Raw genomic sequence first — 53981 nt, forward strand, 5'->3', positions numbered from 1 at the left:
ACCTTCGTCAGCGCCGCCGTCAGCGTCGTCTTGCCGTGGTCAACGTGACCGATCGTGCCCACGTTCACGTGGGGCTTGGTGCGCTCGAACTTACCCTTGGCCATGGTTGCGTCTCGATGAGGTCGTGCTGGTGGAATGCAATTGGTGCTCACGACTGGAATCGAACCAGCGACCTCCTCCTTACCAAGGAGGTGCTCTACCGACTGAGCTACGTGAGCAGGTTGTTCAAACAGGTGACAGTCGCGACATCAATGGAGCGGGAGACGGGGATCGAACCCGCACCATCAGCTTGGAAGGCTGAGGTTCTACCATTGAACTACTCCCGCGCCGGCCAGCTTTCGCTGACGTGACCTGCTTGGGTACTGCGCCGGCAGGCGGTGACTCCGCCGGGTGTTTCGATCGCCGCGCCAGGCGCAGACGGGTGACTCTGGTGGAGGGAGGTGGATTCGAACCACCGAAGGCGTAAGCCAGCAGATTTACAGTCTGCCCCCGTTGGCCGCTTGGGTATCCCTCCAGAGAGCCCGCAATTCTGGCGATGAGTTCGTTGGAAGTCAACGATCTGTTCAGGCATTCGCCAACGATCAGACGTTGAAGCGGAAATGCAGCACGTCGCCTTCCTGCACTCGGTACTCCTTGCCTTCCAGGCGCAGCCGACCTGCATCGCGCGCTCCGGACTCGCCGCGGTACTTCAAGTAATCGTCGAACGAGATCGTTTCGGCGCGAATGAAACCCTTCTCGAAATCGGTGTGGATCACGGCGGCTGCCTGCGGCGCGGTCGAGCCCGCGCGCACGGTCCACGCGCGGACCTCTTTGACGCCGGCGGTGAAGTAGGTCTGCAGGCCAAGCAGCTTGTAGGCCGCTCGAATCACGCGGTTCAGGCCGGGCTCGTCGAGCCCGAGGTCGGCCAGGAACGCGTCGCGGTCGGCATCCTCGAGCTGGCTGAGCTCTTCTTCGATCGCAGCCGAAACGGGCACGACTTCCGCACCCTCGCCTTTCGCGCGTTCGCGCACCGCGTCGAGGTGCGGGTTGTTCTCGAAGCCGTCCTCGAGCACGTTGGCGACGTACATGACCGGCTTGAGCGTGAGCAGGAACAGGTCGCGCACGAGCACGCGATCGTCGTCCGACAGCGCCACGGTGCGCGCCGCGCGGCCTTCGTCCAGTGCCTTGCGGATGCGGCCGAGCACCTCGAGACGCGCCTTCGCGTCCTTGTCGCCGGACTTCGCGGACCGCTCCGCGCGCTGGATCGCCTTGTCGACCGAATCCAGGTCGGCGAGCGCGAGCTCGGTGTCGATCGTTTCGATGTCCGCGATCGGATCGATCTTATTCGCGACGTGGATTACGTCGGAGTTTTCGAAGCAGCGCACGACGTGCGTGATCGCATCGACCTCACGGATATGCGCAAGGAACTTGTTGCCCAGACCTTCGCCGCTGGCCGCGCCCGCAACAAGGCCGGCGATGTCGACAAACTCGACCGCGGTCGGGATCACCTTCTGCGGCTTGACGATCTCGGCGAGCTGGCTGAGCCGCGGATCGGGCACCGGCACGACGCCGACGTTCGGTTCGATCGTGCAGAAGGGGAAGTTCGCCGCGGCGATACCCGCCTTCGTGAGCGCGTTGAAGAGGGTCGACTTGCCGACGTTCGGCAGGCCGACGATGCCGCATTTGATGCCCATGGATGGATCCGTCACTCAATCAGAAATGGGAAATGGGGCTCTGGCGTGCCGGAACGCGATTTCCGATGGCCAATCGGCCCGCAATGATGCCCGCTCAGGCCTTGGGGGTGTGAAGCCGCTTCATGGCTTCGCTGAAGTCGCCGGCGACGGCGAGCGGCAGGACATCGATCGCATCGTCGATCGCACGCAGGATCATCGCCTCGTCGTCCTTGCCGGGGCGACCGAGCACCCAGCCCGTGACCTTGTCCTTGTGCCCGGGATGGCCGATGCCGACGCGGAGGCGGTGAAACCCGCCGTGGCCGAGCAGGCGCATGGTGTCGCGCAGGCCGTTTTGACCGCCGTGCCCGCCATCGAACTTGAGTCGCGCGGTGCCGGGCGACAGGTCGAGCTCGTCATGCGCGAGCAGCGCCTGCTCGGGCTCGATCTTCCAGTAGTGCAGCGCCGCCGCGACCGATTTACCCGACAGATTCATGAAGGTGGCCGGCTTGAGCAGCCAGACCGACTGGTCGGCGATCTCGACCTTGCAGGTCTCGCCGAACAGCTTGGATTCCAAGCCGAAGCGACCGCCGAGTTTCTCGGCCAGCGCGTCCACAAACCAGAAACCCGCGTTGTGCCGGGTGCGAAGGTGTTCGGGGCCGGGGTTGCCGAGCCCGACAATCAGGCGAAGTCCTGTCATCGTTCACGTCGCTCGCCGTAAGACGCAAACGCCCGACCGCGAGGCCGGGCGTTTGCGGTGCGGCATGAGCGCCTGCGGATTACTCCGCAGCGGCGCCGTCTTCGTCCGAAGCCGCGGCTTCGACTCGGCCGTGCTTGGCGGCGACGACGGCGACGTCGTGCTCCTTGCCCAGCTTCAGCTCCGGGATCTCGACGCCGTTCGGCAGCTTGATCTGCGACAGGTGGATCACGTCGCCGACGGTCAGGCTGCTGAGGTCGACCTCGATGAATTCCGGCAGATCCTTCGGCAGGCAGCTGACTTCGACTTCGTTGAGCTCGTGCGTCACGACGACTTCCGCGGCCTTGCCGGCCGGCGACGCGTCTTCATTGAGGAAGTGCAGCGGCACCTTCGCGCGCAGCGTCTCGTTCGCATTCACGCGCTGGAAGTCCAGGTGCATGATGATCTGCTTGAACGGATGGCGCTGCATGTCACGCAGCAGCACGCTCTCGACCTTGCCGTCGATGTCGAGGCTGAGGATCGAGGAGTAGAACCACTCGTTCTGCTGGGCAAGCCAGACCTTCTCGTGGTCGAGCTGGATCGGCGTGGGCTCGGCGTTGCCGCCGTATACGATGGCCGGGATCGAGGCGGCACGACGGAGGCGGCGGCTCGCACCCTTCCCTTCGACGTTGCGGCTCGTGGCCTGGATGGTGTGTTCGGACATTGCGATTACTCACTGTTTACAGCAGGACGCCGCATCGCTGCGACGAGGAAACTCACCCGCGACCAGGTGAGTTGAAAGCGGAATGCGTGGATCGATGCGGCGCTGTTTTGAAGCGCTAGCCCGAGCCGCGCGAAATATCAGTCGACGTACAGCGAACTCACCGACTCGCCGAATGCCACGCGGCGAATCGTCTCGGCGAGCAGCTCGGCAACGCTGAGCTGGCGGATCTTCGAACAGCCGCGCGCGGCGTCGGACAACTTGATCGTGTCGGTGACGACGAGCTCGTCGAGCTGCGAATTGCTGACGTTCGTGATTGCCGCGCCCGACAGCACGGGGTGCGTGCAGTACGCGACGACCTTGACGGCGCCGTGCTCCTTGAGCGCGGCGGCCGCGGCACACAGCGTGCCGGCGGTGTCGACGATGTCGTCGACGAGCACGCAGGTCTTGCCGGCCACGTCGCCGATGATGTTCATGACCGTGGAGACGTTCGCACGCGGGCGGCGCTTGTCGATGATCGCCAGCTCGGCATCGTCGAGGCGCTTCGCGATCGCGCGGGCGCGGACCACGCCGCCAACGTCCGGCGAAACCACGATGAGGTTGTCGGTGCCGTGCGCGCGCCAGATGTCGGCCAGCAGCAGCGGCGACGCGTAGACGTTGTCGACCGGAATGTCGAAAAAGCCCTGGATCTGGTCGGCGTGCAGGTCCACGGTCAGCACACGATCGGTGCCGACCGCGCCGAACATCTTAGCCGCGACCTTCGCGGTGATCGGCACGCGCGAGCTGCGCGGGCGGCGGTCCTGACGCGCGTAGCCGAAGTACGGCACGACGGCGGTCACGTTGCTCACCGATGCGCGCTTGAGCGCGTCGACGAGCACGAGCAGTTCCATGAAGTTTTCGGCGGTCGGCGCGTTCGTCGGCTGGATGACGAACACCTCCTGCCGGCGCACGTTCTCCTCGATCTCGACCTGCACTTCGCCGTCGGAGAAGCGGCCGATGAGGGCCTTGCCGAGGCGGATGCCAAGCTCCCGGCAGACGGCTTCGGCGAGCGGCCGGTTCGCGTTGCCACTGAAGACGAGCAGGTTGCGATCGTTTTGCATGGCAGCGTGGGCCGGGACTCGTGGATCGGATTTCGGGTCGAAGCACAGACCGACCGGAGCAGCGCCTGCGGTGCGGCGCAATGGCATCCGGCGACTGGGCCGACGTCAGGTTTGGCAGGGGCGGAAGGATTCGAACCTACGAATGCCGGGATCAAAACCCGGTGCCTTAACCACTTGGCGACGCCCCTAAAAACGGTGGCTGGCTGCGGCCGCGAGTCAGTCCGTCCCGGGACTTTTCGCGGCTGCATGCCAACGTTCGAGTGCAACCGACAGCGGCGAGCGCGCTGCGCCCTGCGCGACCCAGGCCTTCAGCCCGGTCGGCAATGCACTCCGCGCGGCTTCGGCGGCCTCGCACGTGGCGAACTCGACGAAACACCCGCTGCCCGACCCCGTCAACTGCGGCGCACCGACACGCGCCAGCGCATCGAACGCGGCCTCGACGGCCGGCTCGCGGCGGCGCAATACCGGCTCGAACGCATTGCCGAGCGGTTCACCCAAAACGAAGTCGCACATTCTCACGGGCTGCGCATCGCGCGTCAATTCGGGAGCCGCGAACAAGGTGGCCGTCGGCGCATGCACACCGGGGTCGGCCAGCAGATATGCACGAGGCGGGAGATCGATCGACGCGAGCGCTTCGCCGACGCCTTCGGCCCAGGCGTTTTCGCCGCGCACGAAGACCGGCACATCGGCGCCCAATTGCAGCCCCAGCTGCGCCAGCGCGTCGACGCCCAGCCGCGTGTCCCACAGCGCGTCGAGAGCGAGCAGCACCGTCGCCGCGTCCGACGAGCCGCCGCCGAAACCGCCGCCGGCCGGAATGCGCTTATCGACGGCGATCGAAGCGCCTTTGCGTGAGTTCGTCGCCGTTTGGAGCAGCCGCGCAGCCCGCACGAGCAGGTCATCGGCCTCGTCGATGCCCGGCAGCGACTCGCCGATGCGCTCGATCCTCCCGTCGTCGCGCACCTGCAGCGCGACCTCGTCACCCCAGTCGAGCAGGCGGAAAACGGTCTGAAGCAGGTGGTAGCCGTCGGTGCGACGGCCGGTGATGCGCAGGAACAGGTTGAGTTTCGCGGGGGCGGGCCAGTACGACCAGCCTGCGCCGCGCGGCAGGCGGCTCGCGCTCATGCGGCGTGGCTGATGCGCAATGTGGGGCTTCGAATCCCGCATACATCGCGCCCCGGAGTACGCCGAAGCGACGCCCTGGTCATGTCTCGCCCCAGCTGTCGACTAGGAGGCGGACACGCGCCTCTCCACGGCGGGCGTCGACGCGCGACGGCAACAGCGGTTCCGATGCGGCGTCGGGCCAGCGGTAGTCGATCGTCCAGCCGCCCTGCTCGATTCGCGCCGGTCGACCGGTAGCGTCGTAGTGAATCGTCGCCGGGCCAAGGGCACCGGCACGCGCGCCGCGGACCCAGTCGGCCAGCGCGACGACCGGAATGTCCCAGCCCGTGGCAGTGCGCAGCAGATCGCTGGCGTCGGCGCCGACACGCGGACCGCCGTCGAGTCCCTCGAGCCGCGCCTGCCCGGCGTCGCCCGAGAGACGCCAGCCCTGCCGCGTCACGGGCGCGCTGAGCCCCACCTCGAACCGCTCGCCGGCCTGCCGCCATTCGAGGCGGCCGCTGCCGCCGTCGCGTCCGTTAGACACCGCGATGCGTCCCGTGAGCGTCCAGTCGGCGTCTTCACGAAGCGCGACCTCCCGGGACTGCTGCGCGGCCTCAGCGGCGGCCTCGGACACGGCCGGCCCGGTGCGCATCGGCGCCGAAGCGCAGGCCGCGAGCGCGAGTGAAAGCAGCACCGTCGCGATGCGGATCATGCGCCGACCTTTTCGAGCGCGCGCTGGAGAGCGCGATTGTCGGGATCGAGCTCGCGGGCCTGGTCGAAATAGCGCCGCGCCTCGTCGCGCTTGCCGCTGACCCAGAGCACTTCACCGAGGTGGGCGGCGATTTCCGCGTCCTTCTGCAGTGTGAAGGCCCGGCGCAGTTCTACGAGCGCGTCATCGAGGCGTCCGAGCCGGTAGAGCACCCAGCCGTAGCTGTCGATGATCGCGGCGTTGTCCGGCTCGGCGGCGCGGGCGCGGTCGATCAGCTCGAGCGCCTCGCGGTAGCGCGTGGTGCGGTCCGCCAGCGTGTAGCCGAGGGCGTTGAGCGCGGCGACGTTGTCGGGGTCGGCGACGAGCACTCGGCGCAGGTCGGCTTCGGCGCGGGGAATGTCGTCGCGGCGCTCCCAGGCCAGCGCCCGCGCGTACAACACTTCGGGCTCGTCGGGGAAGGCCGCGAGGCCGCGCGCGAATGCGTCCATCTCCGCGTCCGGGCGCTTGTCTTCGGCATGCAATGCGGCCTCGAGCAGATACGCGTCGCGGCGCACCTCTTCGGGGGCGGTGGCATCGCGCTGCAGTGCGCTCACCGCGGCGTATGCTTCCTCAGTGCGTTTGAGCTTGTGCAGCACGTTCGCCTCGCGCAACCGCGCCGGCCAGCGCTGCGGGCCGCCGGGGACGCCGCGATACCAGGCCAGGGCTTCATCGTGCAGTTCGAGGAACTCGGCGACCTGGCCGAGCAGCAGTCGGCGCTGCGGGTCCGGGCGGCTGCCACCCCGGCCCAGCTCGTCGTACAGCGTGCGCAGCGCGGTTTTGTTCTGCGAACGCGCGAGCAACGACGCGCGCAGGGCGTGGATGTGCTCGTCCTGGGGGCCGCGCGCGAGCACGTCCGCTGCGGCCTCGAGGTCGCCGAGGCGGTCGTATTCGCCCGCGAGTGCGAGCCTCAGCGCGCCGTCCTTTTCGATCCGGTCGGCGACGGCTTCGAGAGCCGTGCGCGCCTCGTCGCGCTTGCCGGCCTCACGCAGCTGGCTCGCGCGCAGCAGTGCAACGCGCGGCTCGCCGGGGAAGCGCCGGACCACCTCCTCGACGATGCGCTCGGCAAGCTGCGGACGCTCGAGCCGCTGCGCAAGCCCGCCGAATGCGAGCCAGGCGTCGAGATCGGCCGGCAGATGCCCGCCGTCGATCAGCGATTCGACGACACCGGCGGCCTGCGCGGGCTCCCGTGCGCCGACGCCGATCACGCCGAGCGCTTGGCGCCAGCCGTCATCGCCCGGCATCGCCACGAGCGCCACGAGGTGTTTGCGTGCCTCGGCGTCGCGCCCTTGCCGCAGCGCGAACATCGCGTCCACCGCTCGCAGCGCCGCAGGCTGACCGCCGAGGCGGTGCCAGAGCGCCAGTGCGTCGGCCGAGATGGCGTCGTTCTTTGCCAGCAGACCGATGCGCGTGGCGCGCTCGGCCAGCGCCGCGTCCTGGGCGGCTTGCGCGGCCTGCAGGTAGGCCTTTGCGGCGTCGTCAAGGCGGCCGGCCTGCAGCGCGAACTCGCCCGCAAGCAGCGGCTCGAGTGCCTTTGACGTCGCTTCGCTTGCGGCTGCAGCCTTCGGCGACGAAGCGCCTGCCGCTGGCTCGGCGGCCAGGGCGGGCGCCGCGAGCAAAGCCGTCGCAAGCACGGCACAGCGAAGCAGGCAAAACGCTGGAGGCATGACGGGGGTCCGGTTCGGGGCTGAACACGGGGCCGCTTCGCACGGAAGTGCCCCGGGGCGAGCCGCTAGAATGTCGGCTTTCGGTAGCCAGCAGCTTATCGCACGCACCTGAACGGGTTGCGGCGCACGCCACCATGACATCGGTTTCGCCCCGTCCGGACCTGCCCGGCGTGCACGTGCTCGGCCTGAATCATCAGACCGCGCCGGTCGCGTTGCGTGAGCGTGTCGCGTTTTCGGGCGAAGCGTGTGCAGCGGCCCTCGCTCAGCTGCGCACGCTGCCGGCGGTGCGCGAGGTCGCGCTGCTGTCGACCTGCAACCGCACGGAGCTTTACGCGGTCAGCGACGACGGCGACGCGCTCGCGGATTGGCTCGCGTCGCATTCGGGCACCGGGCCGGACCTCCACGCGTACCTGTACCGTCATCGCGGCGCCGACGCCGTGCGTCATCTGTTCCGCGTCGCCACCGGGCTCGACTCGCTGGTGCTCGGCGAGCCGCAGATCCTCGGGCAGGTCAAGGACGCCTGGTCGACGGCACGCACGGCGGGCGTGCTCGGCCCGCACCTCGACCGACTGTTCCAGCACGCGTTTTCGACCGCCAAGCGCGCGCGCAGCGACACCCGCATCGGTGCCAATCCGGTGTCGGTCGCGTCGGCGGCGGTGCGGCTTGCACAGGAATCGTTCGCGCGGCTCGAGGACTCCACTGTCCTGCTGATCGGCGCGGGCGAGACGATCGAGCTCGCCGCGCGCCATCTCGTGCAGGCGAAAGCGAAGCGGCTGCTCGTCGCGAACCGCACGCTCGCGCATGCGCAGGACCTCGCGACGCGCCACGGCGGCTATGCCCTTCCGCTCGCCGACCTTGCCAAGCATCTCGCCGAGGCCGATGTGGTGCTCAGTGCCACGGCGAGCCGCGAGCCGGTGCTGATCAAGGCCCAGGTCGCGGCCGCGCTCGAGGCGCGCAAGCACCGGCCGATGCTGCTGCTCGACCTTGCCGTACCGCGCGACATCGCGTCGGACGTCGCCGAGTTGCGCGACGTGTTCCTGTACACGGTCGACGACCTCGAGCGCGCGATCGAGGACAACCGGCGCCGGAGGCGCGAAGCCGCCGACGAAGCCGAGACGATCGTCGAGCTGCAGGTCGCGCGCTACGTCGAGGCGGCCGCGGCGCAGGCGCGCAGCGAGCCGCTCAAGCGCCTGCGCGCGCACGGCGACGCCGCACGGCTGGATGCACTCGCTCGCGCGCATGCACAACTCGCGGCCGGCATGGCGCCCGAGGACGCCCTCAACTACCTCGCGCATACGCTGACGAACCGTCTGCTGCATGCGCCGACCGTCGCGCTGCGGGAGGCCGCGGTGCTCGGCGATGCCGGGTTCGCGCGCGCCGCCGTCGCGATGTTCCCGGATCCCGCGTCCACGACCCCGCCGCTCGACACACCGCTCGACCCGGCGTCCGTGCTGACTCCGCCCGCCCCGAAGTAGCGACGCTCCGCTTCGACGCCGCCCGCTCGCCGGCTGCGCGCCGCGCGACGCCGTCCCGTTTGCACTGGTTTTGCCCAAATGCTCCCTACCCTGCGCCGCAAGCTCGAAGCCCTCGCCGAACGTCGCGACGAGCTCGAGCGCCTGCTCGCCGACCCTGAGGTCATCGGCGACGCCGATCGATTCCGCCGTTTTTCGCGCGAGTTTTCGCAGCTCGAGCCCGTAGCCGTCGCGCTCGGATCCGAAGCCGCGGCACGCCAGGACCTGGCGACCGCCGAGGCCATGCGCAGCGACCCCGAACTACGCGAGCTGGCCGACGAGGAAATCGCGGCCGCGCACGCGCGCCTGCAACAGCTCGAAGCCGAACTGCTCGCGCATCTGATCCCGCGCGACCCGCGCGACGAAGGCGACCTCTACCTCGAAGTGCGCGCCGGCACCGGTGGCGACGAGGCCGCGATCTTCGCCGGCGACCTGTTCCGCATGTACGCGCGGTACGCGGAGAAGCAGGGCTGGAAGGTCGAGATCGAATCGGCGAACCCCGGCGAGCACGGCGGCTTCAAGGAGGTCATCGCGCGCGTCGAGGGCCGCGGCGCGTATTCGCAGCTCAAGTTCGAGTCCGGCACGCACCGCGTGCAGCGCGTGCCCGAGACCGAATCGCAGGGCCGCATCCACACCTCGGCGGCGACGGTTGCGATCATTCCAGTCGAAGCCGACGAGGTCCCGGTCGATATCAGCCCGGCCGACCTGCGCGTCGACACCTTCCGCTCCTCAGGCGCCGGCGGCCAGCACGTCAATAAGACCGACTCCGCGATCCGCATCACCCACCTGCCCACCGGCACCGTGGTCGAAAGCCAGACCGAACGCAGCCAGCACGCGAACCGCGACAAGGCGATGAAGCGCCTGCGCGCGATGCTTGCCGATGCGCAGGCCGCGAAAGCCGCTGCCGCGCAGGCCGCCTCGCGCAAGCTGCAGGTCGGCAGCGGGGACCGCAGCCAGCGCGTGCGCACCTACAACTTCCCGCAGGGCCGGATCACCGACCACCGCGTCGAGGGCCTCACGCTCTACGACCTGCCGAACGTGATGACGGGCGACCTCGAAGCACTGGTCGCGAGACTGCAACAGGAGCACCGCGCCGACGAGCTTGCACAGCTGACGTCGGCGGATTGATCGCGTCCGGTGTCGCCACTGATACTGGCGGCCGGCTGCCGCTGGGGCTCGCGCGACAGATCCGAAGCGTAATTGGCGAGGTTCAGATCGTCGGCCGTGATGTTTTCGTGGCGATGGGTGATAAGACGGGCGATGAAGCGCATTAGCTAAGCTTCGGGTCCGCCTGTACGACGCACCGCCATGTCCGCCTCCGCCTCCGTCCGCTGCGCCGCGCTCGCCGATCTTGACCGGCTCGCCCTCTTGTTCGACGCCTACCGGCGTTTCTACGGACAGGCCAGCGATATTGAACGTGCGCGCGACTGGCTGCATGCCCGGCTCACGCGAGGCGAGTCGACCGTGCTGATCGCCGAGCGCGATGACGCAACTGTCGGCTTCGCGCAGCTGTATCCGATGTTCTCGTCGGTGCGCACCGCGCGGATCTGGATCCTCAACGATTTGTACGTGGACGAGTCCACTCGGCGCGGCGGCGTCGGCCGCGCACTGCTCGACGCCGCTGCGGCGTTCGCGCGTGAAGACGGCGCTGCGCGACTCATGCTCGAAACCGGTCGCGACAACGTCGCTGCGCGCGCGCTTTATCGCGCCGCCGGATGGAGCGAGGACGACAGCCAGTGGTACAGCCTTGATGCCGAAAGCCAAAGCGCGGCCTGACAGAGGCAAGGCGGCGAGCGAACCTCGCTCGCCTGTCGCGTGTCGCTCAGCTCAGCTTGGGACTGCTGCTCAAGGGGTCGCGACTAACGCTCTATCGCCCGTGCGAGTGACCTTGCTCAGCTGCCATCAACCTGCGGTTGCGCCGAAAGATCAGCTGCCCCGCGATCGCAGTCCCCAGCAGTACGCTGTTCGTGAACACGAAGACCGCGTTGCCGACGAGGGCGCTGTAGATCGTGAACAGCACGCTCGCGGTGAGCTGCCCGACGAACAGCCACGACGACAGCCCTTCCGTGCTGCGCTCGCGCCACTGCACGAAAACCTGCCGCCCAAGGGTCGCGATCAGCACGGCCGACGCCACCCATCCGATCCAGTCAGTGGGGCTCATGCGCAGTGCCTGCTGGCAGGCGGGAGAACGGCGAGACTCGCGATGAGCGACGGCATGGGAGGTCGGGCGAAAGCGGGGCTGCAGCGTCGTCGAGCCGGCGTGCGAAGCGGGTGAAACGCCAAGCACGCGTTCAGCCGACAGCAACGCCTTTACGATGTGGAGCTCAGGCGCCGTCGCTGTTCAGGCGATCACGAATCCTCCGCCTGCCTCGGATTCTTCCGCCTCCGTTCGCTCGACCCCGGTGACGCGAGCATTCGGAGGGCCATGCGCCAGCCACTGCGCGAGCGCACCAACGGACTCGGCGTCGCCCGCGGCCAGCACTTCGACGCGCCCGTCGTCGAGGTTGCGTGCATACCCCCGCAACCCCAGCCGCTGCGCTTGCTCGCGCGTCGAGGCGCGAAACCACACGCCCTGGACGGTGCCGCTGATGAAGAAGCGCGCTGCAGTCACGACGCCGGGCCGGCTTCGTCGATTGCCTTGTCGAGGTCCGCGGCGGTCACCGGGCCGAGGAAGCTTTTCGCAAGCCGCCCGTCCGGCGCGATCAGGTGCGTCATCGGCAGTCCGCGCGGCGTGTCGAACGCCTGCGGCGGGTCGGTCACGTCGACGATCGCAATCGGGTACGAGACCGGGCGCTTTGTCAGGAACGCACGCAGGTCGTCCGGTTCGATGTCTTCGTACGCCAGCCCGATCACCTCGGCGTCTTCGCGTCGCTTGTCGAACTCGTCGAGTTCGGGCATTTCCTTGATGCACGGCGCGCACCAGGTGGCCCAGAAATTCACGACGATCCAGCGCCCGCGGTGCGTCGCGAGGTCGTAGGGCGTGCCGTCCAACGTGGCGATCTGGAGCGTGGGGCGTTCGCGGTCGACCTCGGGCGCGGGGGGCGCGGTCTCGGTCGGGGTGGCAACGACCGCCGTCGAGGGCATCGTCGGTTCGGGCGTGCGCGTGCACGCGCCCAGCGCGGCCGCGAGGCAGAGTGGAATGGACAGCGAGGTCAGGCGCATCACGGGTCCCGGGGTTCTTGGAGAGTGGCGAGGCGGCGCTTGAGCAGCGCGCGCAGCGGAAGGCGGAGCTCGTCGAGCACCTCGACGGCGGCGCGCCCGATCGGATCGTCGCGCGACGGCAGATGGGCTTCGGCGATGGGAATGCGCAACTGGCAGGCTTCGTACAGATCCGCGAGCGACAGCGTCTCAAGGTCGCGCGCAAGCAGCCATTCGCCGTCCTCGGCCCGCCGCACGAGCTTGATGTCGCACAGCTGCGCGAGCAGTTGTTGCGCGAGCGCATCGGTGAGCGTGGGCTCTAGGCGCTGGATGTCGTCGATGTGCAGGCCGCGGCCGTCCACGCGGGCTTCGCGGAACCGCGCAATCAAGCGGAGCAGCGCGTAAAACTCGTAACCCTCGGGCAGCCGCAGGTGCGCGGGCTGGTACCGGAACGCCGACAGCGACGATGCGAACGAAGCGCCCAGCAGCACCGCGGTCCAGCTCAGGTAGATCCACAACAGGAAGATCGGAACGAACGCGACCGTTCCGTAGATGACCGAATACGCGCCGAAACTGCCGAGGTACAGGCTCAGGCCGCCGCGCACGGCTTCGAGCAGGATCGCCGCGACGAGCGCGCCGGCGAACGCGTAGCGCCAGTGGATCGTGCGATGCGGGACGACGCGGTAGATCACGGCGATGGCGAGGAACGAGATACTCATCGGCGCCAGCCGCAGCGCGATCTGCTCGAGTGCGCTGCCGACCTGCGTCTCGAAGACCGACAGCGCAAAGAACCGAGCCGACAGTGCGAGGCTTGCCGCCGCGAGCAGCGCACCGAGCGTCAGCACGGTCCAGTACATGAGCAAGCGACCGAACGTGGGACGCGCCGCCTTGACCCGCCAGATACGGTTGAACGCCGCCTCGATGCCGCTGATCGTGAGCAACAGCGATCCCAGCAGGGCGACCACGCCCGCGGCGGTCAGCTGGCCGGCATTCGCGGAAAACTGCCGCAGGTGGGTCTGCACCGCGCTCGCCGCACGCGGCACGAAGTTCGAGAACATGTAATCGCTGAGCCGGTCGCTCCACTCGCCGAACACCGGGAACGCCGACAGCACGCCGAACACGACCATCGACAGCGGCACGAGCGCGAAAACGGTCGTGAACGACAGCGCGCCGGCGGCCTGAAACAGGTCGTCCTCGAGCGTGCGCCCGCCGAGAAAGCGCAGGAACGCGCGCAGGCGCGCCCGGTCGCGCAGGTGGGCGTGCATGTGCGTGCGGGCGTGCGCGTGCACGGCACGCCGCAGCGCGGCGGGCGATGGCGGCAGCGGTGGCAGCAGGTCGGCCGGGCGAGGCATTAGCCCAAGCCTAAACGATTGCTCGTGGTGGCCTTTGCATTGCCCATGCGCCTCGGCGCGCCGCACCCTGCACTATCCTGTGCCGCCTTCGACCCCCGCGGTGCGCGATGCCCGAGATCCTAGTCCTCTACTACAGCCGCGGCGGCTCGGTGCTGCGCCTCGCGCGGCAGATCGCGCGCGGCGTCGAGGAAGTGCCCCGCATGGGTGCGCGCCTGCGCACCGTGCCGCCTGTGGCGCCGGTAACGACCTCCGCCGCCCCACCGGTGCCCGATGAAGGCGCGCCGTACGTCGAGCCGCACGACCTCGTCGAATGCGCGGGCCTTGCCGTGGGCAGCCCGACGCGATTCGGCAACATGGCTGCACCGGTCAAGCATTGGCTCGACGGCCTGGGTGGCGAATGGGCCAGCGGCACGCTCGTCGGCAAGCCAGCGGCGGTGTTCACCTCGACCGCGACCCACCACGGCGGCCAGGAGGCGACGCTGCTGTCGATGCACGTGCCGCTGCTCCACCACGGCTGCGTCATCGTCGGCCTGCCCTACACCGAGCCGCTGCTGAGCTCGACGCGCGGCGGCGGGACGCCGTACGGCGCGAGCCACGTCGCCGGTCCGGACGACAACCCGCAGCTCACCGACGACGAAGCACAGCTTGCCCGCGCCCTCGGCCGGCGGCTCGCTTCGATCGCGGCGAAACTCGCGTGAGCTCGATGCCGACGTCCGCGCGCGTGCTCATCGTCGCGTTGTTTGCGCTCGCGGCGCTCTTTGCGGCGTGGTTCGCGCCGCGGCCGACGCAATGGGACGAGCTCGTCGTCTTCGCGCTGCCCCCGCTGCTGCTCGCCATCGCGCGCTGGCGCGGCCGCCGTACGGCCGCGTTCTGGGCATCGGTGCTCGCGCTGGGCTGGTTCAGCCACGGCGTCATGGTGGCGTGGTCGAGGCCGGCCGAAGCCGGTTACGCGTGGGGCGAAATCGCGCTTGCGCTCGCGGTGATCTTTGCGGCGAACCTGCCGGGCCTGCGCGCGCGCTTCGGCAAACGGCGCGCCTGACCGGCCCGACGCGGTCTCGTCCGTATAATCGCGGCCTTTCCCGCGCGCGACGGACTTCGATGGACCAGCTCTGCATCGTCACCACCGGCGGCACGATCGACAAGATCTACTTCGACGACAAGTCGGATTTCCAGGTCGGCGAGCCGCAGATCGGCCGCATCCTCGACGAGCTCGGCGTCGCGTTCCGCTACAACGTGATTCCGATCATCCGCAAGGACTCGCTGCACATCACCGACGAGGACCGCGAGCTGGTCCGTGCAACGATCGCTGCGCAGAGCGCGCGCCACGTGCTGGTCACGCACGGCACCGACAGCATGGTGGAGACCGCGCAGGTGCTGTCTTCGCTGACCGACAAGACGATCGTGCTGACCGGCGCGCTCAACCCGGCCCGCTTCCGCGGCTCGGACGCCGAGTTCAACATCGGCACCGCGGTCGGTGCGGTGCAGTCGCTGCCGCCCGGCGTGTATATCGCGATGAACGGCCGCATCTGGGACCCGACGAAGGTGCGCAAGAACGTCGAGGCGAACCGGTTCGAAGCGGCGGGTTGAGTCGCACACGGATGCGTACCGCATAAGAAAACCCCGGCCGAGGCCGGGGTTTTTGCTGAAACACTTTACAGGTCGATCAGCGGAAGCCGGCAATCGTCGCCTTCGTGTTGACGAGCACGCGCTGGTTGTCGTTCTTCGTGGACGTGCCCATCGCGACGCCGCCGTAGGTCTTGTTGGGGTTCGACCAGTAGTTGATGCGCGGGCAGCTCGGCGAGCAGTTGTACGACATGATCGTGCGCCAGGCCTTGTTCGGGGCTTGGTAGCCGTGCCCGTACGCGTACGGCGTGGTGCTCGGGTCGGCCGCGGGATCGTGGCGCGCGGACTGCAGGTGGCCGATCTCGTGCGCGAAGCTGTAGTAGCCCGTCGCGCAGTTCCAGTACACGGCGGCAAATGCCGTCGAAGCCGATGAGCCAATCCCCGAGGCGAGACCGCAGGACGAGCTGTCGTTGACGACAAGCATCATCACGTCCGCCGCCACCGAGTTGCGCGTGCTGTGCACGCCGTCCATGTAGCCGTCGCTCGTGCCACGGAAGCGCGAGAGGTCGGTGCTCATGCCGACGCTGTTGTAGGTCGTCGTGTAGTAACCGGCGAGCTGCAGGGTGATGCCGACGTTCGAGTTCTTGTAGCTCTGGTTCGACTCGGCGACTGCCAAATCCACGAGCGCTCGCATGTCGCCGCCGTAGCCGTTGATCGCATTCGCGGTGGCGACGACCATCACGCGGATCGTCTGCGCCGTGCCGGAGCTCGAGCCCATCGTGCCGACCATGCCGGAGTCGCCGCCGGCCATCCGGATCTTCGGAAGCGCGTCGTACTCCGCCGGGTGGTCTTTCGGCATGCGGCTTTCGTCGACCTCGACGACCGCGTGGCCACCCTCGGGCAGCGGCCGGATGCGGTAGAGCTTGCCGTCGACGCGGACGTTGCCGGTCACGCCATTGCCGCGGCGCACCAGGATCGCCGAGTTCGCGGCGTCGCTTGCGACTTCGCGCAGCGAGCCCGGGCGGGACTTCGCGGTTTCCTTGATGCGGCCGCTCCACACAAGGCCACCCTCGCCCACCGCCTCGGCGTTTTCGAGCACGGCCGTGACGCGGCGCATGCCGAGGTCGAGTTGGATCTCTTGTGTTGAAGCGCTCACGACCGCCGGGTTCGCACGCAGGGCGCGCAGACCGGACGAGTCGGGACGCGCGGCAATCGACTGCAGCGCGGCGCGGCTCTTGGCCGTGGGGGTGAGTTCACCGACGAACAGCGGTTGGGCGGCGATGGCCGCTCCGGCGGACGCGAACAGGCCGAGGGCAACGAGCGATTGCAGGGGCTTGCGGGACTTCATGCGACTTCTCTCCTTGACGGCATGGCACGCCCGACAACCGGGCGCGGGGGGACCAAAAAAAAAGCGCCCCGGTTTTGCCGGGGCGCTGGGTGCTTCAGACCGCGATTAGAACGTGATGCTCCAGCTGTTGATGTAGCCGGTGTCGCCGCTGTAGTTGTCGTTGACGCGCAGCTTCCACGTGCCGTTCTTGAGCTCGCTCGACAGGTTCACGCTGTAGGTCGCGTTGATGTTGTCGGCGCTGCCGCCCGAACGATTGTGCAGCACGTACACCGAGCCGTCCGGCGCGATCAGGTCGACCTTCAGGTCACCGATGTAGGTGTGAACGATGTTGACCGCGACCGACGTCGGGTTGAGGCCGTAGCCGGTACGGTTGCTCACCGAGACCGGGCTTTCGACGGTCGAGTTGTCGCGGATCGAGTAGTCCGAGCTGTTCGTGTACGTCGACGTGCCGCCCGACGAACCGCCGACCGCATCCACGGCCGCACGGGCGTTGACGATGCCGTTGCCGATCGGCTTGTCGATCGACGTCGGGAACGGACGCAGCGTGCTCTTGAGCGTGCTTTCGACCGTCGACGGCGCCAGTGAACCGCCCGCCTTGGCGATCATCAGCGCGGCGACGCCGGCCACGTGAGGCGAGGCCATCGAGGTGCCCGACATCAGGCTGTAGCTCTCGGTCGACGGCGTCGTGGTGCCCGAGTTGACCGTCGAGGCGATGTCGCTGCCGGGTGCGGCCACGTCGATCAGCGAACCGTAGTTCGAGAAGCTCGAACGCGCGCCGGTGCGCGTCGTCGACGCCACGGCGATGACGTTCGAGCAGCTTGCGGGCGTGAAGCCCGAGGTGTCGGCGTTGCTGTTGCCTGCTGCGACCACGACCGTCGCACCGCGGTTGACCGCGGCGTTGATCGCGTTCTGGTACGTGCTCGAGCACGTGCCGCCGCCGCCGAGGCTCATGTTGATGACCTTGGCCGGGTATGGGTTAGCGGGAACGCCGGTGACGCTGCCGCCCGCGGCCCAGATGATGCCGTCGGTGATGTCGGACGTGTAACCGCCGCACTTGCCGAGCACGCGCACCGGCACGACCTTGGCACCGAACGCGACGCCGGCCACGCCCTTCGAATTATTCGTGAGCGCCGCCACGGTGCCGGTCACGTGCGTGCCGTGCCAGCTGGAGTTCGACGCCGGCGAGCCCGAATAGCACTCGCCCGCCGCGGCCCAGTCGCCCTGGTCGAGCGCGTTCGAGTCACGGCCGTTGCCGTCGCGCGCCATCGCCGCATCGCTGATGAAGTCGTAGCCGCCGATGATGTTGCTGCCCAGGTCGCTGTGGCTCGTGATGCCCGTATCGAGCACCGCGACCACGACGCCGCTGCCGTTCGTAACGTCCCACGCCTGGTCGGCCTTGATGCCGCCGGTCGCCTCGAAGTAATGCCATTGGTAGCCGGCGTAGTGCGTGTCGTTCGGCGTGTAGAGCGGGCGCATGATCTGGTCGACTTCGACGTACTCGACACTCGGGTCCGCCGCGATCTGCTGCATGAGCGCCTGCGCTTCGGCGCGATCGAGCTTGCGGTCGGTCTTGAGCACGTCCGCGCCCAGCGCCATGCGGCGCACGTGACCGAGCGCAACGGCCTTACCGCCGACACCGGCGCGCGCCGCGCGGGCTGCTGCGGCCTTCGCATTCGCGGGGCTCGCCCGCTCGGTGCTGCCTTCGCGATACTTGACGATGAAACGGTCGGTGCCCTGACTGCTGAGGCCACTGATGTCCGCCTTGCCGGCAAGTGCCGGGCCGGCGGCCATGGAAGCGACGACCACGGCGGTGGCGGCTGCGAGCGCGCGGACGCGGGTGCGACGCAAAATGCGATTCGACATCTGGAGAACTCTCCCGGAGAGGTTGGGCGTTCGGACAGCGGAGACTCTGATCGCGGGGCGCGGAGCCACGAGCGTCGGAGGGGTTGACGGCAGCTCGGAAAAGGACCGTCAAGCCGACGTTAGATGACCGTTTCGCGTCACGGCAAGGCGGCGCACGCATGTTTCGCGCCAAACAGTGCGACGCCCGTCACAGATCGAGAAAATAGGCCGCGTATCCAGGCCGGGAAAAGTTCTGAAGCGCGCGCAAGTGACCGGTTTCACATCGGAAACATGGGGTGCGGCAAAGTCTTAATGGCTGTTCAGCAAAGCGTCGCCACGAGGCGGCCGGCGAATGGCAAGCGGAAATCGGCCTGAAACGCTTGCGCTATATGGAATTCAGCCTCGACCGGACCCGCTTGCGCGGATCCTTGATGCACTGCACCAAACAACTGTCAAGCGCCGCAGCGGCTACGCTGTCTGGACTCGCGGGAGCGGGCGCGACGGCTGTCTTGTTCAGCAATGCACAACGCAGCGGCCGGGACCAGATGACGGCCGGCACTTGCGCGTTTTTAAGCGAAACGATCTACGGCGGCTGTCAAAAAGCGCCGCTGGGAGCGGGCGGCGGTCGCGCCGCCACGCCCCACTTCAAAGCATGCCGGTCTCGAGGCGAGCGGCTTCCGACATCATCGTGCGGTTCCACGGCGGGTCGAACACGAGCTCGACGTCGGCCTCGACGACGGTCGGAATGCGCTCGATCTTGTCGCGCACATCCGAGACGAGCACGTCGCCCATGCCGCAGCCCGGCGCCGTCAGCGTCATGCTCACCTCGACCCGGCGCTGCCCCGGCTGCTCCGGGTGCGGCACCACCGTCGCCTCGTAGACCAAGCCGAGATCGACGACGTTGATCGGGATTTCGGGATCGAAGCAGGTGCGCAGCTGCTTCCAGACCAGTTGCTCGACGGCCTCGTCGTCCGCGCCTGCGGGCAGTTCCAGCGGCTCCGGCGGCTCCTTGCCGATTGCATCCGCATCCTGCCCCGCAATGCGGAGCAGGTTGCCTTCGACGAACACCGTGTAGCTGCCGCCGAGCGCCTGCGTGATGTAGCCGATGCTGCCCGCGGGCAACGTGACGTGCTCGCCCTGGGGCACCAGGACGGCCGGGCAATCACGTTCAAAGCGGACGGGTTCGCTGCTGCGGGAATACATTAGGAAAGCCACGTTGCGCCGTTCGGCGCTGGACCGCCCATTCTAGCGGGCAGCGCCCCGGCTATGCTGTACGGCTTGCCCCGACGGGGCCCGCTGGTTCTCCGATGGATACGCTCGCTCCGCCCGCCCCCACCCGGACGTGGCTGTCATGGCTGCTGCCGCTGCTCGGGACAGCCGGCTTTGCCGCGCTGTGGGTGATCGCGGCGCTGTATGCCGACCGGCAGCTGAGCTGGATGGCCGTCGTCGGTGCCCTGGACCTCGCCTGGATGCTGCGCCTCGGCCGCTGGCCGCGGGGGCGCGCGCGCGCGATCGCGGCGATTGCGGGCACGGCGGCGATCGTCCTGCTGGCCAACTGGTGGATCATCGCGAGCCACGTGGCGGGCGCGCTCGGCCTCAGCGCCTGGGACGCGGCGGTGCGGCTGGGCTGGAACCACGCGTGGACGCTCGCCCAGCTCGCAAACGGCCCGGTGGACCTGGCATGGGTCGCGATCGCCGTGGTGGTGGCGGCGCTTACGGCGCGCTGAGAAGCGGCGACACGCGGCTTCGGAACCGCCACGGCCGGTCGGATCGTGACGGTCGCGGCTGGTTAGTGCCCGTCGTCGAGCGCCTTGAGTTCGCCCACGAGCGCCGCTGCTGCGGCCGCACCGTCGCCGTAGAGCATGCGCGTGTTGTCGGCATAGAACAGCGCGTTTTCGATGCCGGCAAACCCGGTGCCCTTGCCGCGCTTGATCACCACTGCGTTGCGCGCGTTGACGACGTCAAGGATTGGCATGCCGTAGATCGGGCTCGCCGGGTCGGTCTTCGCGACCGGGTTCACGACGTCGTTCGCGCCGATCACGAGCGCGACGTCGGTGAGCGGAAATTCGGGGTTGATGTCGTCCATGTCGACTATCAGGTCGTACGGCACGCCCGCTTCGGCGAGCAGCACGTTCATGTGGCCCGGCATGCGGCCGGCAACCGGATGGATCGCGAATTTGACGTTGATGCCGCGCGCGATGAGCTTCTGCGCGAGCTCCCAGATCTTGTGCTGCGCCTGTGCGACGGCCATGCCGTAGCCCGGGATGATCACCACGCGCTCGGCGAACGCCATCATGGCGGCGACGTCGCCCGCCTCGATCGGCTTCTGCGCACCGCTGATCGCCTGCGCCTCGCCGGTCGCGCCGAAGCTGCCGAACAAGACGTTGCGGATCGGCCGGTTCATCGCCTTCGCCATCAGCCGCGTGAGCAGCAGGCCTGCCGCGCCCACCATCATCCCGGCGATGATCAGCGCCTCGTTCGCGAGCACGTAGCCCTCGAAGGCGACCGCCAGGCCCGTCAGCGCGTTGTAGAGCGAGATCACGACGGGCATGTCGGCGCCGCCGATCGGCAGCGTCATCAGCACCCCGAGCAGCAGCGCCGCAGCGAAGAACGCGACGATCGCCACGGGCTCGAGCGTGAATGCGGCGACGCCACCCAGCACGATCGCCGCCGCGAACAGCGCCGCGTTGACGAACTGCAGGCCCGGGAACGCGTAACGCTTATCCATGCGCCCGTCGAGCTTGGCCCATGCGATGACCGAGCCCGAGAGCGACACCGCGCCGATCAGCGCGCCGACCGCCGCGAGGACGAGCGCGATGGGTGCGACAAGTGCCGGGTCGGCTGCAACTTCGCCGACGCGCGCGACCGGGCCGCGGGCGTCCTGGAGCGCGCTCAGGCGCAGCAGTTCGACCGCGCCGATTGCAGCCGCCGAGCCGCCGCCCATTCCGTTGTAGAGCGCCACCATCTGCGGCATGTCGGTGATGGCCACGCGTCGGCCGGACACCCATGCGAGCGCGCCGCCCACGGCGAGCGCGACGAGGATCAGCCCGATGTTGTGCAGGCCAGGCAGCAGGAACGTCGCCGCCGTTGCGATGACCATGCCGAGCCCCGCCCAGCGGATTCCGCTGCGGGCATTGAGCGGCGATGCCATGCGCTGCAGACCGAGCAGGAACAGCGTCGCCGCCACGAAATAGCTGGCCGCGGCGATGCCCGGAGCGCCGCCGGTCACGGGCGATCTCCGTCGGGACCCTTCGACTTCGACGGCTTGAACATGTCGAGCATGCGCTCGGTGACCACATACCCGCCGGCGGCATTGCCCGCGCCGAGCGCCACGGCGATGAACCCGATGACGCGTTCGAGCGTCGTGTCCGCGTGGCCGAGCACGACGATCGCACCGATCAGCACGATGCCGTGGATGAAGTTCGATCCCGACATCAGCGGCGTGTGCAGGATCACCGGCACGCGCGAGATGATCACGTGGCCCGCGATTGCCGCGAGCATGAAGATGTACAGCGCCGCCCAACCGTCCATCGTGCGCGCTCCTGGCCGATGCCCGGAGCATAACCGCGAATGAATGCACCGGTGGCTGCGTCAACGCGGCGGGCCGTCGCGCGTTGACGCTAGCGCAGACCGCCCTGCGCACCGGATCGAAACCCATTGAGCGCCACCACTTGCAGGACGCGAAGGACACGTGCACGCCGGGCGTGGTCGGTCTTGCAGACGGCGCAGTGGAATCCCGGCGCAGCCCCGCGCTGCGACTCCGGTGCTTCGTGTGGGCCGCCCCCTGGAACATCCGCATGCTGTTGCAGGTGAGCACCGGCACGGGTCCCGGGCACGACGCAGACGTGCCATTCGCGTCGCCGCCCGTGTCGATCGAACAATTCCTTGCAGGCATCGGGCCCCGCGCGTTCCGTTTCGCCGAGATCGGGCTGCGCCAGCGCGAGGACGCGCTCGACGCGGTGCAGGACGCGATGATGCGAATGCTCGCGTACCGGGATCGGCCCGCATGCGACTGGACGCCGCTGTTTTGGAGCGTGCTGCGCAGCCGGATCGTCGACCAGCAACGGCGGCGGATGTTCCGGTTGCGTTGGCTGATGCCCGCCCCCGCTGACGACGACGGCGCCTCGCTCGATTGGGCCGACGAGGCCACGCCGGATCCGTCCCGCGCGCACGATCATCGGGAGGCGTACGCGCATCTCGTCGACGCACTCCGCGCGCTGCCGCGTCGGCAGCGCCAAGCATTCACCCTTCGCGTGCTCGAGGAGCTCGATGTTGCGACGACCTCGCGGGCGATGGGCTGCAGCGAGGGCGCGGTCAAGACGCACCTGTTCCGGGCGCGCGAAGCGCTGCAACGCCATTTGAAGGACTGGCAATGAAGACCGCAGACGACGACTTCGACCGCGCGATGCGTGCCCTGCACGGCGACGCGGTGGCGCGGCTGAGCCCGGAGGTGCGCGAGCGCCTTCGAGCAGCACGGGTGCCGACTCGTGCCGCGCCGTCACGCCCGTGGATGGACTGGCCGATCGCAAGCGGACTGGCCGCCGTGCTCGTGCTCGCGGTCGCGCTGCCTCTACGGCCGCTCCTGACGCCGGCCGCGGGCACAGTCGCTTCCCCGCAGGCCACTGCGTCGGCGGTTGGGCCGGACAGTACGGCCGTCGAAGCGCCCCTTGAGCCGACCGCGCTCGTCTCTCTCGACGAATCCCCTGATTTCTATCTCTGGCTCGCATCGACCGACAGCGGGCCCGACGGAGCTTTGCCATGACTGATGTTTTTCAGCGCGCCTCCCGTTTCGCAGTGGTGGCGGCACTGCTCGCGGGATCCGCGATGCCGGCGTTTGGCCAATCGCCCCCTGCCCTGCCGAGCTGGGAGCAGCTGACACCCGCTCAGCGGGAACTGCTGATCGCGCCGGTCCGCGAGCGCTGGAACGCCGAGCCCGCACAGCGTCGGCGCATGCTCGCGCACGCCGAACGCTGGCAGTCGCTGTCGCCGGAGCAGCGTCGCCGCGCCCGGCACGGGGTTCAGCGGTGGCAGCAGATGGAGCCTGCCGAGCGCGAACACATGCGAGCCCTATTCGCGCACCTGCGCCGGCTGCCGGAGGCCGACCGTGCGGCCTTCATGGCGCGCTGGCGTGCCATGAGCGAGGAGCAAAAGCGCAGCTGGGCACAAGTACACCCGACGCCGACAGGCGAAAAACGCGAACGACGCGAGCGCTGACCCACCGTGACGCGCGCCGGCGGCTGGCGCTCAAGCGGCCGTGCAGCGTTGGTGCGTTACGGGGACGCGGCGTCGCGCGGCGGCCAGACGGTCTTGGCGAGCAGTTCGTCGTTCCAGTCGAACGCGATGCGGCCGTCCGCAACGAGCAGCGACACGAAATTCAGCACGTTGCGCGCGAACATCTCGCTGGCGTGCACCGCGCCCTGGCTCGCGAGGTTGAGCGGACCGGCGACGATGACACCATCGATCTCGACCGTCTCGCCCGGACGCGTGAGTTCGCAATTGCCGCCGGTTTCGGCGGCGAGGTCGACGACGACGCTGCCGGGCCTCATGCCGGCGACCATTGCCGCGGTGATGATCCGCGGCGCGGGCCGCCCCGGCACGGCGGCCGTGGTGACGATCGCATCGATGCCACGCAAGTGCTCGCCGAGCCGACGCTGCTGTTCGGCGCGTTCGTCGTCGGTGAGCGCGCGCGCGTAGCCGCCCTCGCCTGCCGCGCTGACGCCCAGGTCCAGGAACCGTCCGCCGAGCGACTCGATCTGCTCGCGCGTTTCAGGCCGCACGTCAAAGCCTTCCACCTGCGCACCAAGCCGCCGCGCGGTGGCGATCGCCTGCAGCCCGGCGACGCCCGCGCCGATCACGAGCACCTTCGAGGGCCGGATCGTGCCGGCCGCCGTGGTCAACATCGGGAAGAAGCGCGGCGCGAGCTGCGCGGCGATGAGCACCGCCTTGTAGCCCGCCATGCCGGCCTGCGAGCTGAGCACGTCCATCGCCTGGGCGCGCGTGGTGCGCGGCAGCCGCTCGAGCGGAAACGCGACGATGCCGCGCGATGCAATCGCCTCGCCGCGGGCATCGTCACCGCCGAGCGCGAGATGCCCGACGAGCACGGCGCCCTCGCGCAAACGCTGCAGCAGCGATGCGTCGGGCGCCTGCACGCAGAGGATGACGGCGGCGTTCTGCGCGATCGCTTCGGCGTCGTCGATCACCGAGGCGCCGGCGTCGGCGTAGGCCGCATCCGGGAAGTGCGCCCCGCCACCGGCCCCGCTCTGCACCTGCACGCGTGCGCCGAGTGCAACCAGGCGCCGGACCGTATCGGGCGTGGCGGCCACACGACGCTCCCCGGGTGCGGTTTCGCGCAGCACGCCGATGGTGCAGGCGGTCTCGGGGGTCGAGCTCGATCGGTCGCTCATGCCGGCACTCCGCGGAGGTCGCCGCATCGTAAGGCAAGCCGATGCGAGGCGTCGGCCTCCATCTGCCCGACTAATCGCCGCTTTCGTTCAGCGGCGAAATGTCGCGCTCAGTGCTGGCCGACGGCGTGATCGAGCCGCTGGCGCAGCTGCAGCATCGCTTCAGAGAACGGGGTGCGCTCGCCGCCGAGCATCAATCGACCCGCGCCGACCATCGCCGCGAGTTCCTCCGGAGCCGCGACGAGCACGCGCATGCCGCGGCGGTTCACGAGCAGCAGGCGGGACGTCAGCGGGCTGACCCAGGCGATCTTCACCGACGTCGCCTCGCCCTGCGCATCAATCAGGCGCATCCACTCGCCCGGCTGCAGGCGGCGGATCATCGCGGCGACGCCCGGATCGTGCGGCACGGTGGCGGTGCCGCCGGCCAGGCACAGGCGCGGGTCGTCGTTCGCGGGTTCGTCGCCGGCAAGCGGCACGACCGCGTGCGTGCGGCGCTCCGCGTCCGGTGTGGCGAGATCGCGCACGAGCATCGCGAGCCCGTGACGCGCTGCGTTTTCGTCGAGACCGAGGCTGCCGAGGCATTGCACGATCGACGGCTGCAGCGCGATGAGGCAGTCCGCCAGGTCGCGGCCGCGCGCCTGGGCGGCCAGCGCGTCCGCGTTGACCAGGGCGTCGCCAAGGACGTGGATTTGCTGCACGCGCTCGCAGTCGGCGCCATCGCGCAGCAGCGTCTGCACGAGGTGGTGCCGCCACGGCGCGGACAGGAACTCCGCGACGGCGGCCGTAATGGGTGCCCGCGAAAGCAAGGCGTCGAGCGCGGCATCGGCGCTTGCACGCGCCTGGGCCAGGCGCTCGCGACCGAACGTCGCCTTCGCCGCCCGGCTTTCCTGCAGTTCGCCGCGGCGGCGCTGCTGCACGAGCAGGGCTTCGAGTTCGGCATGCGCAAGTTCGAAGATCGCAAGATCCTCGTGGTACTCGGCCACGATCCGCTGCGACACCGCGGACGCGCGCTCGAGCAGTTCGCGATCCTGCGGCGTCGAGCCGTCGTTGTCCTCGCAAGCCTCGGTCATCGCGTCGAGAAGGCGACGCGCCGGGTGCTGCGTCTGAACGAACAGCGCGTCGCCCGCGAGCGCCACCTTCACGTACGGCAGCACAAGCCGCGCGTACAGGCGTCGCGCCCGGTCCTGAAGCGCGTGCGTGCGGAACAGCGACTCGAACAGCATCGACACGAGGTCGATCGCGTCCTCTTCCTGCTCGCCGAGGCAGACACGGTCGTTGCCGAGCCCGAGGCGACGCGCGCCGTCGAGCATCTGGTCGCGGATCGCGTCGGACAAGCGGCCCGGCGCGGCCAGCGCGCGTGCGTAGGCATCCGGCGGCTCGCTCTGCAGCACCGATGCGATCGTCGCAACGTCGCGCACGGGGAGCGGGCGGGCCGGCGCCGGGGCGCCCGTGTGCATGGCCGCGGCATCGGGATTCCGGCGCGCGTGCAGCTGCGCGCGGAGCCCGGCGAGTTCGGCGACGAGCCGGGAGCTGACCACGGGCGGGGCCGCGGATTCGCCATGCCCGTCAGGGGCTGCAGACCGGACCGGCGGCGCCGACGCGCGCGCCTCGACCTGCTCGCCCAGCCACGCGCGCGTCGATGGCGTCGTCGTCTGCGGCGCGGCGCGGCGCGCGTTGACGTCCTGGCCGTAGCCGGCGGTCGCGAGCATCGCGTTGATGCGCACGTAAAGCTCGTCCAGAACGCGGCCGAGCGCGAGCTGGTACTGACGGAACATCACGCCGTTGAACGCGGCAGGCAGCCCCGTCTCGGCATAGGTTTCGATGAACGCCGAGACCAGCCGGGCAGGCGCGACCGGGTTGGAGCCGACATGCGCGCCGAGCGCCGACGCGACCGCGTCAAGCCGCTGCTTCATCACCTCGAGCGGGCGCTGGTAGCGCTGCTCGAGCATGTCCGAGAGGCGCTGGCCGGTGAGATGCAGGTCGAGCTGCTGCTCGCCGACCAGATCGAGCCGGTCGCCGCCCGTGATTGACGACGCGCCGCGGAATTCGTCGAAACCCGTTGCGATCTGCTGGCGGAACCGCATTACATGGCTCGCGCCGTTCTGACGCAGCAAAGCGAGCGCAGTCTGCTCCTCGTACGAAGGGCCACCGGCGGTGGACTGCAGCGTCTTCTCGACCGCCTGAGCAAGGGCGTGCGGCAGCGCGCCGAGTTGCTCGACGGCTAGACGCTTCATCTCCTCGAGCACACGCACCGGATCGGTGCGCGATGCGGACGCGGCGGTGAGCGAGTGGACAGACATGGCGACGTCTCCCGTACGCTGCGTGACAGTGGATCGACTCTTCGAGGTCTTTAACGGCCCTTCCGAGGCAATCTAGTGTCGATTTGCGTCACTTCCGTCCCCCGCCCCGACTATTTTTCCGTTCCGTGATTCAGGTCCCATCGAATGCTTGACGCTGCGCAACACCCCGCCGACGGCGCACTCGCCGCGCTCGACTCCCGCCGCTCGATCCCGCCCAAGCAGCTCCGCGAGCCCGGGCCCGACGACGCCACGGTGCTGCGCATGCTGCGCTCGGCCGTGCGCGTGCCCGACCACGGCAAGCGCGTGCCGTTCCGTTTCCTCCGCTTCGAGGGCGATGCGCGGCACGCGTTTGGCGAGCGGCTGGCCGCGCGGTCGCGCGAGCGCGATCCGAACGCAAGCGACGCGGCGATCGAGAAAGACCGCATGCGGTTCTCGTATGCGCCGGTGATCATCGCGGTCATCGCGCAACTCGGGGACGACGGAAAAATCCCGGCGACGGAGCGCTTCTCGACCGCGTCATGCGTGTGCTTCTCGCTGCTGCAGGCCGCGCACGCGCTCGGCTACGGTGCGATCTGGCTCACCGGCTGGCTCGCGTACGACGAGACTGTGCGCGGATGGCTCGGCCTCGCCGCGGACGAGCAGGTCGCGGGCTTCATCCACATCGGCACGCCGAAATGCGAGGCCCCCGAGCGTGATCGCCCCGATCCGCGCGCACTGCTGCAGGACTGGTCTCCCGCCGACGCGCCAGGCACGACGCGATGAGCATGCCGACGGTTTACCTCGTCGATGCGAGCGTCTACGTGTTCCGCGCCTGGCATTCGATGCCCAATGAGTTCCACGACCACGACGGCTGGCCCATGAACGCGGTGCACGGCTTCGCCCGCTTCGTGCTCGAGCTCCTCGAGCGCACGCGGCCGCAGCACATCGCCATCGCGTTCGACGAAGCGCTCGACACCTGCTTCCGCCACTCGATCTATCCCGCCTATAAGGCAAACCGCGACGCGGCGCCCGAAGAACTGCGTCGCCAGTTCCGCCACTGCCAGGCGCTGTGCGACGTGCTCGGGCTCAACGTGCTGGCCGACCGCGAGTACGAGGCCGACGATCTCATCGGCACCGCAGCGCATGCGGCGCGCGCGCACGGCTTCCGCTCGGTCATCGTCTCGCCGGACAAGGACCTTTCGCAGCTGCTCGTCGGAGAGGACGAGCAGTGGGACTTCGCGCGCGGCCAGCGCTGGACGGCGGCCGGTGTGCCCGCGCGGCACGGCGTGCACGCGCACCAGATCGCCGACTATCTCGCGCTGACGGGGGACGCGGTCGACAACATTCCCGGCGTGCCCGGCGTCGGCGCGAAGACCGCCGCTGCATTGCTCGCGCATTTCGGCTCGCTCGATGCGCTGCTCGCACGCGTCGAGGAAGTGCCCTATCTGCGCCTGCGCGGCGCGGCCGCGTGCGCGGCCAAGCTGCGCGCGCATCGTGAGCAGGCGCTGCTGTGCCGCCAACTGTCGACGATCGCACTGCATGCGCCGATCGACGCCGCCCGAGTCCCGTTCGCGCGTGGCCGGACCGGGGCCGATGCGCTCGCGTCGCTGTGCGAGGCGCTGCGTTTCGGACCGCTGACGCGGCGTCGCCTGCATGCGGCGGCCGGCCTCGACTACACCCCGTCAACGTCGGCGGCTTAGGATCGGCACACCCGACTGAGGATGCGCGATGAGCGAGCCCCCCCTCGAGACCGTTTACGCCGGCGAATGGCTGCGCATGATGCGGCGCGGCCACTGGGAGTACGTCGAACGCACGCACGGTGAGGGCATGGCCGTCATCGTGGTCGCGGTGACGCCCGAAGATCGCGTGCTGTTCGTCGAGCAGTACCGCATACCGCTCGGCAAGCGCACGATCGAGATGCCGGCCGGCCTCGTCGGCGACGAGCACGCCGGCGACACGCTGGCCGATGCGGCGCGCCGCGAACTCGTCGAGGAGACCGGCTGGAAGCCGGGCCGCGTCGACGTGCTGTTGACCGGGCCCACGTCCGCCGGCATGAGCAACGAGCGCATCGCGTTCGTGCGCGCGACGCAGCTGGAGAAAGTCGGCGACGGCGGTGGTGTGGGCGACGAGGCGATCATCGTGCACGAGGTGCCGCGTGCCGATGCGCCCGCGTGGCTCATTTCGAAACAGCGCGAAGGCTACGAACTCGACCTCAAGCTCTGGGCCGGGCTGTGGATGATCGAGCGCAATCCCGACGGCTCACCGGCGCCGCCGGTCGCGTGAACCGTTTCGGCGACGCCTCTGCGGCGTCGCCGGATTTCAGCGGCTTCACGCGAAGCGATCCGTCGCGCGCACCAGCGCGTCGATGTTTTCCGGCTCGAACGCGGAGTGTCCTGACGCCGGCGTGATCACCAGCTCGGCCTGCGGCAGTGCCTTGTGCAGGTCCCACGCGTTCGCGACCGGGCAGACCACGTCGTATCGGCCGTGCACGATCACGGTCGGAATACCGGCGAGCCGGTGCGCGTCGCGCAGTAGCTGGTCGTCGACTTCGAAGAAGCCGCTGTGCACGAAGTAGTGGTTCTCGATGCGCGCGAACGCGAGCGCGAACGCCGGGTCCTCGTGGCTTGCGGTGAAGTCCGTGTCCACATGCAGGAAGCTCGTCGCGCCTTCCCAGACGCTCCATGCCCGCGCGGCCTCGAGCCGCGTGGCTTCATCGTCGCTCGTGAGCCGGCGGTGATAGGCACTGATGAGGTCGTGCCGCTCCACCGGCGGGATGGCCGCGAGGTAGTGGTCCCAGGCGTCCGGGAACAGCCGCGACGCGCCTTCCTGGTAGAACCACTCGAGCTCCCAGCGGCGCAGCATGAAGATGCCCCGCAGCACGAGTTCGGTGACGCGCTCCGGGTGCTTCTCCGCATAGGCCAGCGCGAGCGTCGAGCCCCATGAGCCGCCGAACACCTGCCAGCGTTCAATGCCGAGCGTCTCGCGCAGCTGCTCGATGTCGGCGACGAGGTGCCAGGTCGTGTTGTCGACGAGATCGGCGTGCGGTGTCGACTGGCCTGCGCCGCGCTGGTCGAACAGCACGATCCGGTACTTCTGCGGGTCGTGGAAGCGCCGCATTTTCGGGCTGCAACCGCCGCCCGGACCGCCGTGCAGGAGCACCACCGGCTTGCCGTCGGGGTTGCCGCACTGCTCGTAATACAGCGTGTGGCGGTCGTCGACCTTGAGCATGCCGGTGTCGAACGGCTCGATGTCCGGATAAAGCGTGCGCATCGCGGGCCTCCTCGGTGAGGTCGGCAGTCTAACAACGTGCTTCGACACGACCGCGTCACTGGACCGCCGGGATCAAGCGGAAGGCGTTTAGTTGCGCCGACCGAATGTCACTCGGTCGCGATGCTCCAGATCGCGTGCGGTCTCGACGTCGCACCACCCCGCCTCCTGAAGGACGGCGCGCACCGCGGCGCCCTGGTCGAACCCGTGTTCGAGCAGCAGCCAGCCGCCAGGTCGCGTGCGGCCGAAAGCGTCGCGCGCGATCGTGCGGATCGCGTCGAGGCCATCCGCACCCGACGCAAGCGCCGAGGGCGGCTCGTATCGCAGGTCGCCTTCGACCAGGTGGCGGTCGTGCTCGGCAATGTACGGCGGGTTGCTCACGATGACGTCGAAACGGGCGTCGGCGAGTGGCGTGCACCAGTCACCCAGCGCGAAGCGGACGTTGGTCAGCCGGAGCCGGTTGGCATTGGATCGGGCGACTTCGAGCGCAGCGGCACTCGCATCCGTTGCGATGACGCGGGCTTCAGGACGTTCGCTCGCGATCGCAAGGGCAACGGCGCCGCTCCCGGTGCCGAGGTCGGCGACGTCGAGCGCCGTGCCATCGGGCAGGCGCGCGAGCGCAAGCTCGACGAGGAGCTCGGTCTCCGGGCGCGGGATCAGCGTCGCCGGCGTCACCGCCAGGTCGAAGCTCCAAAAACCCCGCAGGCCGGTGATGTATGCAACCGGTTCCCCGCGAGCGCGGCGCGCGACGACGTCTTCAAAGCGCTCGCGCTCATCCCCGGAAGGGGTGGCATCAGCGTGGGCGAACAGCCAGCTGCGCGGCCGCTCCAGCACGTGGGCGAGCAGCAGCTCCGAGTCCGCCGGATCGATGCGCATGCGGGCGAGACCCAGGAGAGCACGCACGTCGAGGGGAGTGTCAGGCATTCGCGAATGGTAACGGGCGCGCCGCGGTGAGCCGGAGCCCAAGGCCGGCGCCTCGTCGCCAATAGGCGATGACTATTAACATAATGCGCTCGATCAATTTGATTGATGACCCATCACAGCCTATCCTCCAACGTCGTTTCCCGTGTTCAAGGAGCTGTAGCGAATGTCGTTGATCAACACCGCAGTGAAGCCGTTCAAGGCGCAGGCCTTCCATAACGGCAAGTTCGTCGAGGTCACCGAGAAGAACCTGCAGGGCAAGTGGTCGGTGATCGTGTTCATGCCGGCGGCCTTCACGTTCAACTGCCCGACCGAAGTCGAAGACGCCGCGGAGAACTACGAGGCGTTCCAGCAGTCCGGCGCCGAGGTGTACATCGTCACCACCGACACGCACTTCTCGCACAAGGTGTGGCACGAGACGTCGCCGGCCGTCGGCAAGGCGAAGTTCCCGCTCGTCGGCGACCCGACCCATTCGCTGACCCGCGCGTTCGATGTCCACATTGAAGAAGAAGGCCTCGCACTGCGCGGCACCTTCATCGTCAATCCGGAAGGCGTGATCAAGGCCTACGAGATCCACGACAACGCGATCGCGCGCGACATGAAGGAAGCGCTTCGCAAGCTCAAGGCGGCCAAGTACGTCGCCGAGCACCCGGGTGAAGTCTGCCCGGCGAAGTGGAACCAGGGCGCCGAGACGCTCAAGCCGTCGCTCGACCTCGTCGGCAAGATCTGATGCTTCACGGTCCCGGGCGCCATGCCCGGGACCGCTCTCCGCGGATGCTTGCATCAGCGGCCCGGACCAGCCGGACTGACCCCTCCGGCCGCCTCTCTCCTCCGGTCCTGGCCGCTCCTGCAAGCACCCGCGCGCGACGTCCGTCCGCGCACGCTCCCCACCGTATTCCGACCACCCAGCCCAGTGGAGGCTTCGCCATGCTCGACGCCAGTCTCAGGCCGCAGCTGCAGGCCTATCTTGAGAAAGTCACCCAGCCGATCCAGCTCATCGCCTCGCTCGACGACAGCGACGCGTCGCGAGAACTGGACGCGCTGCTGCGCGATATCGCGTCACTGTCCGAGCGCATCGAGTACGTCCATGCCGACGACGACGCGCGTCGCCCGTCGTTCGCGATCGTCCGCAAGGGCACGGACATCGACGTGCGCTTCGCGGGCATTCCGATGGGCCACGAGTTCACCTCGCTCGTGCTCGCCCTGCTGCAGGTCGGCGGCCACCCGCCGAAGATCGACGAGAGCGTGCAGAACCAGATCCGCGATCTCGAAGGCACGTTCCGCTTCGAGACGTTCATGTCGCTCTCGTGCCAGAGCTGCCCGGATACGATCCAGGCGCTCAACGCGATGAGCGTGATCAACCCGAACATCAAGCATGTCGCGATCGACGGCGCGCTGTTCCAAGGCGAGGTCGAGGCGCGCGGTATCATGTCCGTGCCGACGATCTTCCTCAACGGCGAGCACTTCGATCAGGGCCGCATGACGGTCGAGCAGATCCTCGCCAAGCTCGACACCGGCGCTGCGGCACGCGCCGCTGACGAGTTGAAGACGAAAGAGGCGTTCGACGTGCTCGTCGTCGGCGGCGGGCCCGCCGGTGCCGCGGCTGCGGTGTATGCCGCGCGCAAGGGCATCCGCACCGGCATCGCGGCCGAGCGATTCGGCGGGCAGGTGCTCGACACGATGGCGATCGAGAACTTCGTGTCGGTGTCCTACACCGAGGGCCCGAAGCTCGCAGTCGCGCTCGAGCAGCACGTGCGCGAGTACGAGGTCGACATCATGAACCTGCAGCGCGCGACGAAGCTGCACCCGGCCGGCCACGACGGCCTGGTCGGCGTCGAGCTTGAGAACGGCGCCACGTTGCGCTCGAAGTCGGTGATCCTCTCGACCGGCGCGCGCTGGCGCCAGCTCAACGTGCCCGGCGAAAAGGACTACGCGAACAAGGGCGTGGCGTACTGCCCGCACTGCGACGGCCCTTTGTTCAAGGGCAAGCGCGTCGCGGTGATCGGCGGCGGCAACTCGGGCGTCGAGGCGGCGATCGACCTTGCCGGCATCGTCGCGCACGTCACGCTTGTCGAGTTCGACACCCAGCTGCGCGCCGACGAAGTGCTGCAGCGCAAGCTGCGCAGCCTGCCGAACGTCGAGATCATCGTCAGCGGCCAGACCACCGAAGTGCTCGGCGATGGACAGAAGGTCAACGGTCTCGTGGTGAAAGACCGCGTCAGCGGCACTGCACGCACGATCGAGCTCGAAGGCGTCTTCGTGCAGATCGGCCTGCTGCCGAACACCGAATGGCTGCGTGGCACGCTCGATTTGTCGAAGCACGGGGAAATCGTCATCGACGACCGCGGCGCGACGTCGCTGCCGGGTGTGTTTGCAGCCGGCGACGCGACCACCGTGCCGTACAAGCAGATCGTGATCGCAATGGGCGCGGGCTCGACCGCGGCGCTGTCGGCATTTGACCACCTGATCCGCAGCTCGGCGCCGGCCGACGAGGCGCGCGCCGCAGCGTGACGACGGTGCAGACGCTCGGGCTCGGCCCGGGCATGCGGCGGAGCCTCGGGTAACATCGATCGATCGCCGGCAGCGCGCCGGCACTCACGGACGGAGAGCGGGCATTGAATCTGCGCGACCTGCGCTATCTCGTGGCGCTTGCCGATCACAAGCACTTCGGCCGCGCGGCGGAGGCCAGCTTCGTGAGCCAACCGACGCTGTCGACGCAGATCCGCAAGCTCGAGGACGAGCTTGGCGTCGCGCTCGTCGAGCGTGCGCCCCGGCGCGTCATGCTGACCCCGGTCGGCGCGGAAATCGCCGATCGCGCGCGCAAGATCATTGCGGACGTCGAACAGATGACGCAGATCGCGCGCCGCAGCCAGGACCCGGAGGCCGGCAGCGTGCGGCTTGGGCTGTTCCCGACACTGGGTCCTTACCTGTTGCCGCATGTCGTGCCGCAACTGCGCTCGCGTTTCCCGCGCCTTGAGTTGCTGCTCGTCGAGGAAAAGACCGATCAGATCCTCGCGCGCCTGCGCGATGGGCGGCTCGACGCGGGGCTGCTCGCGCTGCCGGTGCACGACGAACAGCTGCACGTCGAGCCGCTGTTCGACGAGCCGTTCGTGCTCGCGGTGCCGCGCCCGCATGCACTCGCCCGCCGCGACGCGCTCGACATGCGCGATCTCGATCGCGTGCACCTGTTGCTGCTTGAGGAAGGCCATTGCCTGCGCGACCAGGCGCTCGACGTGTGCAGGCTGTCGGGCGCGGACGAGCGCGACGGCTTCCGGGCGACGAGCCTGGAAACGCTGCGACAGATGGTCGCGGCCGGTGTCGGGATCACGCTGTTGCCGATGCTTGCCGTGCAGCCACCGGTGCCGCCGTCGAAGGACATCGCGTTGCTGCCGTTCGACGGCGAAGCGCCGCACCGGCGCATCGCGATGGTCTGGCGGCGCAGTTCGGCGATGGGCGCATTCCTGTCACTGCTCGCGGCGGAATTCCGTGCGCTCCCACCGGAGCTGCTCGAGTTTCCCGGCCACGCGGCCGCAGCCCTCGCCTCGCGCTGACCCGTCTCAACCTGAAGCGCCAACCGGGCAGCGCACCCCGGTGCCGCCCAGGCCGCAATAGCCGTCGGGGTGCCGGGCCAGGTACTGCTGGTGCTCGTCTTCGGCGTAATAAAACGGCGGCGCCGGGTGGGCGATCCCGGTGGTGACCGGGCCAAAGCCGGCGTCGCGCAGCCGCTGGCCGTAGACATCGCAGCTCGCGATCGCCGCCTCGTATTGTGTCTGCGTGTCGCAGAAGATCGCCGATCGGTAGTTCGTGCCTAGGTCGTTGCCCTGCCGCATGCCCTGCGTCGGATCGTGGCCCTCCCAGAACGTTGCGAGCAGCGCATCCAAGCTGACCCGGCTTGCGTCGTAGACCACGAGCACGACCTCGGCATGCCCGGTTTCGCCGCTGCAGACCTCTCGATACGTCGGGTTCGACGTGTACCCGCCTGCGTAGCCCACCGCGGTGGTGTGCACACCCGGCATCGACCAGAACAGACGCTCCGCGCCCCAGAAACAGCCCATGCCGAACTGCACGCGCGCAAGGCCGCTGAACGCATCCCGCAACGGGCGACCGAGCACGCGGTGCACGTTGCAGGCCAGGGGCATCGGCGTTTCGCGGCCGGGCAGCGCGCTTTCGGGACGCGGCATGCGCTGTTTGTAGGCGCCGACGCCGAGCCGGCCCTCGAGCACGGAGCGCCGGACCATCGCTCAGCCGCGCAGCTCGCTGCCTTCGATCACCTCGGACTCGCGCGCGGCGGCCTCGCGCCATTCGCGCATCGCCGGCAGCGCATCGAGCGCCCGCATGTAGGCCGCGCCCACGTCGTCGACCGGCACGCCGTAGCCGGCGAAGCGGATCGCGACCGGCGCGAACATCGCATCGACGATGCCGAACCGGCCGCACAGGAAGTCGCCTTCGTCGCGGTGGCGCATGCGCAGCTCACCCCAGAGCTGCTGTACGCGGTCGACGTCGGCCTGCGCTTTCGCGTCCCAGCGGTAACCGTCGGGTCGGCGGCGGCTGTTCATCGGCAACTGGCTGCGCAATGCCGCGAACCCGGAGTGCATCTCGGCGGCGGCGGCACGAGCGAGCGCACGCGCACCCATCGCATCCGGCCAGCCGCGACCGTCGAGCCAGCGCTCGTTGACGTACTCACAGATCGCAAGCGAATCGACGAGCACGAGCTCGCCGTCGTGCAGCACCGGCACGCGCCGGGTCGGTGATAGCGCACCGATGCGGTCGGCGAACTCGGGCGTATCGAGCGGCAACCGCACTTCATCGAACTCGACGCCGAACGCGCGCATGAGCAGCCACGGACGCAGCGACCACGACGAGTAGTTCTTGTTGCCGATGACCAGGGCCGGGCGGGCGCTCATGCGGGCTTCCCGTGCAATGGCAGCGGCATGGCGTCGTCACGCGCCGGCGCTGGAGCGGGCGGCGGAGCAGTGATCGGCAGCGTCTGCAGAATCTCGCGCGCGGCCGGCAACGCGGCCTCGGGCACGCACACAGCCACCACGCCGAACAGCGGCAGCTCGCCCATGCCCCCGACCAGCGCCTCGCCTCTCAGGAACACCGGCAGCCCCGCGTCCTCGAGCGCATGCCGCACGAGGTGCGCATCGATGACGTTCGCCGCTTCGTAGACCACCCTCATGTGCGCTCCGCGTTGCGAAAGGCCGAGCCGCCACGATACCGGGGCGCTCCTGCCTCGCGCATGAAGGCACCGCGCAGCCGGCATCGCGGGCGACGGGCTAAACTCGCGGTTTTCCGCACGGCGTCCCCGCGCAATGTCCGTTTCGCACGATTCCACCGCCGCCCCGTCCGCCGACGCGCCCGCGCGCACCGATTTCATCCGCCAGATCGTCCGCGACGACCTCGCGAGCGGCAAGCACGACGCCATCCGCACGCGCTTCCCGCCCGAGCCGAACGGTTACCTGCACATTGGCCACGCGAAGGCGATTTGCCTCGACTTCGGCATCGCGGCCGAGTTCGGCGGCGACTGCAACCTGCGCCTCGACGACACCAACCCGGCGAAGGAAGACCCCGAGTACGTGCGCGCGATCCAGGACGACGTGCGCTGGCTGGGCTTCGAGTGGCACGACCTGCGCCACGCGTCGGACTACTTCGAGGTGTTCTACCTCGCCGCGCAGAAGCTCATCCGCCAGGGCGACGCCTACGTCGACGACCTCACCGCCGAGCAGGTGCGCGAATACCGAGGCACGCTGACCGAGCCGGGCCGCCCGTCGCCGTTCCGCGAGCGCAGCGTCGAGGAGAGCCTCGACCTGTTCCGCCGCATGCGCGAGGGCGAGTTCCCGGATGGCTCGCGCACGCTGCGCGCGAAGATCGACATGGCGAGCGGCAACATCAACCTGCGAGACCCGGCGCTGTACCGCATCAAGCACGTCGAGCACCAGAACACCGGCAACGCGTGGCCGATCTATCCGATGTACGACTTTGCGCATTCTCTGAGTGACGCGATCGAGGGCATCACGCACTCGCTGTGCACGCTCGAGTTCGAGGACCACCGGCCGCTGTACGACTGGTGCGTCGACAAAGTCGACCTCGCGAACGCACCCGAGCTGCTCGAGCCGCTGCTCGCAAAGGGCCTCCCGAACGAGGCGAGCAAACCGCGGCAGATCGAGTTCTCGCGGCTGAACTTCAACTACCTCGTGATGAGCAAGCGCAAGCTCATGGCGCTGGTGCAGGACGGCCTCGTCGACGGCTGGGACGATCCGCGCATGCCGACGCTGCAGGGCATCCGCCGCCGCGGCTACACGCCGGGCGCGCTCAAGCTCATGGTCGAACGCGTGGGCATTTCCAAGCAGAACTCGTTGCTCGACATTTCGATCCTCGAAGGCGCGCTGCGCGACGACCTCGATTCGACCGCCGAGCGCCGCATGGCCGTGGTCGACCCGGTGCGCATGGTGATCACCAACCTGCCCGAACACCACGCCGAAGCGCTGACCTTTCCGAATCATCCGAAGGACGAGTCCGCCGGCATGCGCGTGGTGCCGTTCTCGAACGAGATCTGGATCGAGCGCGAAGACTTCGAAGAGGCGCCACCGAAGGGCTTCAAGCGGCTCACGGTCGGCGGCGACGTGCGCCTGCGCGGTGCCGGCATCGTGCGCTGCGACGAGGTGATCAAGGACGCGGACGGACGCGTGGTCGAACTGCGCTGCACGCTCGATCCCGAATCGCGCCCCGGCATGGAAGGCGCGAACCGCAAGGTCAAGGGCACGATCCACTGGGTCAGCGCGGCGCAGGCGATCGAAGCCGAGATCCGCTTGTACGACCGCCTGTTCACGGCGGCCGATCCGGACGTCGATGAAGACGGAAAGACCTACCGCGACTTCCTCAATGGCGATTCGCGGCGCGTCGTGACCGGCTATGTCGAGCCGTCCGCGGCGCAGGCCGCGCCCGAGACCTCGTTCCAGTTCGAGCGAATCGGCTATTTCGTCGCCGACCGCTACGACCACCGCCCCGACCGCCCGGTGTTTAACCGCAGCGTCACGCTGCGTGACACGTGGTCGGGCAAGGCTTGACGCCCGCATCGGAGGAGCGCGTTTCATGCATCGCCTGCATCGAATCCTGATGACCTTGTTGCTCGGCGCATCGCTGGGCGTCGCCGGCTGCGCCGCCCCCGAGCCTGCGGGCCTCGCGGCCGACGCGGCGGCCCCGAGCGCCTCATCGCCGCAGCCGCCGGTCACGACCACACCAGCGGCCCCGCCGCCGCCCGCACCGACCGGTCCCGCTGTGGACGCGCCGCCGATGAGCGATCCGCTGCCGGCCCAGCGCTTGTCCGAGACCCCGGCGGGCGATCCGGCCTCCGTGGACCGCAGCTGCCGCACCAGCGCCGATTGCGCGGTCAAGAACGTCGGCAGCTGCTGCGGCTACACGCCGGCATGCGTCAACGTCAACGCGCAGCCGAACCCCGACGCGGTGCAGGCTCAGTGCGCGAAGCAGGGCATGTCGTCGGTCTGCGGCTTCCAGGAAATCAGCGCCTGCGAATGCGTGAAGGGCCGCTGTGAGTCCGCTGGCGCCGCGCTGCTCTGAGGTGACGATGCTGCTGCAGGCCCAGGTCCATCTCACGTTGCCCGCATGGGTGCACGACCTCGACACGTCCGGCCCGTTCGACTCCGACGAGGCGAAGGTCGCGTTCGCGATCGACCTCTCTCAACGCAACATCGACGCGGCCAGCGGCGGCCCGTTCGGCGCCGCGGTGTTCGATGCCGGCGACCGGCTCATCGCGGTCGGCGTGAACCGCGTGCTGCCGCATGCGTGCTCGGTCGCGCACGCCGAGATGATGGCCTACATGCTCGCGCAGCAGCGCACGCAGCGTGTGCGTCTGAACGAGGACGCGAACGGCGCTTCGGTCGGGCCGATCACGCTGGCCACCTCCTCGCAGCCGTGTTGCCAGTGCTACGGCGCGACGGTCTGGGCCGGCATCGACCGCCTGCTGATCGGGGCGCGCAGCGAGGACGTCGAGTCGCTGACCGAATTCGACGAAGGTCCGCTGCCCGCGGACTGGGCGGGTGAGCTGGAACGCCGCGGAATCGCAGTGGTGCGTGACGTGCTGCGCGACCGCGCCTGCGACGTGCTGCGGGCCTACGGCCAGCAGGGTGGCCCGTCGTACTGATTTACTTCGTTTGTCCTTTGCGAGCTGGCGGGTTGCCGGCTTTTCCGGATTCGCCGCGCCCGGTCAGCGCGGCGTGCGGGCTGTCGCCTGTCGATGCATCGCGTCGATGCGACCCGCGCCGGAAACACCTACGCGAGGAGAGAAACGCATGACGTTGTCGAAATGGAGGGTCGCGGCCACCGCGGCGCTCGGTCTGTCGTTCGCAGGCGCGGCGCACGCCGGCCAGCCGTCGACGGTCAACCAGTGGAACCAGGCGCTGCTGCAGGCGATCTCGGTCAGGAGCACCCCCCCGACGATCGCGTCGCGCGCGCTCGCGGTGACGCACACCTGCATGTTCGACGCCTGGGCCGCGTACAACGTCGGCGCACGCGGCACGCAGTTCGGCACGCACCTGCGCCGTCCGCGCAGCGAGCACACGCTCGACAACAAGCGTGCCGCGGTGAGCCACGCGGCCTACCGGGCCGCGATCGACCTGTTCCCCAGCGAGAAGCCGCGCTTCGAGGCGCTGCTGCGCAAGTTCGGGCACCGCCCGGACCTCGCCAACGATGACCCGCGCACCCCGGCCGGCATTGCGAACATCGCCTGCGGCGAAGTGCTCGAGGCCCGCCACCGCGACGGCTCGAACCAACTCGGCGAGCACGGCGGGGTGCCGTACGGCGACACCACCGGCTACACGCCGGTGAACTCCGAAACCGAACTGCGCGACCCGAACCGCTGGCAGCCGCTGCGCGTGCCCACGTACGACGGCAAGTCCACGTACGTGCAGAAGTTCCTGACGCCGCAGTGGGGCTGGATCAAGCCGTTCGCGCTGCGCCCGTACCACAGCTACGGCCTCAAGGCTCCGCCGAAGTACGGCAGCGCCGAGTACGCGGCCGAGACGCGTGAACTCGTCGAGCTCAGCGAAAAGCTGACCGACCGGCAGAAGGTCATCGCCGAGTACTGGGCGAACGGCCCGTTCTCGGTGACCCCGCCCGGCCACTGGAATATGTTTGCGCAGTGGGTGTCCAAGCGCGATCGCATCGGCCTGGACGGCGACGTCAAGCTGTTCTTCGCGCTCAACAACGCGATGATGGACGCGGGCATTTTCGCGTGGCGCAGCAAGGTCGAGCTCGACTACGTGCGCCCGATCACCGCGGTCCGCACGCTCTACAAGGGCCAGCAGATCCGCGCCTGGGGCGGCTACGGCAAGGGCACGCGCACGATCGCGGGCGAGCACTGGACGCCGTACCAGCCGCCGTATGCGATCACGCCGCCGTTCGCGGAATGCGTCTCCGGCCACAGCACCTTCAGCGCCGCGGCGTCGGAAGTGCTGCGGCGTTTCACGCGCAGCGATCGCTTCGGCTATTCGGTCACGGTGCCGGCCGGGCAGTCGGCCGCCGAGCCCGGACTCGTGCCGGCGCGCGACACCACGCTCGCGTGGACCACGTTCTCGCAGGCGGCGGATGAAGCGGGCATGTCGCGCCGCTGGGGCGGCATCCACTTCTCGATCGGCGACCTCGAGGGCCGTCGCGTCGGACGCGTGATCGGCCAGCAGGCGTGGCACAAGGCGCATTCGCACTTCGGCGGTGCGCCGCACGGACGCCGCGGGCGCTGACACGTTACACGGACCGGCGCCGCGCGCGCCGGTCCACTTTGCCGGCGCGATCCCCGACAATGCCGGCCCGGCCCCGACGCCGCCGAGTTCCGGATCGACCATGCCCACTCCCCGCGTCGGCGACGCCCTGCTCTGCTACTGCCGCGCCGGCTTCGAACCGGAGCTCGCGGCCGAGCTCACCGAACGCGCCGCCCTAACCGGCTTTGCCGGTTATGCACGCACCGAACGCGGCAGCGGCTATGTCGAATTCATGTCCGACGATGCAGCGCAGCTTTCGCGGGCGCTGCCGTTCCCACAGCTGATTTTCGCGCGCCAGAAGCTGCTGCGCTTCGCCGACCTGCGCGGCCTTCCGGCCCACGACCGCATCACGCCGCTGCTTGCCGCGCTCGAGGCCTCGGGCGCATCGAAGCCGTTCGGCGCCCTTCAGGTCGAGCATCCCGAGTCCGATGAGACCAAGCCGCTCGCCGCGCTCGCCCGCAGCTTCGGCAACGCCCTGCGGCCGGCGCTGCGCAAAGCCGGCTGGCTGACACCGCAGGACGGCGACCATCGCCAGCGCCTGCATGTCGTGTTTCTCGCCGGCGACCGTGTGCTGCTGGCCGCGGCGAACCCGCATGACAGCTCGGAGTGGTCGTCCGGCATCCCGCGCCTGCGCACGCACCCGAGCGCACCGAGCCGGTCGGCCCTGAAGCTTGAGGAAGCGCTGCTGACGCTGCTGGATCACGACGAGCGCCAAGCCCTGGTGCGCGACAACATGCAGGCCGCCGACCTGGGCGCCGCGCCCGGCGGCTGGACCTGGGTGCTGATGCGCAACGGCATGAAGGTCACCTCCGTCGACAACGGCCCCCTGCAACAAGCCCTGCTCGACAGCGGCCGCGTCGACCACCTGCGCGCGGACGGCTTCAGCTGGCAGCCCAAGCGCCGGCTCGACTGGATGGTGTGCGACATGGTCGAGCAGCCCCGCCGCGTCGCCGAGCGCATGGCCACGTGGATGCGCGAAGAGTGGTGCCGCTACGCGATTTTCAATCTCAAGCTGCCGATGAAAAAGCGCTGGGACGAAACCCGCCTGTGCCTGGAACTGTTCGAGCGCCAGGCCGGCCGGCCGTTGACCGTGCGCGCGCGGCAGCTCTACCACGACCGGGAAGAGATCACCGTGCTGGCACTGCCCGCGGATTGACGCCGGCGCGAGCAGTGATGCGTGTCCTGTCGTTCGGCTGATCCGTCCGCCGACGCCGTCAATTTGCGAAAGGCGCCGCCCGCCGTGGGCCCTGTCGTCACGCAGCGCGGCTCGGTCGCCGCACCGGCGCGCCCTGGGCTGCCGGACGCGGCTGCTCGCTAGCCCGCCGCAGCCACCCGACCGTGCGTCGACGCCTCAACCCACGAGGCTAGAGCCCCGCCGCATGCCGCCACAGCGCGTGCGTGAGCGGCGGGAGCCGACCGGCGAGCCCGAGCAAGGGCCCGCGCATCAGCGTGGGCACGGGCGCGTCGTTTGAGAACAGGCGGTTGATCGCATCGAATGCATGCGCCGACAGCGCATTCTCGCTGCGGCACTCGCGCGCCCAACGACGCAACCGCGCATCAAGCGCGACCCCGTCCCGCAGCGCGTCTACGCCCACTAGGCGGCGGAGCCGCGCGACATCACGCAAGCCGAGGTTCACGCCCTGCCCCGCAAGCGGGTGCACAACGTGCGCCGCATCGCCGACCAGCACCACGCGCCCGGCACGCGGCGAGGCGAGCTGCCGCTTCAGGGCAAACACGGCGCGGTCGGATGCCAGCGTCGCCGCACCGAGGCGACCGGCGAACGCATGTTCGAATTCACGCGCGAATGCCTTCTCGTCGAGTCCATGCACGCGCGTCGCCTCGTCGCTCGGCAGTGTCCAGACGATCGAACCGCGGTGACCGCGCGGCGCATCCGGCACGTCCGCAAACGGCAACAGCGCGAGCGGGCCGGTCGGCAGGAAGCGCTGCCAGCACGTCGCCTCGTGCGGCAGCTCGGTGTCGACGTAGGCGACGAGCCCGTGCTGCGAGTAGTCGTGCGTTTGGGCCTCGATGGCCGCGAGCTCGCGCAGGCCGGAGCCGGCACCATCGGCCGCGACGACGAGGCGCGCGCGCAACGTGCGGCCGCTTTCAAGTTCGAGCGCAGCGCCCTGTTCGTCCTGCGTCAGCCCGATCACGCGCTCAGGGCACTGCACGTCGACGCCGGCCGCCGGCAGTGCATGCCAGAGGCGGTCGACCAGCAGCGCGTGCTCGACGATCCAGCCGAGCTCGCGGCGCGCGAACGCGTCGGCGTCGAAGGCAAGCTCGCGGCCACCTGCAGCATCCCACACGCGCATCGCGCGGTACGGCTGTGCACGCGTGTCGCGGATCGAAGCCCACGCGCCGAGAGACTCGAGCTGCGCCGCGTTGTCCGGCGCAAACGCATAGACGCGCAGGTCCGGCGCATCGGCGCGCCACGGCGCAGGCGGCTGCGCTTCGACGAGTGCGACCTGTGCGCCGTCGCGGGCCAGCCCGAGCGCAGCCGCAGCGCCGACGACGCCGGCGCCCACGACCACCGCGTCGAGCGATTCGCGCCGGCTCATGCCGGCCCCCGGCACAGGGCAGGAACGCGGCCGCGATAGCCCATCGCACCGCCGACGACCGCGGCCTGCAGCGACGGCACCAGCGCAGCGGCAATCAGGCCGGCGCCTCGCATCGGCCGCATCCACGGCTCGTCGCGCGAGGTCAGCCGCACGAGGCCGTCACTGAACGCGAGCGTGCGGGCGCGGTCGTCTTCGCGACGGACGCGGTAGGCGTTAAGCGTCGACGGGGCGCCGGCATCGAAGTTCGCATCCAGCGCCCCGGTGCACAGCTCCGCAAGTGTGAGCGCGTCTCGCAGGCCGAGGTTGAAGCCCTGCGCCCCGATCGGGTGCACGGCCTGCGCGGCGTTGCCGACCAGCACCGCGCGCGGCGCGGTCAGCGCATCGGCAACGACACGTCGCACCGCATACGCGTTGCGCGGGCCGCACGACACAAAGCGGCCGACACGCCATCCGAACGCGTCCTGAGCGCGCGCCAGGAACGCCGCCTCGTCGAGCGCGGCCACGGCCTCAGCCTCGGCCTGCGGCACCGCATGCACGAGCCCGAAATGCCGGTCCCCACGGGGGAGCAACGCGGTCGGCCCGTCCGCGCCGAAGCGCTCGTACGCCGTGCCATCCGGCGCCTGCGACGCGCGCAGCCGCGTCACGAACAGCGTCTGCCCGTAGTCATGGACGGCCGCGTCGATCTCCAGCGCCCGGCGCACGGCGCTGTCGGTACCGTCGGCACCCACGAGCAAACGCGTGCGCAGCGTTCGTGCACCCGCCCCGTCTTCGATATGAACCTCGCGCAGGTCGGCATCGCAGGTCGTGCCGATGAACCGCGCGGGTCGGTGTCGGCCCAGGCGCGGAAGCTCGCGCAGCCGCGCTTCGAGCGCCTCGCCCAGGTCGCGTGCGACGACGACGCGCCCGAACTCGCGTCGCCCGTAATCCGACGCGCGCAGCACCGCCCGGCCAAAGTCCCCGGCGCGGCTCACGTGAATGCGCTCGATCGGACCGGCCGGTGCACGCAGATGGCGCATCACGCCGAGCGCATCGAGCGCGTGGACGGTTGCTTCCGCGAAGCTCAGGTTCCGCTCGTCGAACACCGCCGGCAGCGCGCCGGGCGGCGCGGCCTCGACGAGTGCGACATCGAGCCCGCTCGCATCGAGCGCGATCGCGAGGCTCGCGCCGACGAGCCCGCCTCCCACGATGACGATGTCGTGCACCGTCGTGTCCGCTGCATCCATGGCTCGATGATACGGCCTCGCCGCGAGCACTCCGCTAGAATGCCGGGCTCTTGCCGCCGCGCCGCCTGCCGCACCCGGAGCACCGAATGAGTCCCATCGTCCAGCGAACCCTGATCCTGACCCTGCTCGCCCTGACGATGGCGGCCACCCGTGGGGCCCATTTCGGCCCGCTGCCCGACGCATCGTGGGCGGTGTTCTTCATCGGCGGCTTCTACCTGTCCACATGGACACGGTGGGCGTTCCCCGCGCTGATGGCGCTCGCCGTCGCGGTCGACTACGTGGTGATGACACGCAGCGGCGCGAGCTTCTGGCAGCACTACTGCGTCTCGCCCGCGTACTGGTGCCTGATCCCCGCGTACTTCTCGATGTGGGCCGGCGGCCTGTGGCTGCAGCGTCGCAAGGTTGCCCTCGACCTGCGCTCGCTCGGCCTGCTCGCCGTAAGCCTCGTCGCGTCGGCCGTGGTCTGCCAGCTCATCAGCCAGGGCAGCTTCTATTGGTTCTCCAGCGCCGTCGCCGAGCCCACGCTCGCCGGCTGGTGGGCGAACTACATCCAGTGGCTCGGCCCGTACATGCTGACGGCCGCCAAGTACACGGCCATCGCCGCGGGTCTGCACGCGGTCGCGCTGCAGGCCGCGCGCCTGCGTGGCGTCTCCAGCACGCGCGCCGCCTGATGGGCAACCGGCTCTCGAAGATCTACACGCGCACCGGCGACGACGGCTCGACCGGCCTCGGCGACGGCAGCCGCGTCGGCAAGGATTCGCTGCGCGTGGACGCCTACGGAACCGTCGACGAGGCGAACTCGACGATCGGCCTCGTGCTCGCGAGTGACGTACCCGACGACGTGCGCACGCTGCTCACCGCCGTGCAGCACCAGCTGTTCGACCTCGGCGGCGAGCTGTGCATTCCTGGCCACGCAGCGATTTTCGATGCCGACATCGAACGCCTCGAGCAGCATCTCGACGCATTCAACGATCCGCTGCCGCCGCTGAAGGACTTCATCCTCCCCGGCGGCGGCGAAGCCGCGGCGCGCTGCCACATCGCGCGCACCGTGGTGCGGCGCGCCGAGCGCGATGCGGTCGCGCTCTCGCGCGTCGAGCCCGTGCGCCCCGAGGCGATCCGCTACCTCAACCGCTTGTCCGATCTGCTTTTCGTGCTGGCCCGCGTGCTCGCCCGCGTGAGCGGACACGGCGAAGTGCTTTGGAATCACGAACGCCGCAAGGCCTGACATGCGCATCTATTCGCACGAAGCCTGCCTCGCCCATGCGCCGGGCCCCGCCCACGCCGAACGCCCGGACCGCCTGCGCGCGGTGACCGGCGCGCTGCGCGAGGCATATCCGGACCTGTCATGGTTCGAAGCGCCGCTCGCCACGCGCGAGCAACTGCGCCGCGTGCACGACGAGGCGCTGATCACGCGCGTGCTCGACACGCATGTCGAGGACACGATCCAGCTCGACCCCGACACCTGGCTCGGCCCCGGTTCGGCCGAAGCCGGCCTGCGTGCGGCCGGCGCCGGCATCGCCGCGGTCGACGCGGTGCTCGGTGGCGACACACGGCGCGCGTTCTGCGCGGTGCGCCCGCCCGGCCACCACGCAACCGTCGGCGAAAACATGGGCTTTTGCCTGTTCAACTCGATCGCCGCCGCGGCAGCGCATGCGTTCGACGTGCACGGCTTGTCGCGCATCGCAATCTGCGACTTCGACGTCCATCATGGCAACGGCACGCAGGCGATCTTCGAACGCGATCCGCGCGTGCTGTTCATCAGCTCGCACCAGCTCCCGCTCTACCCCGACACCGGCCACACGCACGAGCGCGGCGTTGGCAACATCATCAACGCGCCGCTCCCCCCAGGCACCGATGGCGCCGGCTTCCGCGCCGTGTGGGAGCGTGACCTGCTGCCCGCGCTCGACGCATTCGCGCCGGAGCTGCTGATGATCTCCGCCGGCTTCGACACGCACCGCCGCGACCCGCTCGCGCAGCTTGAACTCGAGGCCGAGGACATCGGTTGGATCACCGGACAAGTCGTCGAAATCGCCGACCGGCACTGCGGAGGGCGCGTGGTATCGATGCTCGAGGGCGGCTACGACCTCGAAGCGCTGCGCGAATGCAGCGTCGCGCACCTCGATGCGCTGAGGCGCGGTGCGTAATAGCGCGGGCCGTCCGGTTCACGCCGCCCCCCCCCGGCGCGGGCTGCCGGGCGACCGCTGCGACCCTGGCCACCCAGGTCACTGCACCCTATTCGAAGTGCGCCGCTGCACGTGAATGCGGCGCCGCGCGCGCGCAAAGCGCGACGGCCTCAGCGGCCTCGTTTAGGCGCCGGCTTTCGGCTCAAACGTGAGCGCGGCAGAGTTGATGCAATAGCGAAGACCATTCGCTGCCGGCCCGTCGGCAAACACGTGCCCGAGGTGGGACCCGCAACGGACGCAGCGCACCTCGACGCGGCGCATGCCGTGGCTTACGTCGGCGATTTCGATTACCGCATCGCCTGCGATGGGCGCCGTGTAACTCGGCCAACCGCTGCCCGAGTCGTATTTCGTCTGCGAAGAGAACAGCGGCGCGCCGCAGGCCACGCAGCCGTAGGTGCCGACGCCCTTGTGGCTCCAGTACCGGCCGGTGAATGCACGCTCCGTGGCAGAGCCTCGGCAGACCGCGTATTGCTCCGGGCTTAGCTGCGCTCGCCATTCGGCGTCGGATTTCGTCACGCTCAGGGCGCCCATCAAGATCTCCGGGCAAAGGGACCTGCATTTTGCACGCCGCGTCTTCGCGTTGCCGGGGTGCAGGCGATGCGGCAAGCTAGCCGGCCTTCGGACCGACGGATGCCCGCGTGCGCCCCACCTTCCGCCTGTTGCCGTTATCGCTGTGTATCGCGCTGGCGCTCCCCGCCACGGCCGCGGACAACGAGCCGGAGGATTTCCGACTGTGCCCGATCCGCGACTCTGTTCCAGCGTTCGACGACGCGCAGGCGCCGGTCGGCAACGCCGACATCCGCGCCGCGCAGCCCACGGACATCGAAGGCGATGAACTCGAAGGCCAGGACGAGCGCAGCACGCTCGTGCAGGGCAACGTGCGCTTGCAGCGCGGCGACCAGTTCCTCGGCACCGACAAGCTCACGTTCAACAGCGAGACCGGCGAGTACACCGCCGAAGGCAGCGTGCGCTACCAGGACTCGGGCATGCGCATCGTCGCCAAGCGCGCAGAGGGCAACCAGGAAGCCGACACGCACCGCATCACCGATCTGAGCTACCAGCTCACCGAGCGACGCGGCAGCGGCGGCGCCGACCGCATCGAACTCAAGGGCGATCACGGCGCGCTGATCGGGGCGACGTATTCGACTTGCGATCCCGCGCAGCGCGTGTGGGAACTCGAGGCCGACCGCATCGACATCGACACCGAGGAAGGCCTCGGCGTCGCCCGTGGCGCAAAGCTGCGCATCGGCAAGGTGCCGGTGCTGTACGTGCCGTGGTTCATGTTCCCGGTCGACGACCGCCGTCGTACCGGTCTGTTGTACCCGTCGATTTCGATGTCGAGCCGAAACGGATTCGACTGGCGCCAGCCCATCTATTTCAACCTCGCGCCGAACTATGACGCGACGCTCTACCCGCGCCTCATGAGCGAACGCGGCGTCGCGCTCGGAAGTGAGTTCCGCTGGCTGTACCCGCAGGGCCAAGGCACGGTCGCGGGGACGTTCATGCCCAGCGATCGGCTGCCGGAGAACGATCCGGATCGTTATCAGGTCCGCGACGCCAACGGCAACCTGGTGCGCGACCCGAACCCGCCGGACGAAAACCGCGGTCAGTTCGCACTCAATGCGCTGCACACACTTGGCTCGAAGTGGTACGCGGCCGCGAACCTCGGCTGGGTCAGCGACACCCACTATCTCGAGGACTTCAGCAACAGCCTCTACGGTGTGGCGACCTATTTCATCCGCAGCGACGTCGGCGCGTACGGACGGGGGCGCAACTGGGAGGCGAGCATCACCGCCGACCACTACCAGCTCTCCGACTACACGCTCAGCGAGGCGAACCTGCCGTTCGACCGGCTGCCCCGCGCGTATGCGCACTGGGGGCAGCCGTTCTTCGACGACCTGCTCGAGATCGGCATCGACGGCGAAGCCGTGCGATTCGAACACGAGGTATTCGACGCGGGCAGCCGCATCGACATCAAGCCGTACGCCGCGATGTCGCTCGAAGGCGCCGCCTGGTTCGTGCGACCAAAGGTCGCGTGGCGCTACACGGGTTATGACCTGGAGCCGGGACGCGCGCGGGCCATTGCAGTGCCGCGTGCAGCGGCCGCGCTCGGAATTCGTGCTGAGAATCTGACGGATGAGCAGATCCGGTCGTTCTACGACGCTACGCCGTCGCGCAGCGTCCCGATATCGTCGTTGGACATGGGCGTCTACTTCGATCGCACCGCGGCGATCCGCGGCGAGCGTTACCTGCAGACGCTCGAGCCACGCCTGTACTACCTCCGCGTGCCGTACGAGGACCAGTCCGATCTGCCGCTGTTCGACACCTCGCCGATGACGTTCAGCTGGGGTCAGTTGTTCCGCGACAACCGCTACACCGGCCCCGACCGGCAGACCGATGCGAACCAGCTGACCGTGGCGCTCACCTCGCGCCTGATCAGCGAAGACGACGGCCGCGAACGCCTCGCTGCAAGCATCGGCCAGATCCACTACCTCGACGAAAGCCGCGTCACGCTCGACCCGGCGCAGGCCATCGCCGTCGAGCGCGGCCGCTCCGCCTGGGTCGCCGATCTCAGCGTGTCGCCCAATGACCGCTGGACGATCAACGCGGCCTACCAATGGGACCCGAAGTTCCGCCGCGAGGATCTGGCAGCCCTTCGCGCGCGCTACCTGTTCGGCGACGCTGGCATCGTCAACATCGGCTATCGCTATCGGCGCGACCTGCTCGAACAGGTCGACTTCTCGTTCGTCTATCCCTTCAACCGCAACTGGAGTTTCGTGGGGCGGTACTACTACTCGCTGTTGGAGCGCCCGGACCCGGTTTCGCCGATCGAGGCGGGTCCGCTCGAGACCATCGCGGGCGTGCAATGGGAAAGCTGCTGCCTCGCAGTGCGGGTGCTGGGCCGTCGCTACCTGCGCGACCGCTCCGGCGAGCTGAACAACTCTCTCCAACTCGAAGTTGAACTGAAGGGTCTGGGGTCGGCCGGGCAGAAGGCGGAGCGTGTTTTGCGCCGTGCTATTCTCGGTTACGACCGCGACGACCTCTATCTCGTCCCGCCGTCCTCGGTGAATCGCCCGGGCGTCGACGGCACGGCCGCTCCCTCTTCCGATCCGACCCTATGAACACACCTTTCGCGAAGAAGACGCTGCTCGCGTGCGCGCTCGCTGCAGCCACGCTCGTCGGCCAGCCGCTGCTCGCACCGACGGCGCACGCCCAGCAACTGCAGCCGATCGACCGCATCGTCGCGGTCGTCGACGAGGACGTCGTCCTGCGCAGCGAGCTCGACCGCGCCGTGGCGAACATCACGGCGCAGTACCAGGGCCGCGACAACCAGCTGCCGCCGCGCGACGTGCTCGAGCGCCAGGTGCTCGAACGCCTCGTGCTGCTCAAGTTGCAGGTCGCTCGCGCGCAGGCCACCGGCGTGCGCATCACCGACCAGGAACTCGACCAGGCGATCAATGCGATCGCGCAGCAGAACCGTGTCAGCGTCGATCAGCTGCGCGAGCAGCTCGCGCGCGAAGGCATCGCGTTCGCCGATTTCCGCAGTTCGGTGCGCGAGGAACTGCTGACGCAGCGCCTGCGCCAGCGTTTTGCGCAGAGCCGCGTGTCGGTCACCGAGGCCGAGATCGACGCCGCGCTCGCTGCACAGGCAAACGCGGGCTCGCAGTACCGCCTCGCGCACATCCTCGTCGAACTGCCGGAAGGCGCGACGCCGGAGCAGATCGAGACCGCGCAGAAGAAGGTCGCAGGCGTCAAGGGCCTCATCGATCGGGGCGAGATGGACTTCGCGGCCGCGGCCGTGCGGTATTCCGACAGCCCGAACGCGCTCGAGGGCGGCGACCTCGGCTGGCGCAGCGCCGACGAAATCCCGAATGCGTTCGCCGAGCTGATCCGCACGATGCAGGAAGGCCAGGTCAGCGCGCCGCTGCGCGGGCCGAGCGGTTTCCAGCTGCTCAAGCTCGTCGACGTGCGCGATGCCTCTCAGGCCGCCGAGCAGACGGTCACGCAGGTGCAGGCCCGCCATATTCTCGTCCGCGTCGACGACGACACGTCCAACGCCCAGGCCAAGTCGGAGATCGAGACGATCGCGGCGCGCCTGGCCGGTGGTGCCGACTTCGCCCAACTGGCGCGCGAGAACTCGGAAGACCCGAGCTCGCAGGCGCGCGGCGGTGACCTCGGCTGGTTCGTTCCCGACCAGTTCGGCCCCGACTTTGCCGCGCCGCTGAAGGCGCTCGAAGACCAGCAGGTGTCGAAGCCGTTCCGCACCGAAGCGGGCTGGCACATCGTGCAACGCCTCGGCAGCCGGCAGGCGGAGGTGGGCGAGCAGAACCGGCGCGCGCAGATCGGCGAGACGATCGGTCGCCGCAAGCTCGAGGACGAGTGGAACCGCTACTTGCGTGAACTGCGCGGCGAAGCATACGTCGACATGCGCCTCGGCAAGACCGACGCGCCGGCGGCTGAAACCGCCGAGACCCCAGCCGCCCCCGCCACCGGCGGCTGAGCACGTGCTGCGGCTTGCGCTGGTCCCGGGCGAACCGGCCGGCGTAGGCCCGGAGCTCAGCGTGCGCCTCGCGCACGCACCGCGCGACCATGCCCTGGTCGCGTTCGGCGACCCCGACACCCTGCACGCCGCGGCCGCAGCGCTCGGCTTCCCGCTGCGCCTGTGCGACCCGGACGAGGCATCCGATGCCCCCGGCGAGCTCGGGCTCGTCCCGATTCCGAACGCGGTCGCTGCAGCGCCGGGCACGCCCGAGCCTGCCAACGCGGCGGCGGTAATCGAGGCCCTAACGCGCGGCGCCGATGGCTGCCTGCGGGGCGTGTACGGCGGCCTGGTGACGGGACCCGTGCACAAAGCGGTCATCAACGACGGCGGCATCGCCTACTCGGGCACGACGGAGCTGCTCGCGCAGCACGCCAGCTGCGACGTGGTCATGATGCTCGCGAACGAGATCGTCCGCGTCGCGCTTGTCACCACGCACCTGCCCCTGCGCGCAGTGCCCAATGCGATCACCGCCGATGCGCTCGAACGCTGCCTGCGCATCACCGACGTAGCGCTGCGCCGCGACTTCGGCCTCGTCCGCCCGCGCATCGCGGTGCTGGGCTTGAATCCCCACGCGGGTGAAGCCGGGCATCTGGGACACGAAGAGATCGAGACAATCGAGCCGGCGCTCGCGCGCCTGCGCGAAACGGGCATGGACCTCATCGGCCCGCTGCCGGCCGACACCGCCTTCCTGCCGGCGAAATTGCGCGGTTTCGACGCGGTCGTCGCGATGTACCACGACCAAGGCCTGCCGGTGCTCAAGTACAGCGGCTTCGAGCACGCGGTGAACCTCACGCTCGGCCTGCCCTACCCGCGCGTCGCCGTCGACCACGGCACCGCGCTCGATCTCGCCGGCCGAGGCATCGCCGATCCGTCGAGCCTGATCGCCGCATCGAACGCCTGCGCGCACATGGCACGCGCCCGTCAGGCCGCGCGCGGCTAGACGACACGGCGCGACATCGCCGACGCCGCTGATCGATAATGCGGCATGAGCCACAGCCCGCATTTCAGCGAACCGCCGAAGAAGCACCTCGGCCAGCACTTCCTGCATGAGCGCGGGATCATCGACGGCATCGTGCGCGCGGTGTCGCCGAAACCCGGCGACCGTCTCGTCGAGATCGGACCCGGCCAGGGCGCGATCACGTTCCCCCTGCTCGATGCGCATGGCGAACTCACCGTCGTCGAGTTCGACCGCGACCTCATCGCGCCGCTCACCGAGGCCGCTAAGTCGCACGGCGCACTGCACATCATTCACCGTGACGTGCTCGCGGTCGATTTCACCGCGCTGGCCGCGGACGGCGCGTCGCTGCGGCTGGTCGGCAACCTGCCCTACAACCTGTCCTCGCCGATCCTCTTCCACGTGCTTGAGCACGCGGACGTGGTGCGCGACATGACCTTCATGCTGCAAAAAGAGGTGGTCGACCGCATGGCCGCGGCGCCGGGCAGCAAGGTCTACGGCCGACTCAGCGTGATGCTGCAGGCGTACTGCCACGTCACGCCGCTGTTCGATGTGCCGCCCGCTGCATTCCGGCCGCCGCCGAAGGTTGATTCGGCGGTCGTGCGCCTTGTGCCGCGCGCCGCGGATGCGATCGGCATCGACGACGCGAAGGTGTTTGCCGACGTGGTGCGCGACGCGTTCGGTCAGCGCCGCAAGACGCTGCGCAACGCGCTGTCGCGGCAGTGCGACGCGGCGCTGATCGAAGCGGCGAAGGTGCGGCCCGACGCGCGCGCCGAGCAGTTGCCGGTGGCCGACTTCGTCCGACTGTCGAACGCGATTGCCGCAAGTCGCGCGGCACCATGACGCAGCCCGCACAGGCGTGGCACACCGGGACGCTTGCCTGCACGCCTGCGATACGCCCAGACCGTACACTCACACGCATGGAACACGACAACGCTTACCGCGTCGAAGTCGACGTCGCGACGCGCTACCTCGACCGGCAATCCGAACCCGAGCGCAGCCGCTTCGTGTTCGCGTACACCATCGACCTGCACAACACGGGATCGGTGCCTGCGCAGTTGGTTGCGCGGCACTGGGTCATCACCGATGCGAACGGCAAGGTGCAGGAAGTCGTGGGCGAAGGCGTCATCGGGCAGCAGCCGTGGCTGCAGCCGGGCGAGCACTTCCGTTACACGTCGGGCGCCGTGCTCGAAACCGACCTGGGCTTGATGCAGGGCAGCTACGCGATGCTCGCCGAAGACGGCACCGAATTCGAAGCACCGGTGCCTGTGTTCGCGTTGACCGTGCCGCGCACGCTGCACTGAGGGCCGCGGATGGCGATCTGGGCAATCGGCGACCTACAGGGCTGTTACGACACCACGCAAAGGCTGCTCGAGCGGCTGCGCTTTGATCCGGCCGTGGACCGGCTGTGGTTCTGCGGGGATCTCGTCAACCGCGGCGGGCAGTCGCTGGAGACACTGCGCCTGGT

The 53981-nt window shown here is 69.1% G+C and carries 57 protein-coding genes and 4 tRNA genes (1 of these 61 running past the window's edge); 30 read left to right on the forward strand and 31 right to left on the reverse strand.

Annotated features, from left to right (window positions below):
• From IE075_RS16045 to IE075_RS14660, 12 genes are all read right to left on the reverse strand, one after another.
• On the reverse strand, positions 1-104 hold a 104-nt coding region (locus IE075_RS16045), incomplete at its 3' end, for a GTP-binding protein (protein ID WP_082559638.1).
• A 38-nt stretch (positions 105-142) separates the two neighbouring features.
• A tRNA-Thr gene (locus IE075_RS14610) sits at positions 143-218 on the reverse strand.
• A 34-nt stretch (positions 219-252) separates the two neighbouring features.
• Positions 253-326 (reverse strand) — tRNA-Gly (locus tag IE075_RS14615).
• A 102-nt stretch (positions 327-428) separates the two neighbouring features.
• A tRNA-Tyr gene (locus IE075_RS14620) sits at positions 429-514 on the reverse strand.
• A gap of 67 nt (positions 515-581) precedes the next feature.
• Positions 582-1673, reverse strand: coding sequence for a redox-regulated ATPase YchF (gene ychF / locus IE075_RS14625; protein ID WP_189457843.1), 1092 nt, complete (start codon positions 1671-1673; stop codon positions 582-584).
• A gap of 94 nt (positions 1674-1767) precedes the next feature.
• Positions 1768-2349 carry an aminoacyl-tRNA hydrolase gene (gene pth, locus IE075_RS14630; RefSeq protein WP_189457844.1) on the reverse strand — a complete coding sequence of 194 codons (582 nt, stop codon included), beginning with the start codon at positions 2347-2349 and terminating at the stop codon, positions 1768-1770.
• Positions 2350-2428: 79 nt separating this feature from the next.
• Positions 2429-3049: a 50S ribosomal protein L25/general stress protein Ctc gene (locus IE075_RS14635; protein ID WP_189457845.1), complete on the reverse strand. Its 621-nt coding sequence runs from the start codon at positions 3047-3049 to the stop codon at positions 2429-2431.
• A gap of 137 nt (positions 3050-3186) precedes the next feature.
• On the reverse strand, positions 3187-4146 hold the full coding sequence (locus tag IE075_RS14640) for a ribose-phosphate diphosphokinase (RefSeq protein WP_189457846.1): 960 nt from the start codon (positions 4144-4146) through the stop codon (positions 3187-3189).
• Between the two features lie 112 nt (positions 4147-4258).
• Positions 4259-4334 (reverse strand) — tRNA-Gln (locus IE075_RS14645).
• A 28-nt stretch (positions 4335-4362) separates the two neighbouring features.
• On the reverse strand, positions 4363-5268 hold the full coding sequence (gene ispE / locus IE075_RS14650) for a 4-(cytidine 5'-diphospho)-2-C-methyl-D-erythritol kinase (protein ID WP_189457847.1): 906 nt from the start codon (positions 5266-5268) through the stop codon (positions 4363-4365).
• Positions 5269-5347: 79 nt separating this feature from the next.
• The gene (lolB, locus tag IE075_RS14655; RefSeq protein ID WP_189457848.1) at positions 5348-5956 is read right to left on the reverse strand and encodes a lipoprotein insertase outer membrane protein LolB; all 609 of its coding nucleotides are present in this window, start codon (positions 5954-5956) and stop codon (positions 5348-5350) included.
• Positions 5953-7656 (reverse strand): tetratricopeptide repeat protein, encoded by a 1704-nt coding sequence (locus IE075_RS14660; protein ID WP_189457849.1) that lies wholly within the window; start codon positions 7654-7656, stop codon positions 5953-5955. Before IE075_RS14660 ends, lolB begins: the two co-directional genes overlap by 4 nt.
• A gap of 134 nt (positions 7657-7790) precedes the next feature.
• Here IE075_RS14660 and hemA point away from each other — a divergent pair, with 134 nt between their 5' ends.
• From hemA to IE075_RS14675, 3 genes are all read left to right on the forward strand, one after another.
• A complete protein-coding gene (gene hemA / locus IE075_RS14665) occupies positions 7791-9131 on the forward strand; it encodes a glutamyl-tRNA reductase (protein WP_189457850.1) in 1341 nt (446 codons plus the stop codon).
• Positions 9132-9209: 78 nt separating this feature from the next.
• Positions 9210-10295 carry a peptide chain release factor 1 gene (prfA, locus tag IE075_RS14670; RefSeq protein WP_189457851.1) on the forward strand — a complete coding sequence of 362 codons (1086 nt, stop codon included), beginning with the start codon at positions 9210-9212 and terminating at the stop codon, positions 10293-10295.
• 180 nt (positions 10296-10475) lie between these two features.
• Positions 10476-10943, forward strand: coding sequence for a GNAT family N-acetyltransferase (locus tag IE075_RS14675; protein ID WP_189457852.1), 468 nt, complete (start codon positions 10476-10478; stop codon positions 10941-10943).
• Positions 10944-11034: 91 nt separating this feature from the next.
• Here IE075_RS14675 and IE075_RS14680 read toward each other — a convergent pair whose 3' ends face one another.
• The 4 genes from IE075_RS14680 to IE075_RS14695 all read right to left on the reverse strand — a co-directional run bounded on the left by IE075_RS14680 (position 11035) and on the right by IE075_RS14695 (position 13570).
• On the reverse strand, positions 11035-11328 hold the full coding sequence (locus IE075_RS14680; RefSeq protein WP_189457853.1) for a SemiSWEET family transporter: 294 nt from the start codon (positions 11326-11328) through the stop codon (positions 11035-11037).
• Positions 11329-11508: 180 nt separating this feature from the next.
• The gene (locus tag IE075_RS14685) at positions 11509-11778 is read right to left on the reverse strand and encodes an acylphosphatase (protein ID WP_189457854.1); all 270 of its coding nucleotides are present in this window, start codon (positions 11776-11778) and stop codon (positions 11509-11511) included.
• On the reverse strand, positions 11775-12329 hold the full coding sequence (locus tag IE075_RS14690) for a TlpA family protein disulfide reductase (protein ID WP_189457855.1): 555 nt from the start codon (positions 12327-12329) through the stop codon (positions 11775-11777). The genes IE075_RS14685 and IE075_RS14690 overlap by 4 nt, the downstream gene beginning before the upstream one ends.
• On the reverse strand, positions 12329-13570 hold the full coding sequence (locus IE075_RS14695) for a YihY family inner membrane protein (RefSeq protein WP_189457902.1): 1242 nt from the start codon (positions 13568-13570) through the stop codon (positions 12329-12331). The genes IE075_RS14690 and IE075_RS14695 overlap by 1 nt, the downstream gene beginning before the upstream one ends.
• Before the next feature lie 194 nt (positions 13571-13764).
• On the opposite strand from IE075_RS14695, the gene wrbA reads away from it, so the two are divergent.
• From wrbA to IE075_RS14710, 3 genes are read left to right on the forward strand one after another with little or no spacing between them, the layout of a single operon-like run.
• Positions 13765-14355, forward strand: a complete 591-nt coding sequence (wrbA, locus tag IE075_RS14700) for an NAD(P)H:quinone oxidoreductase (protein ID WP_189457856.1) — start codon at positions 13765-13767, stop codon at positions 14353-14355.
• A gap of 5 nt (positions 14356-14360) precedes the next feature.
• On the forward strand, positions 14361-14696 hold the full coding sequence (locus IE075_RS14705) for a DUF2069 domain-containing protein (RefSeq protein ID WP_189457857.1): 336 nt from the start codon (positions 14361-14363) through the stop codon (positions 14694-14696).
• A 59-nt stretch (positions 14697-14755) separates the two neighbouring features.
• Positions 14756-15244, forward strand: coding sequence for an asparaginase domain-containing protein (locus IE075_RS14710; protein WP_189457858.1), 489 nt, complete (start codon positions 14756-14758; stop codon positions 15242-15244).
• Between the two features lie 76 nt (positions 15245-15320).
• On the opposite strand, the gene IE075_RS14715 is transcribed toward IE075_RS14710, so the two are convergent.
• From IE075_RS14715 to sufT, 3 genes are all read right to left on the reverse strand, one after another.
• A complete protein-coding gene (locus tag IE075_RS14715) occupies positions 15321-16568 on the reverse strand; it encodes a M12 family metallo-peptidase (protein WP_189457859.1) in 1248 nt (415 codons plus the stop codon).
• Positions 16569-16673: 105 nt separating this feature from the next.
• Positions 16674-18431 carry a S8 family peptidase gene (locus IE075_RS14720; protein WP_189457860.1) on the reverse strand — a complete coding sequence of 586 codons (1758 nt, stop codon included), beginning with the start codon at positions 18429-18431 and terminating at the stop codon, positions 16674-16676.
• Positions 18432-19055: 624 nt separating this feature from the next.
• Entirely contained in the window at positions 19056-19613 is a 558-nt protein-coding gene (sufT, locus tag IE075_RS14725) for a putative Fe-S cluster assembly protein SufT (RefSeq protein ID WP_189457861.1), read from the reverse strand.
• Between the two features lie 104 nt (positions 19614-19717).
• On the opposite strand from sufT, the gene IE075_RS14730 reads away from it, so the two are divergent.
• Positions 19718-20137, forward strand: a complete 420-nt coding sequence (locus IE075_RS14730; RefSeq protein ID WP_189457862.1) for a hypothetical protein — start codon at positions 19718-19720, stop codon at positions 20135-20137.
• A 62-nt stretch (positions 20138-20199) separates the two neighbouring features.
• Here the strand turns inward: IE075_RS14730 and IE075_RS14735 are convergent, their stop codons facing one another.
• On the reverse strand, positions 20200-21639 hold the full coding sequence (locus IE075_RS14735) for an NAD(P)(+) transhydrogenase (Re/Si-specific) subunit beta (protein WP_189457863.1): 1440 nt from the start codon (positions 21637-21639) through the stop codon (positions 20200-20202).
• Positions 21636-21941, reverse strand: coding sequence for an NAD(P) transhydrogenase subunit alpha part 2 (locus IE075_RS14740; protein ID WP_189457864.1), 306 nt, complete (start codon positions 21939-21941; stop codon positions 21636-21638). The genes IE075_RS14735 and IE075_RS14740 overlap by 4 nt, the downstream gene beginning before the upstream one ends.
• Before the next feature lie 266 nt (positions 21942-22207).
• On the opposite strand from IE075_RS14740, the gene IE075_RS14745 reads away from it, so the two are divergent.
• From IE075_RS14745 to IE075_RS14755, 3 genes are read left to right on the forward strand one after another with little or no spacing between them, the layout of a single operon-like run.
• Positions 22208-22786 (forward strand): RNA polymerase sigma factor, encoded by a 579-nt coding sequence (locus IE075_RS14745; RefSeq protein WP_189457903.1) that lies wholly within the window; start codon positions 22208-22210, stop codon positions 22784-22786.
• Complete coding sequence (locus tag IE075_RS14750) at positions 22783-23172, forward strand: hypothetical protein (RefSeq protein WP_189457865.1); 390 nt, start codon at positions 22783-22785, stop codon at positions 23170-23172. Before IE075_RS14745 ends, IE075_RS14750 begins: the two co-directional genes overlap by 4 nt.
• A complete protein-coding gene (locus tag IE075_RS14755) occupies positions 23169-23624 on the forward strand; it encodes a DUF3106 domain-containing protein (RefSeq protein ID WP_189457866.1) in 456 nt (151 codons plus the stop codon). Before IE075_RS14750 ends, IE075_RS14755 begins: the two co-directional genes overlap by 4 nt.
• 56 nt (positions 23625-23680) lie before the next feature.
• Here IE075_RS14755 and IE075_RS14760 read toward each other — a convergent pair whose 3' ends face one another.
• Both IE075_RS14760 and IE075_RS14765 read right to left on the reverse strand, forming a co-directional pair.
• Positions 23681-24814: an NAD(P) transhydrogenase subunit alpha gene (locus tag IE075_RS14760; RefSeq protein ID WP_189457867.1), complete on the reverse strand. Its 1134-nt coding sequence runs from the start codon at positions 24812-24814 to the stop codon at positions 23681-23683.
• Between the two features lie 107 nt (positions 24815-24921).
• Positions 24922-27111 carry a DUF1631 family protein gene (locus IE075_RS14765; RefSeq protein ID WP_189457868.1) on the reverse strand — a complete coding sequence of 730 codons (2190 nt, stop codon included), beginning with the start codon at positions 27109-27111 and terminating at the stop codon, positions 24922-24924.
• A gap of 144 nt (positions 27112-27255) precedes the next feature.
• On the opposite strand from IE075_RS14765, the gene IE075_RS14770 reads away from it, so the two are divergent.
• Genes IE075_RS14770 through IE075_RS14780 form a run of 3 tightly spaced genes read left to right on the forward strand, consistent with a single transcriptional unit; the run spans position 27256 to position 29373 of the window.
• Entirely contained in the window at positions 27256-27873 is a 618-nt protein-coding gene (locus IE075_RS14770) for a nitroreductase family protein (protein ID WP_189457869.1), read from the forward strand.
• Entirely contained in the window at positions 27870-28790 is a 921-nt protein-coding gene (locus tag IE075_RS14775) for a 5'-3' exonuclease (protein WP_189457870.1), read from the forward strand. Before IE075_RS14770 ends, IE075_RS14775 begins: the two co-directional genes overlap by 4 nt.
• Before the next feature lie 28 nt (positions 28791-28818).
• Positions 28819-29373 (forward strand): NUDIX hydrolase, encoded by a 555-nt coding sequence (locus IE075_RS14780; protein WP_189457871.1) that lies wholly within the window; start codon positions 28819-28821, stop codon positions 29371-29373.
• Positions 29374-29418: 45 nt separating this feature from the next.
• Here IE075_RS14780 and pip read toward each other — a convergent pair whose 3' ends face one another.
• Positions 29419-30360 (reverse strand): prolyl aminopeptidase, encoded by a 942-nt coding sequence (pip, locus tag IE075_RS14785; protein WP_189457872.1) that lies wholly within the window; start codon positions 30358-30360, stop codon positions 29419-29421.
• Positions 30361-30447: 87 nt separating this feature from the next.
• Complete coding sequence (prmC, locus tag IE075_RS14790) at positions 30448-31233, reverse strand: peptide chain release factor N(5)-glutamine methyltransferase (RefSeq protein WP_229792560.1); 786 nt, start codon at positions 31231-31233, stop codon at positions 30448-30450.
• Between the two features lie 211 nt (positions 31234-31444).
• Between prmC and ahpC the strand changes: the two genes are divergently transcribed.
• From ahpC to IE075_RS14805, 3 genes are all read left to right on the forward strand, one after another.
• A complete protein-coding gene (ahpC, locus tag IE075_RS14795; RefSeq protein WP_189457874.1) occupies positions 31445-32008 on the forward strand; it encodes an alkyl hydroperoxide reductase subunit C in 564 nt (187 codons plus the stop codon).
• Between the two features lie 197 nt (positions 32009-32205).
• Positions 32206-33789, forward strand: a complete 1584-nt coding sequence (gene ahpF, locus IE075_RS14800) for an alkyl hydroperoxide reductase subunit F (protein WP_189457875.1) — start codon at positions 32206-32208, stop codon at positions 33787-33789.
• Between the two features lie 104 nt (positions 33790-33893).
• Entirely contained in the window at positions 33894-34829 is a 936-nt protein-coding gene (locus tag IE075_RS14805) for a LysR substrate-binding domain-containing protein (protein WP_189457876.1), read from the forward strand.
• Between the two features lie 6 nt (positions 34830-34835).
• On the opposite strand, the gene msrA is transcribed toward IE075_RS14805, so the two are convergent.
• Genes msrA through IE075_RS14820 form a run of 3 tightly spaced genes read right to left on the reverse strand, consistent with a single transcriptional unit; the run spans position 34836 to position 36457 of the window.
• Positions 34836-35516 carry a peptide-methionine (S)-S-oxide reductase MsrA gene (msrA, locus tag IE075_RS14810; RefSeq protein ID WP_189457877.1) on the reverse strand — a complete coding sequence of 227 codons (681 nt, stop codon included), beginning with the start codon at positions 35514-35516 and terminating at the stop codon, positions 34836-34838.
• A gap of 3 nt (positions 35517-35519) precedes the next feature.
• Positions 35520-36182 carry a glutathione S-transferase family protein gene (locus IE075_RS14815; RefSeq protein ID WP_189457878.1) on the reverse strand — a complete coding sequence of 221 codons (663 nt, stop codon included), beginning with the start codon at positions 36180-36182 and terminating at the stop codon, positions 35520-35522.
• Positions 36179-36457 (reverse strand): putative signal transducing protein, encoded by a 279-nt coding sequence (locus tag IE075_RS14820; RefSeq protein WP_189457879.1) that lies wholly within the window; start codon positions 36455-36457, stop codon positions 36179-36181. The genes IE075_RS14815 and IE075_RS14820 overlap by 4 nt, the downstream gene beginning before the upstream one ends.
• A gap of 133 nt (positions 36458-36590) precedes the next feature.
• On the opposite strand from IE075_RS14820, the gene IE075_RS14825 reads away from it, so the two are divergent.
• From IE075_RS14825 to rlmM, 5 genes are all read left to right on the forward strand, one after another.
• Positions 36591-38345, forward strand: a complete 1755-nt coding sequence (locus IE075_RS14825) for a glutamine--tRNA ligase/YqeY domain fusion protein (protein ID WP_189457880.1) — start codon at positions 36591-36593, stop codon at positions 38343-38345.
• A 25-nt stretch (positions 38346-38370) separates the two neighbouring features.
• Positions 38371-38856 carry a hypothetical protein gene (locus IE075_RS16050; protein ID WP_189457881.1) on the forward strand — a complete coding sequence of 162 codons (486 nt, stop codon included), beginning with the start codon at positions 38371-38373 and terminating at the stop codon, positions 38854-38856.
• A 10-nt stretch (positions 38857-38866) separates the two neighbouring features.
• Positions 38867-39439 (forward strand): nucleoside deaminase, encoded by a 573-nt coding sequence (locus tag IE075_RS14835; RefSeq protein WP_189457904.1) that lies wholly within the window; start codon positions 38867-38869, stop codon positions 39437-39439.
• A gap of 148 nt (positions 39440-39587) precedes the next feature.
• Positions 39588-41033, forward strand: coding sequence for a vanadium-dependent haloperoxidase (locus tag IE075_RS14840; RefSeq protein WP_189457882.1), 1446 nt, complete (start codon positions 39588-39590; stop codon positions 41031-41033).
• A gap of 100 nt (positions 41034-41133) precedes the next feature.
• On the forward strand, positions 41134-42207 hold the full coding sequence (gene rlmM, locus IE075_RS14845; RefSeq protein ID WP_189457883.1) for a 23S rRNA (cytidine(2498)-2'-O)-methyltransferase RlmM: 1074 nt from the start codon (positions 41134-41136) through the stop codon (positions 42205-42207).
• A 208-nt stretch (positions 42208-42415) separates the two neighbouring features.
• Here the strand turns inward: rlmM and IE075_RS14850 are convergent, their stop codons facing one another.
• Entirely contained in the window at positions 42416-43609 is a 1194-nt protein-coding gene (locus IE075_RS14850; RefSeq protein ID WP_189457884.1) for an FAD-dependent oxidoreductase, read from the reverse strand.
• Positions 43606-44832: a 2-octaprenyl-6-methoxyphenyl hydroxylase gene (gene ubiH, locus IE075_RS14855; protein ID WP_189457885.1), complete on the reverse strand. Its 1227-nt coding sequence runs from the start codon at positions 44830-44832 to the stop codon at positions 43606-43608. The genes IE075_RS14850 and ubiH overlap by 4 nt, the downstream gene beginning before the upstream one ends.
• Before the next feature lie 86 nt (positions 44833-44918).
• Between ubiH and IE075_RS14860 the strand changes: the two genes are divergently transcribed.
• From IE075_RS14860 to IE075_RS14870, 3 genes are read left to right on the forward strand one after another with little or no spacing between them, the layout of a single operon-like run.
• Positions 44919-45503: a hypothetical protein gene (locus tag IE075_RS14860; RefSeq protein ID WP_189457886.1), complete on the forward strand. Its 585-nt coding sequence runs from the start codon at positions 44919-44921 to the stop codon at positions 45501-45503.
• Complete coding sequence (locus tag IE075_RS14865; RefSeq protein WP_189457887.1) at positions 45503-46057, forward strand: cob(I)yrinic acid a,c-diamide adenosyltransferase; 555 nt, start codon at positions 45503-45505, stop codon at positions 46055-46057. Before IE075_RS14860 ends, IE075_RS14865 begins: the two co-directional genes overlap by 1 nt.
• Position 46058: 1 nt before the next feature.
• Positions 46059-46976: a histone deacetylase family protein gene (locus IE075_RS14870; protein WP_189457888.1), complete on the forward strand. Its 918-nt coding sequence runs from the start codon at positions 46059-46061 to the stop codon at positions 46974-46976.
• Between the two features lie 162 nt (positions 46977-47138).
• Here IE075_RS14870 and msrB read toward each other — a convergent pair whose 3' ends face one another.
• Complete coding sequence (gene msrB, locus IE075_RS14875; RefSeq protein WP_189457889.1) at positions 47139-47546, reverse strand: peptide-methionine (R)-S-oxide reductase MsrB; 408 nt, start codon at positions 47544-47546, stop codon at positions 47139-47141.
• Positions 47547-47653: 107 nt separating this feature from the next.
• Here msrB and lptD point away from each other — a divergent pair, with 107 nt between their 5' ends.
• From lptD to IE075_RS14905, 6 genes are all read left to right on the forward strand, one after another.
• Complete coding sequence (lptD, locus tag IE075_RS14880; protein WP_189457890.1) at positions 47654-50137, forward strand: LPS assembly protein LptD; 2484 nt, start codon at positions 47654-47656, stop codon at positions 50135-50137.
• On the forward strand, positions 50134-51516 hold the full coding sequence (locus tag IE075_RS14885; protein WP_189457891.1) for a peptidylprolyl isomerase: 1383 nt from the start codon (positions 50134-50136) through the stop codon (positions 51514-51516). The genes lptD and IE075_RS14885 overlap by 4 nt, the downstream gene beginning before the upstream one ends.
• 4 nt (positions 51517-51520) lie before the next feature.
• Positions 51521-52498 (forward strand): 4-hydroxythreonine-4-phosphate dehydrogenase PdxA, encoded by a 978-nt coding sequence (gene pdxA, locus IE075_RS14890; protein WP_189457892.1) that lies wholly within the window; start codon positions 51521-51523, stop codon positions 52496-52498.
• Positions 52499-52543: 45 nt separating this feature from the next.
• Positions 52544-53356: a 16S rRNA (adenine(1518)-N(6)/adenine(1519)-N(6))-dimethyltransferase RsmA gene (gene rsmA / locus IE075_RS14895; RefSeq protein ID WP_189457893.1), complete on the forward strand. Its 813-nt coding sequence runs from the start codon at positions 52544-52546 to the stop codon at positions 53354-53356.
• A 77-nt stretch (positions 53357-53433) separates the two neighbouring features.
• Positions 53434-53817, forward strand: coding sequence for a Co2+/Mg2+ efflux protein ApaG (gene apaG / locus IE075_RS14900; RefSeq protein ID WP_189457894.1), 384 nt, complete (start codon positions 53434-53436; stop codon positions 53815-53817).
• Positions 53818-53826: 9 nt separating this feature from the next.
• Positions 53827-53981 carry the beginning of a symmetrical bis(5'-nucleosyl)-tetraphosphatase gene (locus tag IE075_RS14905; protein WP_189457895.1) on the forward strand. 784 nt of this gene lie beyond the right edge of the window, so the window shows 155 of its 939 coding nt (coding positions 1-155); its start codon is at positions 53827-53829; its stop codon lies off the right edge, out of view.

The organism is Cognatilysobacter bugurensis (assembly GCF_014652095.1).
GTDB classification, from domain to species: Bacteria; Pseudomonadota; Gammaproteobacteria; order Xanthomonadales; family Xanthomonadaceae; genus Cognatilysobacter; species Cognatilysobacter bugurensis.

What these genes read in the sequence shown, in the direction of transcription:
- ychF (WP_189457843.1), bottom strand. Translation starts at nt 1,673, where the DNA reads ATGGGCATCAAATGCGGCATCGTCGGCCTGCCGAACGTCGGCAAGTCG.
- pth (WP_189457844.1), bottom strand. Translation starts at nt 2,349, where the DNA reads ATGACAGGACTTCGCCTGATTGTCGGGCTCGGCAACCCCGGCCCCGAA.
- IE075_RS14635 (WP_189457845.1), bottom strand. Translation starts at nt 3,049, where the DNA reads ATGTCCGAACACACCATCCAGGCCACGAGCCGCAACGTCGAAGGGAAG.
- IE075_RS14640 (WP_189457846.1), bottom strand. Translation starts at nt 4,146, where the DNA reads ATGCAAAACGATCGCAACCTGCTCGTCTTCAGTGGCAACGCGAACCGG.
- ispE (WP_189457847.1), bottom strand. Translation starts at nt 5,268, where the DNA reads ATGAGCGCGAGCCGCCTGCCGCGCGGCGCAGGCTGGTCGTACTGGCCC.
- lolB (WP_189457848.1), bottom strand. Translation starts at nt 5,956, where the DNA reads ATGATCCGCATCGCGACGGTGCTGCTTTCACTCGCGCTCGCGGCCTGC.
- IE075_RS14660 (WP_189457849.1), bottom strand. Translation starts at nt 7,656, where the DNA reads ATGCCTCCAGCGTTTTGCCTGCTTCGCTGTGCCGTGCTTGCGACGGCT.
- hemA (WP_189457850.1), top strand. Translation starts at nt 7,791, where the DNA reads ATGACATCGGTTTCGCCCCGTCCGGACCTGCCCGGCGTGCACGTGCTC.
- prfA (WP_189457851.1), top strand. Translation starts at nt 9,210, where the DNA reads ATGCTCCCTACCCTGCGCCGCAAGCTCGAAGCCCTCGCCGAACGTCGC.
- IE075_RS14675 (WP_189457852.1), top strand. Translation starts at nt 10,476, where the DNA reads ATGTCCGCCTCCGCCTCCGTCCGCTGCGCCGCGCTCGCCGATCTTGAC.
- IE075_RS14680 (WP_189457853.1), bottom strand. Translation starts at nt 11,328, where the DNA reads ATGAGCCCCACTGACTGGATCGGATGGGTGGCGTCGGCCGTGCTGATC.
- IE075_RS14690 (WP_189457855.1), bottom strand. Translation starts at nt 12,329, where the DNA reads ATGCGCCTGACCTCGCTGTCCATTCCACTCTGCCTCGCGGCCGCGCTG.
- IE075_RS14695 (WP_189457902.1), bottom strand. Translation starts at nt 13,570, where the DNA reads ATGCACGCCCACCTGCGCGACCGGGCGCGCCTGCGCGCGTTCCTGCGC.
- wrbA (WP_189457856.1), top strand. Translation starts at nt 13,765, where the DNA reads ATGCCCGAGATCCTAGTCCTCTACTACAGCCGCGGCGGCTCGGTGCTG.
- IE075_RS14705 (WP_189457857.1), top strand. Translation starts at nt 14,361, where the DNA reads ATGCCGACGTCCGCGCGCGTGCTCATCGTCGCGTTGTTTGCGCTCGCG.
- IE075_RS14710 (WP_189457858.1), top strand. Translation starts at nt 14,756, where the DNA reads ATGGACCAGCTCTGCATCGTCACCACCGGCGGCACGATCGACAAGATC.
- IE075_RS14715 (WP_189457859.1), bottom strand. Translation starts at nt 16,568, where the DNA reads ATGAAGTCCCGCAAGCCCCTGCAATCGCTCGTTGCCCTCGGCCTGTTC.
- IE075_RS14720 (WP_189457860.1), bottom strand. Translation starts at nt 18,431, where the DNA reads ATGTCGAATCGCATTTTGCGTCGCACCCGCGTCCGCGCGCTCGCAGCC.
- sufT (WP_189457861.1), bottom strand. Translation starts at nt 19,613, where the DNA reads ATGTATTCCCGCAGCAGCGAACCCGTCCGCTTTGAACGTGATTGCCCG.
- IE075_RS14730 (WP_189457862.1), top strand. Translation starts at nt 19,718, where the DNA reads ATGGATACGCTCGCTCCGCCCGCCCCCACCCGGACGTGGCTGTCATGG.
- IE075_RS14740 (WP_189457864.1), bottom strand. Translation starts at nt 21,941, where the DNA reads ATGGACGGTTGGGCGGCGCTGTACATCTTCATGCTCGCGGCAATCGCG.
- IE075_RS14745 (WP_189457903.1), top strand. Translation starts at nt 22,208, where the DNA reads ATGCTGTTGCAGGTGAGCACCGGCACGGGTCCCGGGCACGACGCAGAC.
- IE075_RS14750 (WP_189457865.1), top strand. Translation starts at nt 22,783, where the DNA reads ATGAAGACCGCAGACGACGACTTCGACCGCGCGATGCGTGCCCTGCAC.
- IE075_RS14755 (WP_189457866.1), top strand. Translation starts at nt 23,169, where the DNA reads ATGACTGATGTTTTTCAGCGCGCCTCCCGTTTCGCAGTGGTGGCGGCA.
- IE075_RS14760 (WP_189457867.1), bottom strand. Translation starts at nt 24,814, where the DNA reads ATGAGCGACCGATCGAGCTCGACCCCCGAGACCGCCTGCACCATCGGC.
- IE075_RS14765 (WP_189457868.1), bottom strand. Translation starts at nt 27,111, where the DNA reads ATGTCTGTCCACTCGCTCACCGCCGCGTCCGCATCGCGCACCGATCCG.
- IE075_RS14770 (WP_189457869.1), top strand. Translation starts at nt 27,256, where the DNA reads ATGCTTGACGCTGCGCAACACCCCGCCGACGGCGCACTCGCCGCGCTC.
- IE075_RS14775 (WP_189457870.1), top strand. Translation starts at nt 27,870, where the DNA reads ATGAGCATGCCGACGGTTTACCTCGTCGATGCGAGCGTCTACGTGTTC.
- IE075_RS14780 (WP_189457871.1), top strand. Translation starts at nt 28,819, where the DNA reads ATGAGCGAGCCCCCCCTCGAGACCGTTTACGCCGGCGAATGGCTGCGC.
- pip (WP_189457872.1), bottom strand. Translation starts at nt 30,360, where the DNA reads ATGCGCACGCTTTATCCGGACATCGAGCCGTTCGACACCGGCATGCTC.
- prmC (WP_229792560.1), bottom strand. Translation starts at nt 31,233, where the DNA reads ATGCGCATCGATCCGGCGGACTCGGAGCTGCTGCTCGCCCACGTGCTG.
- ahpC (WP_189457874.1), top strand. Translation starts at nt 31,445, where the DNA reads ATGTCGTTGATCAACACCGCAGTGAAGCCGTTCAAGGCGCAGGCCTTC.
- ahpF (WP_189457875.1), top strand. Translation starts at nt 32,206, where the DNA reads ATGCTCGACGCCAGTCTCAGGCCGCAGCTGCAGGCCTATCTTGAGAAA.
- msrA (WP_189457877.1), bottom strand. Translation starts at nt 35,516, where the DNA reads ATGGTCCGGCGCTCCGTGCTCGAGGGCCGGCTCGGCGTCGGCGCCTAC.
- IE075_RS14815 (WP_189457878.1), bottom strand. Translation starts at nt 36,182, where the DNA reads ATGAGCGCCCGCCCGGCCCTGGTCATCGGCAACAAGAACTACTCGTCG.
- IE075_RS14820 (WP_189457879.1), bottom strand. Translation starts at nt 36,457, where the DNA reads ATGAGGGTGGTCTACGAAGCGGCGAACGTCATCGATGCGCACCTCGTG.
- IE075_RS14825 (WP_189457880.1), top strand. Translation starts at nt 36,591, where the DNA reads ATGTCCGTTTCGCACGATTCCACCGCCGCCCCGTCCGCCGACGCGCCC.
- IE075_RS16050 (WP_189457881.1), top strand. Translation starts at nt 38,371, where the DNA reads ATGCATCGCCTGCATCGAATCCTGATGACCTTGTTGCTCGGCGCATCG.
- IE075_RS14840 (WP_189457882.1), top strand. Translation starts at nt 39,588, where the DNA reads ATGACGTTGTCGAAATGGAGGGTCGCGGCCACCGCGGCGCTCGGTCTG.
- rlmM (WP_189457883.1), top strand. Translation starts at nt 41,134, where the DNA reads ATGCCCACTCCCCGCGTCGGCGACGCCCTGCTCTGCTACTGCCGCGCC.
- IE075_RS14850 (WP_189457884.1), bottom strand. Translation starts at nt 43,609, where the DNA reads ATGAGCCGGCGCGAATCGCTCGACGCGGTGGTCGTGGGCGCCGGCGTC.
- ubiH (WP_189457885.1), bottom strand. Translation starts at nt 44,832, where the DNA reads ATGGATGCAGCGGACACGACGGTGCACGACATCGTCATCGTGGGAGGC.
- IE075_RS14860 (WP_189457886.1), top strand. Translation starts at nt 44,919, where the DNA reads ATGAGTCCCATCGTCCAGCGAACCCTGATCCTGACCCTGCTCGCCCTG.
- IE075_RS14865 (WP_189457887.1), top strand. Translation starts at nt 45,503, where the DNA reads ATGGGCAACCGGCTCTCGAAGATCTACACGCGCACCGGCGACGACGGC.
- IE075_RS14870 (WP_189457888.1), top strand. Translation starts at nt 46,059, where the DNA reads ATGCGCATCTATTCGCACGAAGCCTGCCTCGCCCATGCGCCGGGCCCC.
- msrB (WP_189457889.1), bottom strand. Translation starts at nt 47,546, where the DNA reads ATGGGCGCCCTGAGCGTGACGAAATCCGACGCCGAATGGCGAGCGCAG.
- IE075_RS14885 (WP_189457891.1), top strand. Translation starts at nt 50,134, where the DNA reads ATGAACACACCTTTCGCGAAGAAGACGCTGCTCGCGTGCGCGCTCGCT.
- rsmA (WP_189457893.1), top strand. Translation starts at nt 52,544, where the DNA reads ATGAGCCACAGCCCGCATTTCAGCGAACCGCCGAAGAAGCACCTCGGC.
- apaG (WP_189457894.1), top strand. Translation starts at nt 53,434, where the DNA reads ATGGAACACGACAACGCTTACCGCGTCGAAGTCGACGTCGCGACGCGC.